Origin of the sequence: Sphingomonas sp. (assembly GCF_003248515.1) — a bacterium.
Classification (GTDB): domain Bacteria; phylum Pseudomonadota; class Alphaproteobacteria; order Sphingomonadales; family Sphingomonadaceae; genus Sphingomonas_I.
Genome location: NZ_QFOB01000018.1, coordinates 1 through 54,931 on the forward strand (window position 1 = coordinate 1; position 54,931 = coordinate 54,931).

54 protein-coding genes and 1 pseudogene are annotated in these 54,931 nt (G+C 62.7%); 26 read left to right on the forward strand and 29 right to left on the reverse strand.

Translation table 11 applies throughout. The annotated features are described in order from the left end of the window. Positions 1–96: 96 nt before the first annotated feature. Positions 97–432 (forward strand): annotated as a pseudogene (locus DI605_RS19510) (hypothetical protein); the annotation flags it as partial. 130 nt (positions 433–562) lie between these two features. Continuing rightward, complete coding sequence (locus DI605_RS19515; protein ID WP_293977140.1) at positions 563–1,063, forward strand: hypothetical protein; 501 nt, start codon at positions 563–565, stop codon at positions 1,061–1,063. A gap of 27 nt (positions 1,064–1,090) precedes the next feature. Here the strand turns inward: DI605_RS19515 and DI605_RS19520 are convergent, their stop codons facing one another. Together DI605_RS19520 and DI605_RS19525 are read right to left on the reverse strand one after the other, a co-directional pair. After that, positions 1,091–1,750 (reverse strand): UPF0149 family protein, encoded by a 660-nt coding sequence (locus DI605_RS19520; RefSeq protein WP_293977142.1) that lies wholly within the window; start codon positions 1,748–1,750, stop codon positions 1,091–1,093. Positions 1,751–1,838: 88 nt separating this feature from the next. After that, the gene (locus DI605_RS19525) at positions 1,839–2,228 is read right to left on the reverse strand and encodes a hypothetical protein (protein WP_293977144.1); all 390 of its coding nucleotides are present in this window, start codon (positions 2,226–2,228) and stop codon (positions 1,839–1,841) included. Positions 2,229–2,392: 164 nt separating this feature from the next. Between DI605_RS19525 and DI605_RS19530 the strand changes: the two genes are divergently transcribed. Next, positions 2,393–2,596, forward strand: a complete 204-nt coding sequence (locus tag DI605_RS19530; RefSeq protein WP_293977146.1) for a DUF5818 domain-containing protein — start codon at positions 2,393–2,395, stop codon at positions 2,594–2,596. A gap of 34 nt (positions 2,597–2,630) precedes the next feature. On the opposite strand, the gene DI605_RS19535 is transcribed toward DI605_RS19530, so the two are convergent. After that, complete coding sequence (locus tag DI605_RS19535) at positions 2,631–3,017, reverse strand: hypothetical protein (protein ID WP_293977148.1); 387 nt, start codon at positions 3,015–3,017, stop codon at positions 2,631–2,633. A gap of 375 nt (positions 3,018–3,392) precedes the next feature. Further along, the gene (locus tag DI605_RS19540) at positions 3,393–4,223 is read right to left on the reverse strand and encodes an enoyl-CoA hydratase/isomerase family protein (RefSeq protein WP_293977150.1); all 831 of its coding nucleotides are present in this window, start codon (positions 4,221–4,223) and stop codon (positions 3,393–3,395) included. A gap of 485 nt (positions 4,224–4,708) precedes the next feature. On the opposite strand from DI605_RS19540, the gene DI605_RS19545 reads away from it, so the two are divergent. The 3 genes from DI605_RS19545 (at position 4,709) to DI605_RS19555 (ending at position 8,116) form a co-directional block, all read left to right on the forward strand. Continuing rightward, a complete protein-coding gene (locus tag DI605_RS19545) occupies positions 4,709–5,053 on the forward strand; it encodes a hypothetical protein (protein WP_293977152.1) in 345 nt (114 codons plus the stop codon). Positions 5,054–5,260: 207 nt separating this feature from the next. Then, complete coding sequence (locus DI605_RS19550) at positions 5,261–7,027, forward strand: monovalent cation:proton antiporter-2 (CPA2) family protein (RefSeq protein ID WP_293977154.1); 1,767 nt, start codon at positions 5,261–5,263, stop codon at positions 7,025–7,027. Between the two features lie 90 nt (positions 7,028–7,117). Next, positions 7,118–8,116, forward strand: coding sequence for a hypothetical protein (locus DI605_RS19555; RefSeq protein ID WP_293977156.1), 999 nt, complete (start codon positions 7,118–7,120; stop codon positions 8,114–8,116). Between the two features lie 36 nt (positions 8,117–8,152). Here the strand turns inward: DI605_RS19555 and DI605_RS19560 are convergent, their stop codons facing one another. Continuing rightward, a complete protein-coding gene (locus tag DI605_RS19560) occupies positions 8,153–9,034 on the reverse strand; it encodes an AraC family transcriptional regulator (RefSeq protein ID WP_293977158.1) in 882 nt (293 codons plus the stop codon). 285 nt (positions 9,035–9,319) lie between these two features. Here DI605_RS19560 and DI605_RS19565 point away from each other — a divergent pair, with 285 nt between their 5' ends. Then, the gene (locus tag DI605_RS19565) at positions 9,320–10,060 is read left to right on the forward strand and encodes an SDR family oxidoreductase (protein ID WP_293977160.1); all 741 of its coding nucleotides are present in this window, start codon (positions 9,320–9,322) and stop codon (positions 10,058–10,060) included. 181 nt (positions 10,061–10,241) lie between these two features. Here the strand turns inward: DI605_RS19565 and DI605_RS19570 are convergent, their stop codons facing one another. Continuing rightward, the gene (locus tag DI605_RS19570) at positions 10,242–11,453 is read right to left on the reverse strand and encodes a zinc-binding alcohol dehydrogenase family protein (protein ID WP_293977162.1); all 1,212 of its coding nucleotides are present in this window, start codon (positions 11,451–11,453) and stop codon (positions 10,242–10,244) included. A gap of 20 nt (positions 11,454–11,473) precedes the next feature. Beyond that, complete coding sequence (locus DI605_RS19575; protein ID WP_293977163.1) at positions 11,474–11,878, reverse strand: helix-turn-helix domain-containing protein; 405 nt, start codon at positions 11,876–11,878, stop codon at positions 11,474–11,476. A gap of 126 nt (positions 11,879–12,004) precedes the next feature. Here DI605_RS19575 and DI605_RS19580 point away from each other — a divergent pair, with 126 nt between their 5' ends. Beyond that, a complete protein-coding gene (locus DI605_RS19580) occupies positions 12,005–13,021 on the forward strand; it encodes a hypothetical protein (RefSeq protein WP_293977165.1) in 1,017 nt (338 codons plus the stop codon). A gap of 66 nt (positions 13,022–13,087) precedes the next feature. Here DI605_RS19580 and DI605_RS19585 read toward each other — a convergent pair whose 3' ends face one another. The 4 genes from DI605_RS19585 to DI605_RS19600 all read right to left on the reverse strand — a co-directional run bounded on the left by DI605_RS19585 (position 13,088) and on the right by DI605_RS19600 (position 22,075). Then, entirely contained in the window at positions 13,088–17,059 is a 3,972-nt protein-coding gene (locus DI605_RS19585; RefSeq protein ID WP_293977167.1) for a tetratricopeptide repeat protein, read from the reverse strand. Positions 17,060–17,262: 203 nt separating this feature from the next. After that, positions 17,263–19,695 carry an AAA family ATPase gene (locus DI605_RS19590; RefSeq protein ID WP_293977169.1) on the reverse strand — a complete coding sequence of 811 codons (2,433 nt, stop codon included), beginning with the start codon at positions 19,693–19,695 and terminating at the stop codon, positions 17,263–17,265. Further along, positions 19,692–20,309, reverse strand: a complete 618-nt coding sequence (locus DI605_RS19595) for a hypothetical protein (protein ID WP_293977171.1) — start codon at positions 20,307–20,309, stop codon at positions 19,692–19,694. Before DI605_RS19595 ends, DI605_RS19590 begins: the two co-directional genes overlap by 4 nt. A gap of 8 nt (positions 20,310–20,317) precedes the next feature. Next, positions 20,318–22,075 carry an SIR2 family protein gene (locus DI605_RS19600; RefSeq protein ID WP_293977173.1) on the reverse strand — a complete coding sequence of 586 codons (1,758 nt, stop codon included), beginning with the start codon at positions 22,073–22,075 and terminating at the stop codon, positions 20,318–20,320. A gap of 151 nt (positions 22,076–22,226) precedes the next feature. Here DI605_RS19600 and DI605_RS19605 point away from each other — a divergent pair, with 151 nt between their 5' ends. The 3 genes from DI605_RS19605 to DI605_RS19615 all read left to right on the forward strand — a co-directional run bounded on the left by DI605_RS19605 (position 22,227) and on the right by DI605_RS19615 (position 24,699). Then, complete coding sequence (locus DI605_RS19605; protein ID WP_293977175.1) at positions 22,227–22,418, forward strand: hypothetical protein; 192 nt, start codon at positions 22,227–22,229, stop codon at positions 22,416–22,418. A gap of 695 nt (positions 22,419–23,113) precedes the next feature. Next, on the forward strand, positions 23,114–23,605 hold the full coding sequence (locus DI605_RS19610) for a DUF736 domain-containing protein (protein ID WP_293977177.1): 492 nt from the start codon (positions 23,114–23,116) through the stop codon (positions 23,603–23,605). An 80-nt stretch (positions 23,606–23,685) separates the two neighbouring features. After that, the gene (locus DI605_RS19615; RefSeq protein ID WP_293977179.1) at positions 23,686–24,699 is read left to right on the forward strand and encodes a DUF2493 domain-containing protein; all 1,014 of its coding nucleotides are present in this window, start codon (positions 23,686–23,688) and stop codon (positions 24,697–24,699) included. A 153-nt stretch (positions 24,700–24,852) separates the two neighbouring features. Here DI605_RS19615 and DI605_RS19620 read toward each other — a convergent pair whose 3' ends face one another. Continuing rightward, positions 24,853–25,170: a hypothetical protein gene (locus tag DI605_RS19620; protein ID WP_293977240.1), complete on the reverse strand. Its 318-nt coding sequence runs from the start codon at positions 25,168–25,170 to the stop codon at positions 24,853–24,855. Positions 25,171–25,644: 474 nt separating this feature from the next. On the opposite strand from DI605_RS19620, the gene DI605_RS19625 reads away from it, so the two are divergent. From DI605_RS19625 to DI605_RS19640, 4 genes are read left to right on the forward strand one after another with little or no spacing between them, the layout of a single operon-like run. Then, positions 25,645–25,947 carry a hypothetical protein gene (locus DI605_RS19625; protein ID WP_293977181.1) on the forward strand — a complete coding sequence of 101 codons (303 nt, stop codon included), beginning with the start codon at positions 25,645–25,647 and terminating at the stop codon, positions 25,945–25,947. Then, positions 25,944–27,992, forward strand: a complete 2,049-nt coding sequence (locus tag DI605_RS19630) for a type IV secretion system DNA-binding domain-containing protein (protein WP_293977182.1) — start codon at positions 25,944–25,946, stop codon at positions 27,990–27,992. The genes DI605_RS19625 and DI605_RS19630 overlap by 4 nt, the downstream gene beginning before the upstream one ends. Then, positions 27,989–30,967, forward strand: coding sequence for a MobF family relaxase (gene mobF / locus DI605_RS19635; RefSeq protein ID WP_293977184.1), 2,979 nt, complete (start codon positions 27,989–27,991; stop codon positions 30,965–30,967). The genes DI605_RS19630 and mobF overlap by 4 nt, the downstream gene beginning before the upstream one ends. Continuing rightward, the gene (locus DI605_RS19640) at positions 30,957–31,469 is read left to right on the forward strand and encodes a lytic transglycosylase domain-containing protein (RefSeq protein WP_293977186.1); all 513 of its coding nucleotides are present in this window, start codon (positions 30,957–30,959) and stop codon (positions 31,467–31,469) included. Before mobF ends, DI605_RS19640 begins: the two co-directional genes overlap by 11 nt. Before the next feature lie 116 nt (positions 31,470–31,585). Here the strand turns inward: DI605_RS19640 and DI605_RS19645 are convergent, their stop codons facing one another. The 6 genes from DI605_RS19645 to DI605_RS19670 form a co-directional block, all read right to left on the reverse strand. Then, positions 31,586–32,443 (reverse strand): glucose 1-dehydrogenase, encoded by an 858-nt coding sequence (locus tag DI605_RS19645; RefSeq protein ID WP_293977188.1) that lies wholly within the window; start codon positions 32,441–32,443, stop codon positions 31,586–31,588. Positions 32,444–32,469: 26 nt separating this feature from the next. Beyond that, the gene (locus DI605_RS19650; protein ID WP_293977190.1) at positions 32,470–32,982 is read right to left on the reverse strand and encodes a hemerythrin domain-containing protein; all 513 of its coding nucleotides are present in this window, start codon (positions 32,980–32,982) and stop codon (positions 32,470–32,472) included. A 107-nt stretch (positions 32,983–33,089) separates the two neighbouring features. Continuing rightward, complete coding sequence (locus DI605_RS19655) at positions 33,090–33,572, reverse strand: DUF421 domain-containing protein (RefSeq protein ID WP_293977192.1); 483 nt, start codon at positions 33,570–33,572, stop codon at positions 33,090–33,092. Then, positions 33,572–34,084: a hypothetical protein gene (locus DI605_RS19660; protein WP_293977194.1), complete on the reverse strand. Its 513-nt coding sequence runs from the start codon at positions 34,082–34,084 to the stop codon at positions 33,572–33,574. The genes DI605_RS19655 and DI605_RS19660 overlap by 1 nt, the downstream gene beginning before the upstream one ends. A 9-nt stretch (positions 34,085–34,093) precedes the next feature. After that, positions 34,094–34,666: a CinA family protein gene (locus tag DI605_RS19665; protein ID WP_293977196.1), complete on the reverse strand. Its 573-nt coding sequence runs from the start codon at positions 34,664–34,666 to the stop codon at positions 34,094–34,096. 78 nt (positions 34,667–34,744) lie between these two features. Then, a complete protein-coding gene (locus DI605_RS19670; RefSeq protein ID WP_293977198.1) occupies positions 34,745–35,773 on the reverse strand; it encodes a sensor histidine kinase in 1,029 nt (342 codons plus the stop codon). A 273-nt stretch (positions 35,774–36,046) separates the two neighbouring features. Between DI605_RS19670 and DI605_RS19675 the strand changes: the two genes are divergently transcribed. From DI605_RS19675 to DI605_RS19700, 6 genes are read left to right on the forward strand one after another with little or no spacing between them, the layout of a single operon-like run. Further along, positions 36,047–36,622, forward strand: coding sequence for an SRPBCC family protein (locus DI605_RS19675; RefSeq protein WP_293977200.1), 576 nt, complete (start codon positions 36,047–36,049; stop codon positions 36,620–36,622). After that, positions 36,622–37,812: a zinc-dependent alcohol dehydrogenase gene (locus tag DI605_RS19680; protein WP_293977202.1), complete on the forward strand. Its 1,191-nt coding sequence runs from the start codon at positions 36,622–36,624 to the stop codon at positions 37,810–37,812. The genes DI605_RS19675 and DI605_RS19680 overlap by 1 nt, the downstream gene beginning before the upstream one ends. Before the next feature lie 11 nt (positions 37,813–37,823). Further along, on the forward strand, positions 37,824–38,594 hold the full coding sequence (locus DI605_RS19685; RefSeq protein WP_293977204.1) for an SDR family oxidoreductase: 771 nt from the start codon (positions 37,824–37,826) through the stop codon (positions 38,592–38,594). A gap of 3 nt (positions 38,595–38,597) precedes the next feature. Continuing rightward, positions 38,598–38,906, forward strand: coding sequence for a DUF3175 domain-containing protein (locus DI605_RS19690; RefSeq protein ID WP_293977206.1), 309 nt, complete (start codon positions 38,598–38,600; stop codon positions 38,904–38,906). Further along, positions 38,899–39,072, forward strand: a complete 174-nt coding sequence (locus DI605_RS19695) for a hypothetical protein (RefSeq protein WP_293977208.1) — start codon at positions 38,899–38,901, stop codon at positions 39,070–39,072. Before DI605_RS19690 ends, DI605_RS19695 begins: the two co-directional genes overlap by 8 nt. 23 nt (positions 39,073–39,095) lie before the next feature. Next, positions 39,096–39,362 carry a DUF2171 domain-containing protein gene (locus DI605_RS19700; protein WP_293977209.1) on the forward strand — a complete coding sequence of 89 codons (267 nt, stop codon included), beginning with the start codon at positions 39,096–39,098 and terminating at the stop codon, positions 39,360–39,362. 27 nt (positions 39,363–39,389) lie between these two features. On the opposite strand, the gene DI605_RS19705 is transcribed toward DI605_RS19700, so the two are convergent. The 5 genes from DI605_RS19705 to DI605_RS19725 all read right to left on the reverse strand — a co-directional run bounded on the left by DI605_RS19705 (position 39,390) and on the right by DI605_RS19725 (position 43,452). Continuing rightward, positions 39,390–40,610 carry an FAD-binding oxidoreductase gene (locus tag DI605_RS19705; protein WP_293977211.1) on the reverse strand — a complete coding sequence of 407 codons (1,221 nt, stop codon included), beginning with the start codon at positions 40,608–40,610 and terminating at the stop codon, positions 39,390–39,392. Positions 40,611–40,653: 43 nt separating this feature from the next. Continuing rightward, positions 40,654–41,265, reverse strand: coding sequence for a flavodoxin family protein (locus DI605_RS19710; protein ID WP_293977213.1), 612 nt, complete (start codon positions 41,263–41,265; stop codon positions 40,654–40,656). 3 nt (positions 41,266–41,268) lie between these two features. Continuing rightward, positions 41,269–41,562: a plasmid stabilization protein gene (locus tag DI605_RS19715; RefSeq protein ID WP_293977215.1), complete on the reverse strand. Its 294-nt coding sequence runs from the start codon at positions 41,560–41,562 to the stop codon at positions 41,269–41,271. 269 nt (positions 41,563–41,831) lie between these two features. Next, positions 41,832–42,188 carry a DNA-binding protein gene (locus DI605_RS19720; protein ID WP_293977217.1) on the reverse strand — a complete coding sequence of 119 codons (357 nt, stop codon included), beginning with the start codon at positions 42,186–42,188 and terminating at the stop codon, positions 41,832–41,834. Further along, on the reverse strand, positions 42,181–43,452 hold the full coding sequence (locus tag DI605_RS19725; RefSeq protein WP_293977218.1) for a site-specific integrase: 1,272 nt from the start codon (positions 43,450–43,452) through the stop codon (positions 42,181–42,183). The genes DI605_RS19720 and DI605_RS19725 overlap by 8 nt, the downstream gene beginning before the upstream one ends. A gap of 252 nt (positions 43,453–43,704) precedes the next feature. Between DI605_RS19725 and folE the strand changes: the two genes are divergently transcribed. Further along, positions 43,705–44,304 carry a GTP cyclohydrolase I FolE gene (gene folE / locus DI605_RS19730; protein ID WP_293977220.1) on the forward strand — a complete coding sequence of 200 codons (600 nt, stop codon included), beginning with the start codon at positions 43,705–43,707 and terminating at the stop codon, positions 44,302–44,304. 34 nt (positions 44,305–44,338) lie between these two features. Here folE and DI605_RS19735 read toward each other — a convergent pair whose 3' ends face one another. From DI605_RS19735 to lepB, 4 genes are all read right to left on the reverse strand, one after another. After that, complete coding sequence (locus DI605_RS19735) at positions 44,339–45,268, reverse strand: aspartyl protease family protein (RefSeq protein ID WP_293977222.1); 930 nt, start codon at positions 45,266–45,268, stop codon at positions 44,339–44,341. Between the two features lie 106 nt (positions 45,269–45,374). Continuing rightward, positions 45,375–46,280, reverse strand: coding sequence for a GTPase Era (gene era / locus DI605_RS19740; RefSeq protein WP_293977224.1), 906 nt, complete (start codon positions 46,278–46,280; stop codon positions 45,375–45,377). A 67-nt stretch (positions 46,281–46,347) separates the two neighbouring features. Then, positions 46,348–47,019 (reverse strand): ribonuclease III, encoded by a 672-nt coding sequence (gene rnc / locus DI605_RS19745; RefSeq protein ID WP_293977226.1) that lies wholly within the window; start codon positions 47,017–47,019, stop codon positions 46,348–46,350. Between the two features lie 54 nt (positions 47,020–47,073). Then, positions 47,074–47,853 (reverse strand): signal peptidase I, encoded by a 780-nt coding sequence (lepB, locus tag DI605_RS19750; RefSeq protein ID WP_293977228.1) that lies wholly within the window; start codon positions 47,851–47,853, stop codon positions 47,074–47,076. A gap of 98 nt (positions 47,854–47,951) precedes the next feature. On the opposite strand from lepB, the gene pgi reads away from it, so the two are divergent. From pgi to murA, 4 genes are all read left to right on the forward strand, one after another. Then, complete coding sequence (gene pgi / locus DI605_RS19755; RefSeq protein WP_293977230.1) at positions 47,952–49,451, forward strand: glucose-6-phosphate isomerase; 1,500 nt, start codon at positions 47,952–47,954, stop codon at positions 49,449–49,451. A gap of 264 nt (positions 49,452–49,715) precedes the next feature. Then, positions 49,716–50,621 carry a phasin family protein gene (gene phaP, locus DI605_RS19760; protein ID WP_293977232.1) on the forward strand — a complete coding sequence of 302 codons (906 nt, stop codon included), beginning with the start codon at positions 49,716–49,718 and terminating at the stop codon, positions 50,619–50,621. A 199-nt stretch (positions 50,622–50,820) separates the two neighbouring features. Then, positions 50,821–51,144: an ATP-dependent Clp protease adapter ClpS gene (gene clpS, locus DI605_RS19765; protein ID WP_171747100.1), complete on the forward strand. Its 324-nt coding sequence runs from the start codon at positions 50,821–50,823 to the stop codon at positions 51,142–51,144. A gap of 241 nt (positions 51,145–51,385) precedes the next feature. Beyond that, entirely contained in the window at positions 51,386–52,672 is a 1,287-nt protein-coding gene (gene murA, locus DI605_RS19770) for a UDP-N-acetylglucosamine 1-carboxyvinyltransferase (protein WP_293977234.1), read from the forward strand. Between the two features lie 238 nt (positions 52,673–52,910). Here the strand turns inward: murA and DI605_RS19775 are convergent, their stop codons facing one another. Both DI605_RS19775 and DI605_RS19780 read right to left on the reverse strand, forming a co-directional pair. Continuing rightward, a complete protein-coding gene (locus DI605_RS19775) occupies positions 52,911–53,405 on the reverse strand; it encodes a Rid family hydrolase (RefSeq protein WP_293977236.1) in 495 nt (164 codons plus the stop codon). A 146-nt stretch (positions 53,406–53,551) separates the two neighbouring features. Further along, positions 53,552–54,931: TonB-dependent siderophore receptor (locus tag DI605_RS19780; RefSeq protein WP_293977238.1), on the reverse strand; the 1,380-nt coding region annotated here is incomplete at its 5' end.

The following is a 54,931-nucleotide window of genomic DNA, read 5'->3' on the forward strand; positions in this document are numbered from 1 at the left end:
CACTGGGCGTTTCCATTTTATTGCCCCGACCCGATCGATAATGGGACAATATCCTTATCCCGTCAAAGGGAATGGATCGTCTCAATGGCGACATAATGGCTATGCCTGGCCCAAAAAACGACCGAGTTGATGACGTTGCCGCCCTGGTGCCTCAGGCTGATCGTGCTGGTCGAAGCGAGGGCGGCGCCCCGCCTGCAGACTGTCGAAGGCTTGTGGCGCAAGTCCACACGGGAGCGGCCCGGCTCCATGACCCGCTTCATTCGCGATCGCGGCCTCATGTCGGCTTCCGAGATTGATGCCATCATCGCTGGCGCGCCCGTTGACCTCATCGATTTCCAACGTGTCGCCGCCCAAATCCCGCTCGCCGAGCGTCCGACGATGCGCGACTGGATCGAACGCTTCAACGCAGGCGTAGAGCGGCTCGCAGCCTGATTTTCGCCACCGGCCAGTCTGCAGCAATTCGCAGACACACAGTCCCCTTCACCCCCCGGATAGCTATATTGCGCCAATCTGTCCGAAACTCCGCTTGCGTTCGCCTTTGCCGATCCGCCTAATCGCCCTCATGCGACTGATCGACCAGCTTGCTGCAACGCGGATCTATTATCCTCGACCACTTCCAAGCTTGCCCGAGATTCTGCTGATCGACATTCCGCCCACCCTGGCAGGCGAGGGACTTGCGCTTGGCCGCTATTATCCGGTGATACTAGAGAGCCTGGCCGAGATGCACGAATTCGAGACCTTTCTCTGCGAACAGCGCACCGATCTCGTCTCGCCTTCACTGCTCGCCCGACGGCCCTCCAGCCTGCGTGCGGACAACATCATCTTCGCACGATACAGCCCACCGGCGCCAGGCTGGCCATGGCTGCAACTGGGCTGCTGGCCGATTCGGTACACCATGATGACCGCGTTTACGCCGGACGGGTTTGCGCGCGGTGTCTATACGGTCGATGCCTTCGAAAGCGCCGCCGAAATAAAGGCGGCCGAGGGGCGTCTGCTGGCCGCGCTGGGGCCTCACGAAGCACGCTATGTCCAGACACAGGCCGGCGACGGCGGACATGCCTGATCCCGGCGTCGCCTATCGTTTCGATCGCTAATGAACCCCGCAGCATTTCTTGTATTTGCGGCCTGACCCGCAGGGACATGGATCGTTGCGGCCGACCTTGGCGCTACGGGAGGCAACCGGGCGATGGGGATCGTTCTCGACACGCCACTGGTGAAGCATCTCTACCCAGATCGGAATGAGATCAGGCGCCTGTGCGTCCCACCAACTCTCCTCCTGTTCGTCGAGAGCGCGATCGCCTTCTGCGAAATCCTGCAATGTGCGGATACCGGTCAGCGCTGCGCGACACGCCGCATCGTCGTCGGCCACGATCCGCGCCCAACCGCTCGGCGAGAGCGCCATCGCCCGCGCGAACCCGTCGATCCACATCTCCCATAATGTCTCATTGGTGCGCGTGTCGGTTTCAAGCACGGGGGCATAGGCACCCGGACAATCGAGCGACGCCAGGATCGAATTGTAATGCATCGTCACCAGGTTGAAAAAGGCCTGCAGCTCGGCGTCGGTCTCGAAATCCGGTTCGCCGTCTTCGTCGTTGCCGGTCCAGAGCAACGGAAGCCATTGGGCCGGCTTCACGAGATCGGGACTGACAATGATGCCGGTCAGAAATCCATCCAGTTGCGATGTCAGCATCGCATCGGGCTGATCGAGAAGCAGGCGGTCAAGTTCGTCAAGATAATCGGGCGAGGACATCATAGCTCCAGTCCGGTGCACGGGCATTCGCCCGTCACGACAAGAGAAATTCCAAGCCCGCGCCCCAGTATCCGATCACGGTGCCCGTCTAACGCCCCAGAATCTCGGCGATCGGGCGTGCCATGTCGACGCGCCGCTTCATCACGTCGGTAAGCCAGCACAGATGTGCCGCCGCATCGGCAAGCGGCAGCGCGCAGACTTCCTCGAACAGCTCCCGCTGATATTCGAGGTCACGATCGAGAATATCGCGCAAGCGAAGACGCGCGGGGCTGTCGTCGTCGCCGACCTCCGCATTCGCCTCACGTGCGGCATCGAGAAACGCTTCCGCCAGTTCCTGCGCCTCATAATATCCGGCGTTCAGGCCCTCGGCGGTTGCCAGGCTCGCCAGCCTGCGGCGCACCAGCGGCAAGTCGGGATCGACCGCCGCATCGTCCAGCGGCAGGTTGAAATCATAGGTGGCGAGATAGTCCCGGATCATGCAGCCTTATCCTCCGCCACGGAATGGAACATATATCGAACGATATTGCAATGTTGATCTTGGGCATGGCATCCAAACGAAATGAGCCCTGCCCGTACCACCGTGTCGCCGATCTATGGCCAGCCTCCGGATTTTGGTTCCATCCAGCGTAGGGATGGCCGGTCATGAGCGAGGGCAGGGTGCCACTGCGGCTGCGCGGCGTGCTTCGCCTCAGCGACCGGGGGCCGCTTCTTGAGATCGACGATGGTCCGGTCTGGCGCCTTCAGACGGAGGATGACGTGAGCAGGCTCCAGGACCTGCCTGTCAAGGTCGAGGCTTGGCAACGCGGGGCAAGCGTCCTGGAACTGCTCTGGATCGGCCCTCTTTGAGTTCGATGCAGCTGCAAATCCCGGCCATTCGCGCTTATGCTCGAGACATTGGCGACCGGTTCAATGCTGGAGTAAGTGTGGCAACTCTGCCGCCATGGACGTTCACGCCAGGGCCTTCCCTCCTTAGCAGCTCCAGCTGCTTCATGGCACGGTCGTCCACGTCGCCTAGACGCAGCGCCGTCACCTGCTCCACCGCGCGAAGCCACGGCATCGCGCCGCCGATCGCATCTGCAGCGACGCCAGTATCGCTCAGCGCCACCGCGATATGGGCGAAATGGCTCGAGCGAAGCCGCCAGCGGGGCGGAGCTAGTAATACCGGCTTGCCCGTATTCCAGATCGCGGCATGAAGCGCATCGCCGCTGTCCATGTTGCCGCCATGTCCAAGCACCAGCAAATCGGCGTTGCGTGTTGCCTCGATCACCGAGGCCTCCTCGGCGCCTGTCATCGATTTCCATTCGATATCCGGTCGGTCGTCCGGTGAATTTGCCACCCAGTCGACGAACGCTTCATGAATTGCGCGACCACGATCCCGGGCTGGACCTCTGTTCGCGGAGGCGCTGAAACTGGATTTCCTCGCTCGGCGCAACCAGCCGATCCGGATCCACGAGGGCCCGCAGAGCCTCTATGACTGCGGCATTCTCGACGCGGGCTGCCACGACGGCTGCCTCGAGGGCACGCGCATGCGCGCCGAGGGCGCAATCCCCCATGCGCGGGTTGTTGCGCGCTGATTGGCGATGTCCTTGGGCAGGGCCGTCAGCAGACCTCGCAAACACGCCATTCGAAGAATGCTCCGCCCCTATGACGATATGCTACGCAGGATCTCCTCGAGCCGCTTTTCCCCGTCCACGGTCTGGGCACCTCTTGCCAAACCGCCTCGAATCAGCCGCTCTGCCGCCGGCTCCGCGAACAGCCTGCTCCATTCGGCTTGCTCTCGCGCGAATCCGGCGCTCAGGTCGGCAGGCGGGAGCACGCGCTTGGCTGCCTCGGCGACGCCCGCGGGCAACGCCGCGATATGGCGGGCGAGCATATCGACGAAATCGTCGAGCTCGGCCGCGGGCAGCGCCCGGTTGATCCAGCCATAAGCCGCCGCCTCTTCCGCGCCGAAGACGCCGCCCCCCAAAATGATCTCGAGGATGCGGCCGCGGCTCATCCGCGTGGAGAGATATTGCATGGCGCCCCCGCTCGGCACGATGCACATGAGCGCCTCCACCTGACCCAGGCCCGCTCGACCGATCGCCCCAAAAACCATGTCGCACGCGGCGATGAATTCAGCGCCGCCGCCCCGTGCCAGGCCGGCGAGCTTGACGATGGTGACCTGGGGAAGGTCGCGAACCAGCTCGCCCAGCGCCTGGAACACATTGAGGCCGGCAGGCACGTCCCGTGCGATCTCGTCAAATGCATGCGGATCGTCAATGAGCGCCATATCCACATGGGCGATGAAGAAGTCCGGGCAGCTGCTTTCGAAAACGACCACACGCGCTGCGTCATCGTCGCGCACCTCGGTCAGGAATCTTCGCAGATCCGACATGAGAGCTGCGTCGAGGACGTTGACCGGTGGATTGTCGATGGTGACGGTCACGACGCCCGCGCGGTGCGCGACGTGAAGTCTCTGATAGCGATCCGACATCAAGTTTCTCAATCTCCGGCTGCTTCGTATCTCTCGCAACCCTATCGTCGGGAGAAGAGTGTCTGTAGCTGCGGACCGGCGGAAACTGTGTCGCGCAGGCGGGAACGTCGGTGACGGCCGGGCGACCGCCTTGACGCAGGCGGGGCGGCCGCAGGGACGATCGTCCGGTGCCGCACGAGGTCTCGATCCAGGCCAGAGACTGGGCTCGGCCGGCCTCGGGGGCGTTCATTGCTCGATGGGTTGCCGTCACGCCGGATGCCGTCGGCCAGCTTGGCGACGATCATCCGCGGCAATACCGGCGCTGCCCGGACGGCGCGCAGGAGAGCGTTCCGCAGCATGCGACAGAGCTAATCGATTCCTGGACCTACTGGCGCTTCAGTTCGGCTGTTACCCAGCAGGGAAAGCCAGTTCGACGATGCGGCCCCCTCCGCTCCGATCCACGACTTACTGGCAGGCCCCTTTTTTGAAACATGGTCAGGAACCTCATGAATCCGTCTGTCGTCCGTAAACGCGCCGCAATGATGTCCCTGGGCATCGTCACCTTGCTGGGCATCGGCCTTGCAGGCGGCGAGGCTCATGCCCAGCGGTGGAGCAAGAAGCAACGCGAGGACGCGCGGACCTGCGAAAGCTTCGGCAACAGATACGGCACACCCGCCTTCAGCGATTGCATGCTGGCGCAGCAGCACAGACGCGATACCAAGAATCTCCGGTCGATCGAGGAGAGCGAAAGGCTCTCGCGCATCGCCAGGGACGGCCAGATCATGGCTGATCGCGCCCGGCAGCAGCGCTGCGACCGCAATCCGGACCGCCGTGAATGCAGGCGGAAATGATCTCACCGGGGCATAAGCAACCCCTCAATCCACCGCATCTGTTGGATCGTGGTCAGGGACGTCGTGGCCCTGGCATTCGGCATCGGCGAAGGCCGCAGGTCATCAGCAGCGTCGGGCAAACAGCCATGCGACGGGTGAGGTGTCTGCGATCTCCGACCAGAGGAACGATACAATTGATCCACCTCCCAGAGAAGCGTGATAGCCGCCATGGCTGATGCAAGCCTTGGGCAGACAATCGGGCCCGCCGTCGCGTTGATGAGCGCGGCCGTCGTCGCGGTCCCGCTGTTCAGGCGGCTCGGGCTCGGATCAGTCCTCGGCTATTTCGCGGCGGGCCTGTTGGTGGGACCATCGACACTCGGGCTTTTCACCGACACGCAATCCATCCTCCATTTCTCCGAACTGGGCGTGGTGATGTTCCTGTTCGTGATCGGGCTCGAACTGCGACCCTATAAATTATGGGCGATGCGCGGCGAGATCTTCGGGCTGGGCGCGGCGCAGGTCGCTGCCGCGATCGCTATCCTCACTCTCACCGGCGCACTCGCCTTCAACCTGCCTGGACCTGTCGCATTCATCGCCGGGACCGGCTTCGTCCTCTCCTCGACGGCCGTCATCATGTCGGTGCTCCAGGACCGGGGCGAGATATCAGGCAGAGAAGGGCAGAAGTCCGTCGCGATCCTGCTCTTCGAGGATCTGATGATCGTTCCGCTTCTTGCCGTCGTCGGCTTTCTGTCACCCGTGGCACACGGGCCGACAAATGGGGCGAACATTCTGACCGGTGTCGTGGCCCTGCTCGTCCTGCTTGGCGTCTCGCGCTGGGCGCTCAATCCGTTCTTCGCGCTCCTCGCTCGCGCCCGGACCCGCGAGGTTCTGACCGCAGGGGCATTGCTCGTTGTGCTCGGGGCAGCACTGCTGATGGACGTTGCGGGCCTGTCCATGGCGATGGGCGCGTTCCTCGCCGGCGTCATGCTGTCGAACTCGAGCTATCGCCACCAGATCGAAAGCGATATCGAGCCGTTTCGCGGCCTCCTGATGGGCCTTTTCTTTCTGGCCGTTGGCATGTCCCTCGATCTGGCGATCGTTGCTGTCCAATGGCGGCTTCTTTTCGCGATGCTGGCGGCGTTCACAGTCGCCAAAGCCGTGGTCGTCTACGCAGTCGCGCGGCTTTTCGGCAGCTCCGGTCACCAGGCGCTGCATCGTACCTCGATGTTCCTGCAGGGCGGGGAGTTCGCCTTTGTCCTGTACGCAGCGGCAGCGGCAGGCGGCGTCATCGACCCGAGCCAGAATGCGGTCTTCGCCACCGTCGTCATTCTTTCGATGGCCCTGACGCCACTGCTGATGATCGCCGCCGAGCGCCTGCTGCGCAGCGACACCTCGATGGAGGGCGTGGATCCTGCCCATTTCCTGAAGGGGCGCGTCCTGATAATCGGCTTCGGCCGGTTCGGCCAGATCACGTCGCAACTCCTTCTGGCTCAAGGCATTGACCTTTCCGTGATCGATAACGATCCCGACCGGATTCGCGACGCAGGACGCTACGGGTTCAAGGTCTTCTTCGGAGACGGCGCCCGGCTCGATGTGCTGCACCATTCCGGCGCGGCCGATGCCAATCTGATCATTGTCTGTATCGATGATCCCAAGGCAGCAATGCAGATCGTGGACCTGGCGCAGCACGCATTTCCGCAGGCAAAACTCCTGGTTCGAAGCCGCGACCGCGCACATGCGGTGGAACTGGTCCGGGCTGGCGTAGACTTTCAGATCCGAGAAACGGTCGAGTCCGCTTATGTGATGGGCGCGCAGAGTCTTCGCGCTCTGGGCGTTGCCGAGGCTGATATTGTGGAGGTCGCCGAGGATATCCGCCGTCGCGATGATGAGCGCCTTTCCGAGCAGGTCCAGGGAGACACGATGTCGGGAAGCGACCGGCTGCTCCTTCAGCCCCGGCCCGAACCACTGGTCGGCAAGCACGCACGTGAGACCTGAACTGAACGAGAATTGTCAGCGCCGGACAGCGACCGAAAAGAGCGGCAATCCATTGATGCTGACGGACCGAAAGTGAACCAGGAGATGCAATTGAAGTTCAACAACCCCGTCATCGCTTCAGGCAGGCATCGCAATTCAAATATATCGACGGGGCTGAATGTCGTGAGGCGCCTTGCGGCGGTGACGCTCTTGGTGGTGTTGGCTGGCCCCCAATCTGCTGTTGCCGGTCCCCCAATCCCCACGCCGTCAGACCGCGCGCCCGAAATACGACTGGCCGGCAAGACCGTCACTCTCGCCCTCGTCATGGTTCGGGAGTTTCCCTTCGTCGAGGGCGAGATTGCGGGCATCAAGGGCAAGTTCATGCTCGACACAGGCATGCAGGACGCCCTTGTGATCAACGATCATCGGGTGCCGATCACCGGCGGGAGCAAGATCGGCACCGGCCATTTCGGTAGCGGTCAGACCTATGAGGTGCGTCTCCACTCTGTGGTCCAGAACATCCGGATCGGCACCATTGGCTATCCGCGGGTAACCCGTGTGCGCAGCCAGGATGCCCGGATGCTGGAGAAGATCACGCCAGACTTTCTGGGCTGGATCGGGCATGGATTTTTCTCCAGCCATGCCATGAAGATAGACTATCAACGCATGGAAGTGACCTTCTATGAAGAAGGGCAGGAGAGATTTCTCGCCGGAGAAAAGCTCATCGCGGCCTTGCCGTTCGAAACCCGCCGGCTCCCCAATGTCCCCTTGATCCGAGCACGCATCGGCGATGTCGATGCCATCGTCAGCCTGGATACCGGCATGTACGGCTCGCTGAATATCGCCGAGGCAGAGAGGCGGAGCCTGCTCGAAAGCGGCCAATTGTCGCCAACCGACGATCCGGACAAGTTTGACCTGAAGGGTGTCCGGATAGACGACAAGATCGACGCAGTCGTGCCCGGCATCGAGGTCGAGGAGGGGCCGTCAGCCAGCGCGGCGGCCGTGGGAATCACCGAAGCTACGGAGCTCGAACTCGGCTTTGCTTTCCTGCAAAATTTCAAGACTGTCTGGGACTATCGGCACAACCGCCTTTACCTGCTTGCGCGATGATGCTCATAGGGCAGCACGCGTTTCGGCCGTATCATCTCAGCGCCGCAGATCGACCAGCGGTGCGTTGCCGAACATGGTCTTATACTCCCGGCTGAACTGCGCCGGGCTTTGATATCCCACTTCGAATGCGACGCGCGCCACATTGGTGCTACCCGCCGCAAGCAGCTTTCTGGCTTCCAGAAGACGCATCTGCCGCTGGAAGGCCAGCGGGCTGTATCCCGTGACGGCCTTGAAATGCCTGTGAAACGAAGTCGCGCTCATGCCCGCACGAGCTGCCAGTTCGGCGATGATCACCGGTTCATTGTTATGGGCGCCCAACCAGTCCGCGGCCGCCTTGATTTGCCGTACACGATCGTTGCGCTCCACGATCTGGCGCAGCGTTCCGCCCATCGCGCTCTGCAGCAGACGATAATAAAGCTCGCTCTCGTAGAAAGGTGCCAGGACGCCTATGTCATCCGGCGCGTTCACAAGCCCAACGAGCCGGGTGAACACGTCACCCAGCTGACCGCTCAGATCCCCGGCTGCTACCGCGCATGTCCATCGCACCTCGCATTTGGGCATGTCGAGCACGACTCTCGCAAGCCTGTCGATGTCCAGCCGGAGGCTGATACCCACATACGGAGCGTCCGGCGTCGCGCCGATCAGTCGGTGGGAATAAGGCAGTCCGAAGGATGAGGCGGCGCAGTCGCCCGCCAACATCTCGAACCGGTTGGCGCCCATCGTCAGCACTTTCGTCCCTTGTGCGACGACATAGAACATCGGTTCAAATATCGCCGCTGTCGGCGGCGTGGGACTGGTACTCGACCAGACCGTCAGGCGCGGAACAGCTGTTGCCTCCCCGACAAGCCCGGCCCGCACAGCGATATGGGGTGCGATATCACCCAGCAGGCGACGGGTCATATCCTCGCGGTCGTACATGGCCACACCCTACGCATCTGGTAGGATCAGGCAAGGCTAAGGTGGTATCGGGAATGCCGTCCCGCCCTTGCCGACCTATCTTGAGGGCTGACGGCGATGCGAAGCGATGGTGAGCATTCGGCCCTGGCCGCTGCTTTCGTTCGCCTTGGAAAGTCCGTCACAATGGATCGTGGCCGTCTGCGAGGAAACAGGACGGGTCGAGGCCGAGCCGTGCTTCGACCGCTCACCTCGCCTCATTCCTCTCGCTTCGGCGGCTTCGACGAAATGACAGAAAAGGACAAATGGATGATCGATCTCAATGGGAAACATGCATTGGTCACAGGAGCCTCGCGAGGCATCGGAGCCGCGATCGCCCTCGCGCTTGCCGAAAACGGCGCGGACGTAGCGTTCACCTATCAACATGCCGCCGAAAAGGCTGCCGCCGTGGCCGGATCCATCGAGGCTCTCGGACGTCGCGCGGTCGCCATCCAGGCTGACAGTGCAGACCCGGATGCGATTGCGGGAGCGGTGAACGAAGCCGTCTCGGCGCTCGGTAGCCTTGATATTCTCGTCAACAGCGCGGCAATCGGGCATTCCGGGACGATCGCCGAGCTCGATCTGGATCAGTTCCAGACCCTCCTGTATGTCAATGTACGGGCGCCGGTGCTGTTTGCGAAGGCGGCGATTCCTCACCTTCCTTCGGGCGGGCGCATCATCTCGATCGGGTCGGGCCTGGGCGAGCGCGTCCCCTTTCCGGGCGTCACCGCCTATGCGATGTCCAAGGCCGCGCTCACCTCCTTCACCCGTGGTCTCTCTCGCGAGCTCGGGCCGAGCGGCATCACCGTCAACCTCGTGCAGCCCGGCTCGGTCGACACTGACGCGAACCCGGCGGACGGCCCCGCCGCAGACTTCCAACGGAGCTTGACCTCCCTCGGACGCTTCGCCGAGCCGCGCGAAATCGCGAATGCCGTCATATTCCTCGCCAGTTCCGCTGCCAGCGTGATTACAGGCGCAACCTTGACCGCTGACGCGGGCGCCATCGCCTGACAGCAGACCGAGAACTTCGTCGACAGCTGGATGAGCGCACCGCAAGAGCGACAGGCCTTCCTGGAGCCTTCGGTGCGCTCGCCACAACTGAAGCCAGTGTCATCGAGACCAGTCATCGCATTGTCACGGCGTCATATCTCCCCGTTCTTTCAACATCGGTAGCGCCGCGCGCGAATGAACATCAGGGGATCAGCAGGACGCGGCCGAGAATCTTGTTCTCCTCGGCATGGCGATGCGCGGCGGCCGCCTCGGCGAGCGAAAACCTGCTGTCGATCGGCACGCTGAGCCTGCCTTCCGCAACATCGGCGAGCATCGTATCGATCGTTTGGCGCGCCGCCGGACGGGACAGCATGGTTCCCATAAACACGCCGCTGACCGTTTGATTGCGTTGCACCGCTGGCCAGAGATCGAGCGTCAACGCGCCGCCGCCGGCATTGCCCACGGCGACCAGGATTCCTTCATCGCGAAGCGCTGCGAGGGAGGTCGGCAGGGTTGAGCCCACGGGATCGACGACGAGGTCCGCGCCCAGCCCGCCGGTAAGCTCGCGGACGACATCGACGACCGATTCGACATGATGATCGATCACGGTCGATGCCCCGAGTTCGATGAGTTTACGCGCGCGGTCCTCGCCACTTGCGACGGCAAGCACGGTTGCGCCCGCCAGACGGGCGAGCTGGACTGCGGCGACGCCGACACCGCCCGCCGCACCCTGGACGACGACTATATTTCCACCGGAGAGCTGGCCTCGCGCGAACAGGCAATGATGCGCGGTGCCGAAACCGATCGGGATCGCTGCCGCTTCGGCAGCGCTGACGTCTGGCGGCAGCAGCCAGGTCTGATCCGCCGGAACTGCGCGAAGCTCCGCGTGGGAGCCGTCCAACCCCCAGGAGGTAACCCGGTCGCCAGGCTTGCGGTCCGCCACAGCGTCACCGATCGCGATCACGGTACCTGCCGCTGCATAGCCTATGATGTGCGGCGCGCGGCCGGGCAGCGCATCGCGACGATTGATCAGATCTCCGCCCTCGATCGATATTGCCTCCACCCGGATCAGCACATCCCGGGAGGTGATTTCAGGATCGGGCATGTCAGTATAGCGAAGGACCTCAGGCGGGCCATTGTGATCGTAGACAGCCGCTTTCATCGCCGTTCCTTTCCATGAAGGGGATACCGAAGGGCGTGTGAGACTCACCCGCGGCCCGCCCATTTGGCTTGAGGTGCCACTGCGCGCCACGGTCCGGTAGCATCGGTACCCGTGCATCTGCGTCGCGTATCGGGGAACACCGCCACCGATATGAGTCGCGGCGATGGCGATCGGCCCAGCCTGGTTGACGACCCCATGCCTTCGTCCCGGATCCGTGCCGGGCGCTTCCGCCTGCCAACGAGGGTACGCCATCTGCCCTCAATTTTTGCGACTTACCCGCCGCGATGCTGCCCGTCTTTGGGGAACCCTTGTAACCGTGTGTCGAAATCGTCGCGACAGTGCCTGATCACGCCACGATGCGCGATCGCCCACTCTGCGAGACGCCGGACAGGGTCCGAAAGCGACACGCCCACATCGGTCAGCGAATATTGGACCTGCGGCGTCGTCGTATCGTGCACGATCCGCTTGACCATTCCATCCCTTTCCAGCGCCTTGAGGGTGCGCGTCAGCATTTGCTGCGAGATGCCGGGCACCAGCTTTTTCAGGCTGTTGAACCGGCGCGGCTCCTGATGAAGCACCACCACGACCTGGACGGTCCACTTGTCCCCGATACGGCTCAGCACCTCGCCCACGCCGTTGCAGTTTCCGAACAAATCAGGCGAAGCGGTCGCATCCATATGACCTGGCTCCAAAAATATGCGTTCTTGTCCCGGTCAAATAGGTCACATATCTGGAGCAGGTCAATTGGAGTGACTTAAAGTCCCCGGCCATAGCCCGGTCGGCTCAGTTCGAAAGGTGATGCTATGGCCGGCCACTCTCTCCCGCGCGATGCGACCATGCATGCCCCACGTGCTATTCACTCGGTGCGCGGATTTAGACTGTCAGCGCCCGAGCGCGGCGACGATCTGCAACTGCGCATCTCGGCACCTGAAGGCGGTGAGACGCTGCCCATCGTCCTGTTCGCGCACGGCCATGGCTCTTCAATGGACGGCTATGCCCCGCTTGCCGATTACTGGGCTTCGCACGGCTTTGTCGTGATCCAGCCAACCTTCCTCGACGCCAGACGGCTCGGCCTGGCACCCGACGATCCGCGTCGTCCATCGATCTGGCGCACGCGCGTGGACGACATGAAGCGGATCCTCGACCATCTCGATCTCGTCGAAAGGGCGTTGCCGGGTCTTGCCGGGCGAATGGACCGCGACCTTGTCGCGGCCGCGGGCCACTCGTTCGGTGGACAGACAGTGAGCATGCTGCTTGGCGCCCGGATGATCGGTGACGGCGGGCAGGGCGAGGACCCCTCAGATCCGCGGATCAAGGCCGGCATTCTCCTGGCGTCCGGCGGCCGGGGCGGGGCCGACCTCAGCGATCTCGGACGGCAGATAACGCCATATCTCGACTCGAATTTTGCCGAGTTGACGACGCGAACACTCGTCGTCGCCGGTGACGCGGATCAGTCTCCACTGACGGTGCGCGGACCCGACTGGTTCAGCGATCCCTTCCACCTCAGCCCGGGCGGCGAGGCGCTGCTCACGCTTCACAGGGGCGAGCATATGCTTGGTGGTATCTCGGGCTATGAGGTCACGGAGACCACCGACGAAAACCCCGAACGGGTGGCGGTCGTCCAGAAGGTGACGCTTGCCTATCTCCAACTGGCACTCAAGAACGACAGTGACGCCTGGGCGTCGGTCTGCAGGGCCGTGGCAGCAGACTTTGATGCGGCACGGATCGAAAAGAAAAGCCCCGTGAACGCCAAGAAACTGAAGAGACATTGTGGCCAGCAGCCTCCTTCGGATCACTTGCGAAGGTTGGTCCGGATCTAAATCTCACGCGGTTTGAATGTACGATCTGGCAGTGCTCAACTATGTCGGTTGCCTCTCGCGCCGATGTCATCCTCTCCTGACCTTTTTGGCGCGAGATGCCTTTGCCATCTTCATCCGTCGTGGTTCGGCAATCGATTCACGTACGCGCTCTTGTGAGCGTAGTTCGGCGAGGTCGAAGAAATGACCTCTGATCCAGTCCTCAAGATAGTCCCGGGCGCGGCGCGCAAGGTGATCCCCGAGCCGAACACGTTTCAATAACTCAGCATCCACCACATGCAAGACCGCTTTCCAGTCGTTGGGCCGCGAGCGCACCAATTGCTTCAGCAAACGGCCGATGGCGCGTCCTTGCTGCCAGGTGGGCAGCTGCAACGTCCACACGCCTCGCATCATTTCGATCGAAACACCGATATGCGAAGGCATGTCAGCATTGCGTCCGCCCATGAACTGGATAGCTGCTTCGAACAGCGCGAATGCCCGAGGGTCGTCAAGGACCAGCATCTGCAGCAACGTCTCGGCGTCGAGCCAAAGATGATCATGGCGCATGGCCGCGAGCATCCCCACTGCAACGAGATATTCTCGTCGGGTAATCCGCTTGTCCTGGGCGAATAGATTAAAGACCACCTGGAGCCAGGCGCCGCCCTTGACGCCTTGGCTCGCCGCATATTGGCGCAGGTTTAGATCTTCCGAGAGGATGATAACATCTTCACTCCGGGCCAGATTGATGGGATCGAAGATGTCTTTCGACCCAAAATTATCGAAGAGCTTGTCGAGCCGGCTATCGAGCGATCCGTCGACCGGCAGGATCTCGCAGTTGGCCTCAAGGTCCGCGATGATCGCGTTCACCCAGTCCAGCCGTCTCTCGGTGTCCTCCGGGCTGTGGACCTGTCGCCACGCCTGATCGCCCTCGAACCCCATCGTCATAAATTCGCGGCCACGATTGCTCTCGATCTTCGCCCGCAGCTCGATCAGCTCGTCCATGGTCGAACGCGCGATGCACAGGCGTCCGAAATATGCCTTGGCGATGTGCAAATGCCCCAGCTCGCGGAGTTGCCATACAGTGAGCGTGTCCAGCGCCACCCCTTTGCCGCGCGCCTGGCGCACGAACATCGCCGCTTCCTCGCGCTCATCCTCCGCACCGACACAGGTGCGCAGATTTGTGCCGGTCATCGTCAGATGCTCGGCCAACTGCAGGACAGACCGATTCGACATCGCCGCGATAGCGACTAGAGGCACCCGATGAGATGTGTAGGTCGAGGCGACGAAGTCGTCGTTGTTCTGGAGATCTCGTACCACATCGAGGATCGGCTGCACGTCACCGTCCTTCATCGTCATCTCGAACATCGATCGCGCATTCGGAAAGCGCGCGGCGTGCGTCGCCATGATGTCGTGCAGCAGCCAGATGTATTTATGCTTGAGCGCCCGCACGCGGTAGCGCCTCGGATCTCCGATCTCCGCGGGCATTTCGATGATGTCGTCCACCGATTTCCCCGCGAGCGCCACCCCCAGGGGATGATCCGGAGCAAAATGATCGATGCCTGGAATCTCTAGATTGTCAATGATGCCAGTCACGTCCCGAACGCCGTCCTGACCTTCGAGGTCAAACCAGAAACCGGTCTGCGCGGGTCCAGCACGACCAATCGGCGCAGGGAGCGCCTCGTCCATGAAGATGAGGGCGGGATAGGACGAAACGACGTCCTCTTCGCGACGATGGGTTGCGGCAACCCGATAGGCCAACCGCAGCGCTCGCTCGGTTTCACCCGCGTGGCGATGCCGATGAGCCAGCCGCATGAGGTCGTCGGGTGAGCCGTCGACGATGTCGTCATCGACGCCTGTAATCAATTCCCGTGCGCTGGCCTCCTGATTGCCGCGCATCAATGTGCTCGACAGAAGAAGTATCGCACGCAGGTCAGTCGGGTCCGCTGAGATCGCCGAGCGCAGGTAGCGCTCCGCGGCCTTGAGATCGCCCCTGTTATGTTCAGCGGCGCCGGCCAGCCGCGCGAAACGGGGGAGCGCGATCACTCCAGAACCAAGGGACTTAAAGAAGAGTGACGTCCCTGCCTGGGGCGCCGCGTTCGCAAAGGCATGGGCAAGCCAGGCCAATCGCTCACTTGGCTGATCCAGCGCGACCAACCCGTCGAGCGCGCCAATGATATCGTCCCATGCCTCGCGGAACAGCGAAAGTTGGGCGAACATCACCCTGTCCGAATAGCTTGTCTGAGGTGTGATCAGTGAGCGCGCCTTCGCCGCCATGGCCGCAACTGCTTCGGGCTTTGCTGCGCGGAAAATGTCGGCCACGGCGATATGAGCCCCGACGCCCAGCGGCCAGCGCTCCAGCAGTTGCTCGACGTCCTCATCGAGGTTTGAGCCGGCCTTTCCGGCCTGCCGCGCGCGGAAGACCAGCACGTCGAACAGTTGGCGCGCGGAAGCGGCCAGCTGCTCACGGCGCTCGTCCGTCGCCTCTTCAATCACCTGGGCCCATTTGTGAAGATTGGACAGCGCCACGAGCAGCGGAAGGACAGCATTGCCGGAGATCGGAACGCCGCGCAGGACCTTCTCAGCTTCTGCAAATTCGTCACGATCGATCGCAACCCAGGCGGCGCTCAGCGCAGCATCGGGATCTTTGCTCCCCGTGGCCAGCACCTCCTCCGCAACGCGCTTCGCCTGATCGAGGTCGCCCAGCGCCCGGTAGGCCGTAACGAGATTATAGCCGACCATGCACCAGTTGGGCTCGGCGGCTTGCTCATAATGGCGAACTTCGTCCCAATGGCGCTGCAGCAAGCCAGCGCCCTCGCGAAGCTTGATTCGCCTCTCCTCGGGAACAGGGCCGAAACGTTCGACTACGTCGCCGGAAAGCGCCTCATCGATCAGTGCATCACCCGCCATCCTGACGGAGTTACCATCATCGGGGAAGCGTTCGAGAGTATCGGCGGCCAGAGCCCACCAACTGTCTGGAGCCCCCTTCTGTCGAAGATAGCTGATGCGATGGATCCGGACAGCGTGGTCGTCGAGAAGATCGGCTGGCACGATCGCCATGGGGTCACGATCAACATTGTCCATTGCGGCAACCTGGAAGGCGAGCCCGGCGGCGCCCGCGTTGCCAGGATCTTCAGCCAGAACTTCCTGTGCAAACGCCCATGCTCCGCCCAGATCGCCCCTGATTGCAAGTGCAAGGATCCTGTTGGCCCGCGTGCGCGGGTCTGTCGGGTTGAGCGCATAGGCTTCTTCTAGAAGGGGCGCCGCGCCCGTCTCGTCGCCAAGTTTCATCCGCGTGATCGCGATATTGACTTTCACCCGAGCCCGGATCGAGACCGCACTTTTGTCATCGAGGCTATTGTCCAGTGCCTCGAGCAATCCCAATGCGGTGCGGGGCTTTCCGGCGTTTAGCATGTCCCGATACTGGTCGATCTGGGCATCGAGATGCTGATCGAAGGCGCTGCGAGCGGTGTCGATCGGCCCGGTCGTGATCGTGGCGCGGATCACCTCAAGATGCTGAAGCGTCTGTTTGTTCTGGGCCCGGATCTCCGCCTGTGCGGAGAGTGTCTCGCCACCCAGTTCGAGCAGCCGCCTGGTCGATGCGCTATAATCGGGATCGAAGGCGGCGAGCGCTTTGGGGTCGTTGCGAATCTTCTCCTGAAGTGTGTCCCAGCCCCAGATCTGGATATCCACCACGCGGCCAAGTTTCGCCTGATCCTGCGCCAGTTCGATCGCGAGGAAGTCGTGGGCAGGCTCATCGGTCGCAGTGGTGACGATATAGAATTCTGTCAGCGCAGGCTTGATACCCATCGCCTGGCCGACCTCCTTGCGAATAATCGCATCAGTCAGTTTCGCACCGCGCGTAATCAGCTTGCACTGTATACCGACGGGCTGGCCTGGATCGCGATCCCGCTTGCCGATCAGATCCAGACCGAATTGTTTCTTGCCCCGCGTACCTAGGAGCTTGACGTTGGGATCATTAAGAAGCCCCGCGAAGAGCGGAATGCAGTTGCTCTCGAACACCTTGTCATCGGTGGGAATGTTGATGATCGTCGAGGAAGCCACGCGTCTCTTTCCGGTCCTGTTCTAGCCTGAAACGATGGCTGACGCTGAATCACTCCGCGCACAGCTTGTTCCCGGATCGTTCTTTTTTGCCGTGGCGTCGTTACATCCGCAACCTGTTCGCCTTACGGTCGTCGCGCTTAGTGGTAAGGCAGGCCGCGAGCCTATCGACCGGTACAATCCCGTCGCGCTGCACGATCATCTCCTCAGGCTGCCGCGAGCAGCGCGGTTTCCTCCTTGAAAGAATAGCGGCGTGAGACACACAGACTGTCGCGCCGTGCCCCGCGAGATAGTTCCAGCGTCAGTAGGCTATCCTCCGCGAAAGCCGGGCTGAGCTCCAGCCTTAGATACTCGAACAATTGCCGGTCATGCACCGCGATCATGATTTGGCGGCCATGCTCCTTGGACAAAGTCCTCAGCAGCGCCGCAAAATGCGCAATATGGACGTCGTCCATCGACTGCACCGGGTCGTCCAGGATCAGCCAGGGCAGTTCTCGCGGTACCGAAAGATGCAACGCTATGAAGAGGGTAAGCGCTGCAGTGTTGAGATTACCAGCGCTCAGCATCGCGCCTGGAGTTCCACCCGCCACGCCACCATCGCGATGCTCGGTGATCAGTTTGGGTTGAAGCTTTTGCGTCGAGTCCTTCGGTATTCGAAAAGCCGGAACAAACGGTTCGGCCGGCGCCAAGCGTACGAACAAGTCCCGCCAGACCCGATTCAGCCGATCGTTGAACTCTCGCCGGATGATCGCCGATCGAACTGTGTCGACCGTACTGCGGATCATATTGCCTTGTTCCCTCAGCTTCTGCGCGCGATCGAGCGACTGATCCGCCCGCTGCCATGCCGCGAAATCGGTCTTGATCTGCTCATCGATCTCCTTTCGCCGCGTAAGCGCCGCGCGGACTGTCTCGATAAAATCACTCGCCCTGCGCCGTTGAGCAAGCCGCGCCTCCAGATCTGACGCCCTGTCGGAAAGCGACTTCTCCATACGGGCCACGCCTGCGGTGAAGCTCTCGCCTTCGGACAAAGGATCGGCGCCGATCAAATCCGCAAAATCGCTCAGTGTGTCGCGTGCAGCAGTGAGGGCCAGGTTGCGCGACTGATTTTCCGTAATGGCTCGGCGACTCGCTACCTCCGCCGTGCGCAAACGCGCGCCCTCCGCCAGCACATCGGCAAGGCCATCGATCTCGGAGATCAACCCAGTGACCCCCGCCAACCGACGATCAAGATCGGCGATCACCTCCTCATCGTGCTTGCGCGCACTGATCGTCTCGATTTCTCGTTCGAGCCGCTCGACGACGACCTGCGCTTCGCTGCGTGCTCGGCCCAAGGTCAGCAACCGCTCGGCCGACGCCGACAGGCTGCGCACCTTGTTGTGGACATGATCGCTCAGCGGGACCTTCCCCACTTCACTAAAGTCGCGGTCGCAAACCGGGCAGATATCATCGGTGATGAAAGAGGTAAGCTCCGCCAGCGCGGAGCCTAAACTTCCGGCGCTGGTCGGCAGTTGGGCCACTTCCGTATCGATCGTGTCGCGCTGACGCAGCGCTACATCGCGCTCGTCCTGCGCCAGTGCATGGCGGGTAAGATCGCCGCGAGCCTGGCTCACGCGATCGCCCAATTGCTTCCGTTCGGTCCGCAGCCGGGCGAGCGCGGTACGCGCAGCCTCTTCTGGCGCACTTTCCAGTGAAAGATCCGGGAATAACCCTTCGACCCGCAGGCGTATCGCTGCGACTCGGTCTCCATAGGCGGCCTGCCAGATCTGATAGCTGTCGCCCGTGTCGGCGGTGTCTTCCGCAGCAGTCAGACCATTGCTTGCCGCAGACTCTTGCGCCGTTTCGATCTCCCTGCGAAGCGCCGCAAGCCTTCTTTGCTGGTCGCTGAGCCGGGCAAACGCTTCTGTGTCATGTTCGTCCCTGAGGGCTTGTTCAACCGCTTCGAGCCCGTCCTCTCTGACTTCAACCGCAATTGCGAGCCCGGTGCAAATGGCCGCGAGACCGGCAAGGGCGTTCGTGATCTGATCCTGCTGCAGCTTTTGCGACTTCCGCTGATCCGACAGCAGCCGATCGATGCGGGTCCGCTCATTCTCGGCTGCCGGCCAGCCATCGACCGTCTTGCGCACGTTGCGCACATCAGCGAGGGGTTTGAGCCCCGCTTCGAGCGCATCAAGCCGATCGAGTCCCAAAAGCTTGCCGACAAATTGGGCCAGCGGCGATCCCGCATCGTTTCCAGCATCCTGATAAATCTGCAGCAGCTGTCCCAGAAGCGATTGTGGCAGGAATGCTCGCTCCCTGAAGAATGTCGCCTTGGCCTCGTCGAACGCCGAGAAGGAAGCCACTCCTGACGCATCGAGGACAGCCTTGAATGCCTGCTCCGTCTCCCCGAACAGCGTCTTTACGAGAACGCTGCCCCCGTCCGCAGAACGATGCAGCAGCTGCCTGCCATAGTCCTGGTCGGATCGTTCAAGCGATTGCACCCTGCCGGTGAGCGCCAGCTCGATCGCCGAAAGGAGGCTGGTCTTGCCCGCGCCATTCTCGCCATGGACAAGCACGACCTTTGCGTCGAGCGGCGCGTGGATCTGTCCACGGATGCTCCGGAAATTGACGATGTCGAGGCTCTTGAGTGTGAGGTTGCTCATGGCTGCTTCCCTGCCAGATCCGCCTGAAGCGCCTTGTCGATCGCCCGGGCGACCGCATCCGTCACCGCCTGTTCGCCGCTGCCGGAGGCAACGATCACAGCGTCGAGCAAGCTTTGGTCCAAATCCTTCGGCAAGGCCTTCACCAATTGCTCCATCGCCGGGCCACTGTCAGGTCCCTCGGCGGGCGACTCCGGCAGGCTGAGCGGTAACAGCACGCGAATGCGATCATTGAGCTGCTCGCGCGCGGCAGCATCTACAGGTTCACCATTCGCGTCGAGAGAGATCCCCTCGGCTTGCAATACCCGGCAGGTTTCCGACAGAGCTTCGATGCCCTCCGCCAGGACGGCCCCGGCGAGGATCACGGTCACGACGTAATGAGAGCCGGTGACGTCGAGCGCACGGCTCAAGGCCTCAACGCGCTGCCGGACGCGCGCGCCATCTCGATCTCCGAAATCTCCCGTCGTCGTATCGACCAGGAGCACCAAATCGAGGGCCCTCCCATCGCTCCCACGCATGGCGCCCGTGAAGGCAAACTCGACGCCAGCGATTTTGAACGGCGTCGCCAGATCGACATACCCTGCAGCCTTGAGGCATTTGCGGATTGCCTGGATCATTGGCGCGCTCACAGCATCATCTCCGTCATGAAGGTGCGCTGAAGGTCAGCCTCATCGGCACATTTGTTCAGCAGCGTGCCGAGGCTCACATGGGTCTCGCCAACATTGCCGGTTCGGCCAGGCGCGGCCCGTACCCGTCGCGCGGATGAGCCGCCACCCGTCAACTGATGCCAGACGTCGTCACCATGGATGATGATCGCATTATCGTTGGCGAACGCGCCCTGCGCTTTAAGCGCGATAGCCTCGGTTGCAGATTTGACGAGGAAGAGGGGGCGGTCGACGCCGTCCGGTCGCAGTGCGCGGGCGGTCATCGCTCCAGCCGTCAACGCACCAGTCAGCGGCGGGCGCAGATCCCACTGACCGGCCACTCGTCCATTCTGCAAAAGGGCCAGAGCCACGCCCAGCTTTGCGAGCCCGGACCCCAAAGCATTCGCGTCGGCCGCCATCAGTTGCGGCGTCGAACTGCAAAGTGCCTCATAGCCCTCCACATTGTCGGGCAGCACACCGCTGCGGAAAAGAGACAAGGTTCGGGACCAAAGTGCGATCGCCTGATTGACGAATGCGGTCCTGTTCCTTTCTCCCGGCGCGGGCAAAGCGAGGGCGCCTACGTCATCGCGCAAAAGGGTCAGCGCCGGCGCAAGCGCAGCCGCGATCGCACCCTTTCCGGCGGGTGCGAGGCCAAGATTCATCAGTCGCGCGAGCTTATCGGTCAGCAATTTGAGGACCAGAGCGATCAGCACCTTTTCGCCCCATGCCCGTAGCAGAGAGGCATCATCGACGGCCGCGATATTGTCGTTATAGGAATCTCCGTAGACGAGCGTCAGGACGTCGCGCTGACCTTGCTGGATCTCCTCCTCACAAAAGACCTGTGCCATTGCATGAGGGGTACAGGGCCAAGGCCAGGCATTGACCTCGGCCGCCGATGCGAACACCGTTTGAAGGTTCATGTCCTGGATCGACAGCCCCATCACCAACGTCTTGCTGTTGGTCGCAAGGCCGACGATCTGATTCCGCATGGCGGCAAACTCGTTGCCCACCGGCCAGCGCAGGATCTGCGGGTGACTTCCGATCAGGTGGCGCCTGAACACGTCCGGCTCATTGGTCGCATGCACGATGCAACCATGAAACTTGAGAAGCCGCGCGCGTCCAGGTGCGCTGCGCAATTGCGCAGGATCCACGACGACCTGCAGAATGCCGGGTACGCCATTGCTGAGACGCGCGACGGCGGCTTCGATGAAGCCGTCCCAGTTGGCGGAGGCTACCGTTTGCACTGCCCCTTCGAGGATCAGGATGGCGATGCAGAGATGCTCGGCGGCCGGGGGCGCCGGGTTCTCGAACGCGCTTCTGATATCCACAGCTTCCCACAGCACATAGTCAGCCGCTTTCCCGGTAACTCTGGCATCGAGAACCCGGGAGTATTTGTTCCAGAGCCGGTCGATGACCGTGCCATGTTCAGGCCAGTTGGCAAGAGGCTGATCGTATTGGTGCTGCACCGACGCCGGATCGATCTCCGCGAGGACAAGGATGCGGTGGAGTGCCGGCAAAAAATCTGCCGATGTGGCGGGATCGATGACACGCTGGCGGATATGGTCGAACGCCCGCTCGATGAGGCCGCCGAGGCTGGGCGCCTGCCGCGAGATGCCGGATCCGACCCAGAGCGCAAACTCTCCATTCTCAATCGCGTTCGCAACCGGCTCGAACTCAGCTTCGAACTTGGCAAGCACCTCGCATACAGAAATCTCGTTGGCGTTCGGAGGCAATGCCACGCGTCTACGTCTCCCCACTGCAGCGCCAGCACGCCGCCGCATTCACCTTCAGACACTATTCTTTCGCGGACCATTGTCCAGAAAGAGAAACGTCCTAACCGATCGTATGCTTGGTGAAGGATCCGAGTGGATTTTCAGGTGGGCCGACATCATGGCCTTCTTGATTTTGGGGCATTTCAGAATGACCAATTTTGCCTTCGGTCCCGGAGATGCGCGCCAAGGGCTGAAAGGGTTTCTTGCCTACAATCCGTTAGCCGCGTCCGTGGTTGCTTGGAGCGGCGGCCTCTTGAAGGTTGATGGTTCGAAGCTGCCCGCGAAGATTTCCTCCGATCTGGGCGTGTAGTTGGGAGGGCGGATGCCCGCGAGCGGGCACCGGGCTCTATCTCCGCTTACGCTCCGACCAAGCCCCTTCGGGTCTTGGCGGCTGACGCCGTAACGATCCCTTCCGCGCGTCTGGGGCAGGGGAGGCATTCCTCCGACGGCCGGTAAGGATATGGGGCACGACCATCGCAATTCAGGCTTCGCCTAAGGAATCGCGCTAACGCGCGATGCGGATCGTGGAGCCAGCAGACAAGTCATCACCCCCTTCGCCGCCTCGCAGGATCCGCGCGTTGCAGAACCGGGCCGGGGATGCAACGAGTTGCGTCGCCAAGCTGCGCTAGCCAAAAATGGGCCGGCGACATTTGTCTGTTTTCAACAGAAGCGCCGGCCCATTTTCGGCAAGCTCCGCTAGGCTCCCGTGCCTGTTGCATCCCCGGCCCGGCCCTGCGCCTTCGGACCTGCGAAGGCGGCTCCGGGTGCGATGACTTGTCGGCCGGCCCACGCTCCCTCTCCATTCAAGCAGAACCGTCCGCGGTGCGGACGGTGCGTCCTTGTCCTTTGTGGGCCGCTGACGCGGCCGTTTGATGCTCAGGCTCACCGGGTGCGATGAAAATCTGTCAAGAAATCAATGCCATAGAAGAAATGGAGGGGAGGGAGTAGGGTTCAGTTGTGGCCGGAAAAGAGAAGCGGCCCACAAAACAGAGAAAGGACGAAGTCATGAAGATCGGTAACTTCAAGTTCGACGAACGCGCCAGCGACATTATCGGCAAGATCGCCACCCGCGAATTGCGGTTTCCCTATCTCATCATGCGCCGCGTCGAGGATCGGCAGAGCGACAGCGCCCCCGTCTATGAGATTTACGAGACGAACCGCGCGGGCGACGAAATCCAGATCGGCGTCGTCTGGGAACGCAAGATGCGGTCGAATGACGAGGTGTTCCTGTCCGGCATGATCGACGATCCCAGCTTCCGCGAACCGCTTCCCATCGCCCTATTCGGGGACGAGACGAACGGCTTCGACGTCCAGTGGCGGCGCGAGCGCGACCGCGAGACGCAAGGCAATGGCTTTGGCGGGCGCAACGGTGGCGGCAATCGGAGCGGCGGTTTCGGCGGGCGCTCGGGCGGCGGCTTCTCCGGCGGCAGCACGGCGGGAATGGGCGGCGAATATACCGGCAACGGGCGCAGCCTCGATGATGAGGTGCCCTTCTAAGCGGCACCAAGGCGGGCCGGGGGAGCGCTGGAACGCTTCCCCGGTCCTGAACCGCTACCCCGTCAACAGGAGCCTATCCCATGAGCAAGCCAACGGCCTTGGCCAGCGTTAGCAGCTTTGCCGACCTGCCGGAACTCTATGCCGAACTCACCGCCACCCCGGATTTCTTGGCATCGTTCGGCGACCCTATCCCGCTATCGATCATGGAACCGGGCGATGAACCGGCCGAACATCACATGCCCGAGCCGATCGCGGCACAGGCGGAATGCGGCGGCATCGTCGCTACGATTTTCGACCTGTTCACCGACACCCGCCTTGAAGCCCTCGCGCCCGAACTGGCATGGGGTTTCGTCAACAGCTTCCATTTCGTCGCGAGCAAACTAGAACGCGAAGAGGATCGGCTTGCCGATACGTTGCGCGATATGGCGCGGCGGCTGGAGCCGGGCGAAGTCTTCAACAAGGAACTGGAAGACACCCAGCTTGAATGCCAGTCGGTCGCCGAACAGCGCGCCGCTATGGAAGCCATGCGCGACTATGCCGGAGCGATGTTTCGAACCTGTGCAGGCCGCCCATGGTCTCCCGCCAAGGGATCGCGCGCGTCGCATGTCACCACCGCCAGCCAGATTTCGGCGCTGGACTTTCTGCGCGCCCGTGCCGAACGTCGCCGCGACCGATACGATCCGCAAGGCCCCGTTGTCGTCGTCTCCGGCCCGCAGGACTGGCACGATTGGCGTATCCTATGGGGCAGGCTCGACCAGATCAGGACACGCATTCCGGGCATGGTACTTGTCACCACCGGGCAGCGCCTTGGCGTGGATGCAGCCGCCGCCGCATGGGCCGCGCAGCGGGGTGTAGTCTGTATCGCGTTCGGGCTTTATGGACGCGGCAAGGGCAAGGGCTTCAAGCGCAATCGCGACATTGCCGAGCTTATGCCGGTGGAAGCCATCCTGTGCGAAGGGTCGGGCATCCAGTCGAGCCTCTATGACCTCTTCAACCCGCAACAGGGACACCGCGTCCCAACCCATGTTTTCTTGGCGACCGATCAGGAACCCGCCGTGCCGATCAAGAAGAAGCGGCGCGTCATACCAGCCTGACCCGCAAACACCGCTGAAACGAGAGGCCGGGGCGGGCAACCGCTCCCGGCCCCTTGTCGTGCCTGCGGCACGAGCGAGGGAAACCCGAACGGTTTCCCTTGGCAGCACTCCTTTTGTCGGGCGTTCCGCCCGCCAACGTCGCACCCCCTTCCGCTAAGGCTGCACTGCCTTTGAGGCATCATCCCCACCCGACGAAGCGAGCGTTCCACGCTTCCGGGATGGCGCAGGCGAGGATTCCGCCTGGACACCAGACGTGGACAACCCCTTGAGCGCGGCAACCGCCACGCCGCCGCCGACCCGGATGGCTTGGCCTAGAACGTCGCGAAATTCACGCTCGCTCAGCCTCTCGACCGGCAATTCCGTTGCCAGCTTCCCATAATGCGTGCGCAAACCACGCCGCACCGTCTCGGCTTCCCGCGCGAGATTCTGCTGATCGGCCTCGATCTTCGCGAGCCGCTCACGTTCCGTCATCTTGGGCACAATCGGACTCCTTGAAAAGGAGGTCTGCCCGCCATCGCCGACTATCCATCAAGGACCATCTCCATGCAACGGCTTTTCCCGACATCGACGCTCCGACGCGTGCCCGAAACCCCGGCTGGGGGAGACCCGCCCCGACCAGAGAGGGGCAGGCGCAGCGGCAAGCGCGCTGCGGAGGCGGGACGCACGCCGGAGGCGGATGTAATGCACCCCACGCACGGGTGCTGCGGGCGCGAATCGCTCGGTTTTCTGCCACTTTGCGTCGGCACAGAGCGGCTGTCGCTTTGGCACACATCGTCTGCCGGCGGCAGCCACTTGCGAGCAACTTTCGGACTAAGCAATTGTTCTGCCTTGGCACTTAGTGGCTGCCAGCGGCTGTTCTGATAAATTCTTGTTATCCCACAGTAAATCATCTATAAGGATTGTGCTTCACCATGTTGCTGGCGTGTCGGACAAGGAGTCCGCCGCTTGGCACGCATTACTATCCGCATAGACGATGACCTCTATGCGCGCCTTTCTGTCCAGGCGCGCAACGCCGGTCTCGGCGCCGCGACCTATTGTCGCGACATTCTCGAGCGCTTCGAAGGCAGCGATCCATCGGGCTATCATGCCCGCTTTGACGAGCTGCATGCGACGGCGATTCAGGCCTTCGCGATCCTCGCCACATCGGTCGGCGAACGCTCGCCGGATATCCTCCAGAAGGGGCTTGGCGAAGCGCGCCGGCTCCTCCGCGAAAGGGGGCTGCTCGATCCCGAGCAGGACCGGCCATGAGCATCTTTCGACACGACACGCTCGGCTCCTGGACAAGGGGCGGACAGGCTATCGTCCACAACGTCCGCATGACCACGCAGGTTTTCTACCAGACCTTCCTGGCGGGGTTGGTGATCTGGATCGGCGGCATCATATGGTACGCTCTCGAGAAATCATCCGAGTACGAACGCTTCGTTCTTACAAAGCTCGGTCAGGCTGCCTTCATGGGAGACGCCATTCCCGGCAACGTCACCCCGATCCTGTTCAAGACCGCGGAGGGCAAACAGTACTGGACCAGCCCGAAGGCGCTCCTGGATTCCGGCCTCGCCCACAAGACGCTCGAAGCTTTCGAGACCTATCTCCTGCACGGGGCGGCGATATCCGGTCTGTTCGCCCTGGCCATGCTGGGATGGGCGTGGTTCTACTTCACCCGGACGGGAAGGGGACTTGGCTCCAACCAGTTCCTGCGCGGAGCGCGATTCGGCACCGTGCGGCAGGTCCGCCGGGCGCTGTGGCGATACGCCAAGGGCAGCTTAGACATCGGCGGAGTCAATGTGCCCGACGCCTTCGAGCCGGAGCACATCCTCATCTGCGGCGCGCCGGGTACCGGCAAGACGAACATCATCGTCAAGATGCTCGACGGCATCCGGAGGCGAAAGCGTCGCGCCATCGTCTATGACACGGCCGGCACCTTCGTAGAAAAATTCTACCGGCCGGGGATCGACGTTCTGCTCAATCCGCTCGACGCGCGGGCGGACTCCTGGTCGCCTTGGGTCGACGTCCCGAGAGACTATCATTACGACCAAATCGCCGAGTCCACGATCCCTGACAAGACGGGTGATCCCTTCTGGGCGAAGGCAGCGCGTGGTACGCTGGTCGCCGTTTTGCGGAAGCTGGCTCGGCAGGAACGTACCCTCGTTTCGATCCTGCTCGACACGCTGCTCCGCTCCAAGCTGAAGGATCTCGCCGCCTTCGCCGCTGGTACCGATGCGGCAGCATTCATCTCGACCGAGGGCGAGCGCACGAGTGCCGGCATTCAGGCCGAACTCGCCTCCGTCATGCGCAGCTTCTCTTACCTCGATGATACCGCAGACGGCTTTTCGATTCGCGACTGGGTCGCCAACGAGAAGGACGACAGCTGGCTTTTCATCACCGTGAAGGCGGACCAGCTTCCTTCGCTTCGCCCCCTGATCACGGTGTGGCTCGATATCGCGATCAGCGCGATCATGAGTATGACGCCCGACCGCAATCGGCGCCTCTATTGCGTCATCGACGAGTTGCCGACGCTCCAGCGTCTGCCCTCGCTCGGTGACTTTCTCGCCCGCGCGCGGAAATATGGCGGCTGCGGCATTCTGGGCTTCCAAAGCTACCCGCAGCTCGAAGCGACCTACGGCATCCAGGATGCGGCCGCGATCACCGGCTACTGCTCGACCTGGGTGGCTCTGCGAGCCAACGACACCCCTACCGCGAAGCATGTCAGCGAGAATCTGGGCCAGGTCGAGCAGGTCGAAGCGAACGAGGGCATGTCCTACGGTGTGAACGACATGCGCGACGGCGTGAACCTCTCGCGCATGCAGGTCACGCGACCGCTTGTCATGCACACCGAGGTCACCAACCTGCCCAACCTGATGGGCTATCTCAGGTTCGGTCGTAGCTTGCCGGTGGTCCGGTTCGAAGACAGCTACAATAAGGTCGCCTCCATTGGCGAGGCGTTCGAGGAGCGTGGCACCGCGCCCATTCGGATGGCGGTTCCAGCACCATCGGCATCCCCGGCGTCGGCGGCCCCGATAGCGCCCGCAAAACCCAACGCTACCCCGGCGAAGCGGCGGCGTGCTGCCCCTAGCGATCCGGGGGCTGAACTGCCCCTGGTACCGCCAAGTGAGTCAACGGGACCGGCCGGCGCGCCCTTCGATGAGGGCCCGGTGTCTCCCCCGGCGCACAACGAGCGGAAAGAGGAAGCAAGCAACCCGCCACCACCGCTGGAGCTCTTCGGGAAGCCGGCCGGCTTCCGTCTCAGCCAGCACGGACGCCATGACGGCGCCCGCAATGCAGCGAGGCCGGCATGATCAATCCCCTCCGCCTCAAGGGGAAACCCGCCAACATCGCCAGATATTACACGGTCGGTGATTATTACACCAAGGGTGACGAAGAGCATTCCGAATGGGGTGGCAAGATCGCCGCCGAATTGGGACTGGAAGGTGAGGTCGATCCTACCGTGTTCAAGGAACTATTGGCCGGTAAGGTCGGCGACCAGCAACTAGGGCGTCGCCGCAAGGACGGCGGCGAGATTCAGCATCATCCGGGATGGGACTTCGCGGTCAACGCACCCAAATCGGTATCGATCATGGCGCTGGTAGCCGGTGATGACAGGGTCATTGAGGCTCATGAACAGGCGGTCGGTGTCGCGCTCGCCTATCTCGAGGAACATGCCACGATGCGGCATCGCGTCGATGGGGAGGTCACCGAGAAAACGACCGGCCGGCTGATCTGGGCACGCTTCACGGAGCATGCCTCTCGCGAGCTGGATCCTCATCTCCACACGCATGTCGTCGTCATGAACATCACCGACGAGCGGGACGGGGCGAAAAAGGTCAGCCTGGAAACCCGCGCGATGTTCGCCGAGCAGATGGCGGCCGGGCAGGCGTATCGCAATGAATTGGCACATCTCCTCCGGGAGCGCGGTTACGATGTCGAATTCGACCCGCGCCGTGGCCTGTTCGAGATTCGAGGTGTGCCCAAGGATCTGATAACGGACATGTCGCAGCGTGCTGAACAGATCGAGGCGCACGCAAAAGAGCATGGCCTGACCGGGCAGGCGGAAAGGCAGAAATCCTTCTACGCCACTCGGGGTCCGAAGCAGAAAGCGTCTCTGGAAGATCTCCATGAGCGATGGGGCGGGCGCCTCGGTCAACATGCCGAGGCGATCAGGAACGTGCGCGCCGACGCCGACAAGATCGGAGAGCGCAGTATCGATGTCGAGGCGCAAACGGCGGCCCGCGCCATGCTGTTCGGCCTGCGCCAATCGGAAGGCAAGGAGGCGGTCAATAATCTCGGTTTGCTGCTGCAGACGGCCTTGGCTTCGCATGTCGGCGAGGTGCGGCTCTCTGATGTCCGTCCCGCGATCGAGGAACATCAAGCCCGGGCCAAACTTCTCGAAACCCGCCACCGTACCGGTGACGATATCCATACCCGCGGCCGCACCTCACGCAGGACCGCGCGCCTGGAAATGGCTCTATCCGATCATCTTGCTCTGGCGCTCACAGACGCCAGCCCGCTGGCATCCGTCGAAGCCCTAAGAGATGCAGGTCTTGCCCACAACCTCAACCCTGAACAACGCACGGCCTTACTTCATCTCGGCCGCAGCGAAGACCGGATTATCGGTGTCCACGGCGTTGCCGGCTCAGGTAAGTCCACCATCATCGGCGCGTTACGGGAAGCAGCGGGTGGGGATGCGACCCTCATAGCGCTCGCTCCCACGTCGTCGGCCGCAGCCGAACTCGGAAAGAAGGCCAATATTGAATCGCGCACCGTTGCCAGTCTTCTTGCGAGCGGCGGCGCGAGGCTCGACGAAAGCCACGTTCTGGTGGTCGACGAAGCCGGACAGCTTGGCAACCGCCAGGCGGTGCGTCTGCTCGAGATCAGCAGGACCACCGGCGCACGCCTCCTGCTGATCGGTGACACCCGTCAAACGGGGGCGATCGAGCAGGGCAAACCGTTCTGGCTGATGCAACGGCTTGGGCTTCCTAAGGCCGAGCTACGGGAACCGGTCCGGCAGGAAACGGACAAGATGACGCAGGCCGTTCGGTTGGCACGGCTTCAGAACTACGACGGTTCGCTCAACTCTCTGGACAAGGTGACCATCGGCGAGGACAACGAAAAGCTTGCCGTGTCGCTTGTGGCGGACTGGACACGGCTCACTCCGGAAAGGCGTGAGAAAACGAACATTCTCGTGCTTGAAAACGCGACCCGTCTGATCGTTAACACCAAGATCCGCGAGGCTCTGAAAACGGAAGGTGCGATCGCGGCCGAGGAAACCCGGCTGTCCATTTTGACGCCGTCCGGCATGACCGACCAAGAGAAGCATTTCGCGCGCTTCTACTCTCGCGGTCAGGTCGTGGTTTTCTCGCGCGACAATGTCGGGCTCGGAATCGCCCGGGATTCCGAATACAAGGTCATAGGTGTGGGACGAGACGCCCGAGGGCGTCAGACGGTTAACCTCGTCGATGAACATGGCCGCACTATCCAATGGGATCCCCGTCTGGGGCGGGCTGCACAGATCAATGTTTTCAAGGAGGAACAACGCGACCTTGCAGCCGGCGATCGCATCCAGTGGCGCTTGGTCAACAAGGAGCTGGATCTGAAGAATGCGGAGCGAGGCACCGTAGAACGTCTCGATGGGGCGGTAGCAACAGTCCGATGGGATCGGGACGGACGGAGTCAGGAAATCGATCTCTCCCAGCACAAGAACTGGGACCACGGCTATAGTGAAACCATCTACTCGGCGCAGTCCAAGACTTACGACCGGGTTTATGTGCTGGCGCCCGTCAACTCCCTGCTCGTTACCGGGCAAAACTTCTACACCGCGATCACCCGGGCGAGATTTGGTGTCAGCTTGTGGACGGATAATCGGCAAAAGCTGGTCGAAAAGTTGAAGCAGCGTACTGGCGAGAAGACATCTTCACTCCAGGCTTTGGGAAGGATCGAGCGGGACAGTGTGAAAGGCCGGTCGGGCCGCCATGCCGAACGCTGGGACAGGCTCCGCGACGAACAACGCACCGAACGCGAGGAGCGCAAGGACAACAGGGCGGCGCAACGGGACTCTGAACGGAGCCCAAAGCCTTCCAGTCTGGCCGGACGGATCGCGGATCGTGCGTTGACGGCCGCGTCCTTCATGGACCGGTGGATTGTATCACTGCTCGAACGAGGTTCCCATCGAGGCGATGACCGGGAAGGCGGGCGCGGCGCCCCGACGACGGCTGAACCAGCGCCCGAACCTGCTAAAGCTCATACCCATGATCAGGGAGGTGGCCATGATCGTTAAGGGGACGGCGCTTGGCCTTATCGCGGGACCGTTTCTGTCTCTCGCTTCGGTAGCCACCGCCCAAGCTGGTTCAGCTCAAGTGGTATTGTATGAGAAGGAGCTGGGACAATGTATTCGGCAGGCAGCGGCGGGCCGGACCTGGCTCGAGCGAACCCTCTGGGGTTTGCGGGATCAGGAGGCCGGGTGGATCGGTGCCGAGGTATTGAACACAAACGGCAGCTATGATCTGGGGCCTCTTCAGATCAACAGCTCTTGGGTTCCCAAGCTTGCGGCTCTCACTGGCCGATCCGCTCGGGATGTTCGCTTCTGGTTGATCAATGACCCTTGTTTCAACGTTCAGGCTGCCCGTTGGATATTCCTTTCAGGGCTCAGTGTTACAGGCGACTATTGGAAGGCGATAGGCGTGTACCACAGTCCAACGGGCTGGCGGCAAAGGCGTTATGTGACAAGCGTTGTGGATCATCTCCAGCGTCGATTTGGCGCTGCGATGTTCGATAAATGAGGCTGCAGGCTAGCCAGCGCAGCAGGATATCGAAATGGGGCGCGCCGGTTTTCTTTCGGCCGGTTTGACGGTGATTTCGCCCGGCAATTCGAACCTGCGAGTATATATAGGTAGCATCAGATAAATGGTCGGCCGCCGGTCACCGGTACGGTCGCCCCGGTGATGTAGCTCGCCTCATCGCTTGCCAGCATGACATAAGGCGGGGCCAACTCGCGCGGCTGTGCGGCGCGGCCGAGCGGCGTGTTCTCGCCGAAATTCCTCACGGCCTCAGGCGGCATGGTCGAAGGGATCAGAGGCGTCCATACCGGTCCCGGCGCAACGCAGTTCACGCGGATGCCCTTGTCCGCCAGCATCTGCGCCAGGCCCATCGTGAAATTCTGGATCGCCCCCTTGGTGGTCGCATAGGCCAGCAGGCTGGCATTAGGCTGGTCGGCGTTGATCGAGGTGGTGTTGATGATCACGCCGCCCCTCTTCAAGTGCGGGACCGCAGCCTTAGCGAGATAGAACATCGCATGAATGTTAACGGCAAAGGTCAAGGCCCACTCCTCATCGGAAATGTCGCCAATATCCTTGAAGCTCGCCTGATGGGCGGCGTTGTTGACGAGGATATCGACGCCACCCAGCTCCGCGACAGCCTTGTCCACTATCGCCCCGCAATGTGCAGAGTCGCTGATATCGCCGGGCATCAGGATGGCCTTGCGACCGGCCTCTTCGACCCATTTCCGAGTCTCGCGGGCATCTTCATGTTCGTCGAGATAGGAGATAAGGAGATCAGCGCCCTCGCGCGCATAGGCGATCGCCACCGCCCGGCCGATGCCGCTGTCGCCGCCGGTGATGATCGCCCGTTTCCCCGCCAGCCGGCCCGACCCGACATAGCTCTCCTCGCCATGATCGGGCCGCGGGTCCATGGCATCGGTTTTGCCCGGCATCGCTTGCTGCTGCTCCGGGTAAGGCGGACGGGGATCGTCGGTCATCGGTCACGTCTTTCGAGGTCAGAGCCTCATGCCGCTATCAGATGCACGGCGGTCGGCTGGGCCAGCGGCAGACCGGCTGATTTCGCCTGCGCCATCAGTTCCTGTTTGCGTGCCAGCATCTGGTCGCGCAGCGCTACCAGGTCAACCTCCGCTTGGCGGCATTGGGCGAACATGCCTTCGGAAGGCATTTCTTCCTCAAGGACGTGGTGTTTGATCTCCTCGGAGAGGACCTTGACCTTGGCGTCGTAGAAATCGTCTTCGGGGCTGCCGGCCTCGATGTCGTTGATCAGCACCTTGGCGCCGTCATGCTCGACATAGGCTTCGTCGAGCGTGTCGCTCTCGATCTTGCCACGAAAGGCGGGATAGAAGATTTCCTCCTCGATCAGCGTGTGGATCTTGAGTTCGGTGCAGATCTCGTGGGCGAGCTTCTGCTTCCTGCTCGATGATTTGGCTTTCTCGAACTGCTCGAACAGATCCTCGACCTTGCGGTGATCCGCCTTGAGCAAGGCGATGGCGTCGGTGAAGGTTTCGCTGGGCATGATAGTCTCCTGCGGAGTGTTGCCCGAAAATGGCTGAAACAGCTTCTCCGTTCCCTGCGAACGACTCGCAGCCGGTTGAAACGCTGCCAGCTTAATAATAATCAATTCTATGTCGTCTTCTCATCATCTTGCTGCATGGCAGGCTCGTCACCATCCTTAGCGATGAAGCTGATCTTGCCGTTGGGCTCGAGGATGGCCCAAGCGACCTCGGATATCCTGGCGATGCCCGCGAGACGCATCTCGATTTCCACCTCGGCGCGAGTGATGCGATCGCGGCGCATATTGGCTGTGATCAGTTCACCGTCCTTGACCAGCACACGCGGCACGCCTTCCAGCATCCGTTCGGCGCGTGGCGAGAGATAGGTGATCCAGCTCAGCGCCAGTGCCCAGAAGGCGATGGTGCCAATGGCAAGGGCGGCGCCCGTCATGCTCAGATCATTATGGGTGATGCCCTGCTGGACCAGATCGCCCATGACGACGAGCAGTACCAGTTCGAATGGCGTGACCTGGCTCAGCTCCCGCTTGCCCAGCAGCCGGAGCAACAGATACATGACGGAGAACATCACGCTGGCGCGCAGGATGATATCCATCAGGGCAGGACCTTGATTCTGACCGGCACGGCGGCGAGTCTGCGCTCACCGTCAAGTGCCAAGACCGCGCCGCTCGTGCCCGCGAACAGCGGTGGATTGATCTGGCCATCGACCTTGAAGCGGAACGTCTCGCCTGGCTCGGCCTCACCGAAGGAAAAGCGATGAAAGCCGCTCTTGTGGCTTTCATCACCTGCCGCGGGGATCATGGTATTGATGGTCATTTCCCGCCACAGTCCATCCGAGACGGCGATGACGAGATCATCGATCGGCCGGTGCGGCGTGACCTCGACGATGGTTTCGAAGGCCATGCCGTTGCGGAGCGTTTCCGGCGTTCGCACGCTCAGGGAGACCAGATCGTTCGACGCCTGTCGAACGATCGCGGGCTGGCCACCGAACAGGCCGGTCAACCCGGCGCCCAACAACACTGCGAGAAGGATGAGCGGCCAGGGGTTGGCGCGCCGGCTGTTGCTTTCATGCTCTTGCGTTATGCCGTCCGGCGCCTGTGCTTCCATGGCCACGGCTCAGGCCGCCCGCTGCGGGCGACCCGCCACAGCCGATAGCATATCGGCCAGCATGTCGAGCGCGACGCGCAAGCTTTCGATCCGTGTCGCACCGCGCCCGATGTCACCGAAATGACGGACGATATGGCGCGTTTCCACCTCATGCGCGGCGCAGGCGAAGTGCACCAGCCCGGGTTCGTCACCGGGTTCGCCCGGGCCGGCAAAGCCGGTGATCGCAATCGCCAGCCCCGCATCCGACCGGTGCAAGGCGCCTTCGGCCATGGCGCGCGCGACGGGGTCGCTGACCGCGCCGCAATCGTCGATCATCTCGTGACTGAGGCCCAGCAGGTCGCATTTGGCCTCCTTGCTATAGACGATGAAGCCCCGATCGAACGCGTTGCTGGCGCCTTCGATATCGGTCAGCAGCGAGGCAAGCAGCCCGCCGGTGCAGCTTTCCGCGGTCGCGATCCCGATCTTCGCCTTGATGGCGATTGCGAGCAGGGACATCGCCGCCTCGATGATGTCGTCAGGTAATGCTGGTGACAGCGTCTCGGCGTCCGGCGTCGGCGTGGCTTTGTACTGCGAGGACATCATCCTTCTCTCTGTTGGCACCATCGACTGGCGAGAAACCTTTGTCCTGCCGACACCGTTCCTGTTGGAGTGGCTTTATCGTCAGCGGGCCAGGGCATCCCGCGGAAGTTTCAGGACGGTCTCGAAGACGCCGTCGCGCCATTCTCGCTCGATCGTTCCCTGAAGTCCCCGGAGGGTCGCGTCGAGCAGGCTCGTGCCGAATCCGGCCTGAGGGCTTTCCGGTCGCTGGCCGCCATCTTCCCGCCAGAATATGGAGACCATTGCGGCGTCGGTGGCAATGTCGACGCTGAGCGACCCGTCCGGATTGGAGAGCGCACCATATTTGACCGCATTGGTGGCGAGTTCATGGAACAGCAGCGCAAGCGACGTCATCGCATGCTGGCCGACCACCGCGTCGCAATCCATCAGGACGATGCCATCATTGCCATAGGGCGCCATCACCGCCGCCAGGATCTCTCCCAAGGTCGTGCAGGCGCCGTCGGCTCTGTCCTCGCTGTGCAGCACCAGCGCCTGCGCGGCAGCGAGCGACGTGATGCGGGCGGTCAATTGCTCGGTGAACGTCTGGACATCAGCGGCGCGGCGGCTGCCGATACTGATGAGACCCTGAACGATCGACAGCAGGTTCTTCACGCGATGCCGCATCTCGCTCAGCAGCAGCGCCTGCTCATTCGCATGGCGTAACCGGTCGCCGATATCGCGCGCGATCGTGGAAGCGCCGATGATCGTCCCGTCGGCGCTGCGAAGCGGGGATATCGTCACTTCAACATGAACGGGTCGGGCCTCACGCGTGCACCGGACTGTCTCGAACCGGCCGATGCGTTCGCCCCGGTGCAGACGGGCGACGATATCCGCCTCCTCATGCAAACGGTCTTCCGGGATGATCAGGCCGATCGGCCGTCCGACGGCTTCCTCGCGCAAATAGCCGAACAGGCGCTCGGCACCCGCGTTCCAGCTGGTGATGGTGCCGTCCAGCGTCTTGCTGAGGATGGCATCGGCCGAATCCTCGACGATCGCCGCGAGCCAGGCTGCCGTGTCGGCGGAAAAATGCGGGTCGGAGAGGGAATGGAGGCTTGCCGGGGGCATGGTTGTTCCTTCCTTGCGGCGGCGCATTGAAGGATTAGCATGCCGTCCGCAGCAGGTCCGCGGCTGAGCTCCGACTGTGCGGTGGCCGTTGGCCAGTGAGCACAATAGCAGATTGCACCGCCGGCAACAAACCATGCGCCAACGGTTCGACATGAAGGATCGTCGGCACGCCGGACATTGATGCGGACCGAGCCGTGGCCGTGACGGACTGTGCTTACCGCAGGAACGACGCGGCCATGATGCTCGTTCTGCAATTCGAGCCCCCGAGCGCCGGAGACCCCCTTCCGCAGGAGAAGTGCAATGGCCGATTTGCGTGACGATGCACCGATCACGACGTCGAAGCGCAGCGACAGGATTGTCGATGCGACCCAGGATCTGGTCGAGGCCAAAGGCGATAGTCTTGTCGGCCGATCGGTCACGATCAATCGTCCGCGCAACGAACTTTATGCATATTGGCGCGACTTCGCCCGACTTCCGACCTTCATGGACAATGTCGAGCGGGTCGACCTGATCGACGATACAACCAGCCATTGGGTCGTGAAGGCGCCCGGCGGCAAGACGGTCGAGTGGGATGCCGTCATCACCGAGGAACGGCCTGACGAAATGATCGCCTGGGCATCGACGGAAGGCGCGGATGTCCCCAATAGCGGACGCATCGACTTTGGGGACGCAGGCGATCGCGGCACGGTAGTCACCGCGACCATTCTCTACGATCCACCCGCTGGCTTCATCGGCAAGGTCATCGCCAAGATGTTCCAGCGTGAGCCGGCCATTCAGGCGCGGCGCGACCTGCGGCGTTTCAAGCAACTCATGGAAACCGGCGAGATCGCCACGGCGGCTCGCACCCGAAAGCAGTTCGAAGAGGAGCCGGCCTAATGCGCGCGCTCACCTGGCACGGCAAGCACGACGTCCGCGTCGACACGGTCGACGATCCCGAAATCCTCAACCCGCGCGACGCGATCATCAAAGTCACCTCGACCGCGATCTGCGGGTCGGACCTGCACCTCTACGACGGCTATATCCCGACGATGCAGGCGGGCGACATCCTCGGCCACGAGTTCATGGGCGAAGTGGTCGAGATCGGACCCAAGTCGACGCTCAAAAAGGGCCAGCGCGTGGTGGTACCGTTCACCATCGCCTGCGGCGGCTGCTATCATTGCGGCAAGCATCAATATTCCGCCTGCGACAACGCCAATCCGGCCGACAATCAGGACATCGCCCAGACGCTCTATGGCCAACCGATGAGCGGCCTGTTCGGCTACAGCCACATGACCGGCGGCTATGCGGGCGGGCAGGCCGAATATGTCCGCGTGCCGTTCAGCGATGTCGGCCCGATCGTCATCCCCGACGGGATCGATGATGACAAGGTGCTGTTCCTGTCCGACATCCTGCCGACCGGCTGGCAGGCAGCCGAATTCGCACAGATCGAGCCGGGCGATACGGTCGCGGTCTGGGGCTGCGGTCCCGTAGGCCTGTTCTGCGTGCAGTCGGCCTTCCTGATGGGCGCCGAGCGCGTCATTGCCATCGATCATTTCCCGCGCAGGCTCGAACTGGCGGCGAAGTTCGGGGCCGAAACGCTCAACTTCGAAGAGAGCAAGACCTATGAGGCGCTGATGGAGATGACGGGCGGCATTGGCCCCGACGCCTGCATCGATGCGGTGGGCCTCGAGGCGCACGGCCTGTTCGTCGATAATGTCTGGGACCAGATCAAGGTCTCGACCTTCACCGGCACCGACCGGACCCATTCGATCCGGCAGGCGATCATCGCCTGCCGTAAGGGCGGCCGAGTCTCGATGCCGGCGGTCTATGGCGGTTTTGTCGACAAGTTCCCGCTCGGCGCCTTCATGGAGAAAGGTCTGACCCTGAAGACCGGCCAGACTCATGTGCAGCATTATCTGCCCGGGCTGCTCGCTGCGATCATGGAGGGGAAGATCGATACGACCTTCCTCATCAGCCACCGCATGCCGCTGAGCGAGGCGCCCGAGGGCTACAAGATCTTCCACGATCATCAGAACGACGTGACCAAGGTGGTGCTGAAGCCCGGCCTCGACCGGGTCGCTGCGTAAGGAGAGACGATATGGCCGACAAATTCGCGATCATCACCGGCGCCTCGACGGGCATCGGCGCCGAGCTTGCCAGACTGGCGGCTGCGGATGGATATGACCTGCTGCTGGTCGCCGACACGCCCTTTGTCGATCCGTCGGTCGGGATCGCTAATGCCCGGACGCTCGAAGTCGATCTCGCGACGCTCGAAGGCGTCGATAGACTGCTCGACGCCGCCGGTGGCCGGCATATCGATCTGCTGTGCGCGAACGCGGGACATGGCCTCGGCGGACCGTTTCTCGACCATGCCGTCAGCGACTGGCGCCATGTCATAGATACCAATGTCACGGGCACGGTTTACCTGTTGCAGAAGATACTCGCGAAGATGGTGGCACAGGGTGAGGGCAAGGTGCTGATCACTGGCTCGATCGCGGGCTGGATGCCGGGCAGCTTCTCCGCAGTCTATAACGGCACCAAGGCGTTCATCGACAATTTCACCGCCGCCATCCGCAACGAGCTCAAGGAGCATGACGGGATCACGATCACCACGCTGGAACCCGGCCCGGTCGAGACCGAGTTCTTCCACCGTGCCGGCATGGACGACACCAAGGTTGGCCAGAATGACAAGAAATCCGATCCTGCGGATGTCGCGAAGGACGGCTGGGACGCGCTGATGGCCGGCAAGGACACGATCATATCGGGCTGGAAGAACAAGCTTCAGGTCGCCGCGTCGGGCGTGCTGCCGCAATCCGCACCGGCGGAGCTGCATCGCGGCATGGCCGAGCCAGGCAGCGGGAAGGAATGAGCGATGGCGCAGAAGAAATGGTCGCAGGATGTGACCGAGCGTTCGGATGCGCTCGATCTCGAGGACAGCGTATTCAAACAGGACGATCCCGCAAAGATCGCCGCGTCGCTCAAGCGCTCGGCAGAGCACAGCAAGCGCCGCAAAGGCACGCCGCTCCAGTCCGCGATGGGCATGCTCAACTTCTATATCAATCGCGCAGGAGACAATCTCGGCAAGGGCCAGCGGCAGGTGCTTGAAAAGGCCAAGGATGAACTTCGTGAGGCATTCGGCAGGGAGCCGAAGGGCACGCACAAGGAGAAAGCCCATGGCTGAGAAAGGCAAGGAACGAAACCGGACCTCGCGTGGCCCACTGGGCGATGCCCGTCCGGATAGCACCAACAACGATACGCGCACGGGCGGCGGGCAGTCCCCCGAGAAGGTCGAGGACCGGCCCGTGGTCGGCACGGTCAAGCCGGAAGATTATCCGTCCCAGCAATGACGAACAGCAAGGAGTGATTCAACATGGCCGATCTCAGCCAGATCAGGGAACATATGGAAATCATTGGCGCCGACGGCGTCCATATCGGCACCGTCGACAAGGTCGAAGGCGACCGGATCAAGATGACCAAGGCCGACAGCGGATCGCATGGCGACCATCATCATTATTTCTCGGGTGGCCTTGTGGCTGCCGTGGAAGGTGATCAGGTGCGGTTGTCTGCGGCCGGATCGGCGGCGGTGCTGCTCGAGGAGGAAGAAGGCGGCGAGCCGTTGACTGACAAGACCCCCTGACCGGCTAACGAGAACCGCGCCCTTCGGTCAGTCAAAACGATAGGGACTGAAACAGTCGCGATCCGGATCGGGCTCGCCGCCCAGTTCCCGCTCGAGCATCTGGGCGGCGAGGCTGGCGAAAGCGATGCCATTGCCGCCGTAGCCCGCCGCCATCCAGACGTTCGGCATTGTCGCGACGGGGCCGATCGCCGGCAACCCGTCGGGCGAGGAACCGAAGGTGGCGGTCCACCGCCGGTCGATCGCGATCGGCCCGCTTTGCAGCATCGTCTCCAGTTTGGCGGCGATCGTTCCCGCCTTCGCGCCGAGCAAAGCATCGCGCCCAGCTTCATCCGAAGAGTCGATATCTTCGCCGCCGGCGATGATCCGGCCACGCCGGTCGGTGCGCACGTAGAGATAGGGGTCGGACGCCTCCCAGATCATCGCCTGCTCTCGCCACAGCGACGCGCGACCAGGGGGCGTGGCGATGGCGAAGGTCGAATGCAGGCCGAATACAGGCGGCAGGAATAGTGGTGCGCGTTCATATCCGGTTGCGAGGATCACATCCCTTGCATGGCATGTCCGTCCATCGTCTGTTTCGAGCCGCACACCCCCGTCGGCAGGATGTAGTGCCGCGATATCGACCGGCCACGTCAAGGTCGCTCCCTTGCGGCACGCCCGGTCCAGCATGGCATGGCACAGGCGAACTGGCTCGATCTCGAATCCGCCCTGCGACGCGATTGCGGCGCGCGGTGCGATATCGAAGCGCGCCTGCGTCTCCTCGCCGCGCAGAAATGTGGATGGCAGACCGTGGCGGCGATGCATTTCCGCTTCCCTGGCCAGTCCGTCCTCGCCGAGGATCGTACCCGCGAGATAGAGCGTCGGCCGCTCGATCCGCCCAGCCTCGATCCCAAGCGCGTCGATCCTGTATGCGAAATCCCGCACTGCCTCGTGGACGCGCCGCCATCGTCGGACCGCTTCTGCCTCGCCCATGTTGCGGGCGAGGTGGCTCATCGGCACGTCCATTGCCCACATGATCTCGGCGGTCGACGCGGCGGTGCTGCCGCACCCGGGCGGCCGGCGATCAAACAGCGCGATGCGCCGGCGACCGTCGCTCAGTCGGTCGGCGATGACCGCACCAACGATTCCCGATCCTAGGATGGCGATGTCGATGGGGTCGGCCGGAAAGAAATCGGACGGCCGAGACGGCCAGTCCGTTTCCTGCCAGGGAACATCGCCAGTGCGTAGGTCGCGGGATTCGGTAAATGTCATCAGGCCATTGGTAGTTCGACAGCGGCGCCGATCGCGAACAGCTTCATCCGGGATAATTCTGCTGGTTGAGCAGGCCGGCGAGATGCGTGGCGTTGCTAGCCACCATCTTCGCCGTCTTGGCGACCATTTCCGGGGTCGCGTCGAGATCCTTGAAATCGGTCGATCCCATCGCCTCCCCGACCCAATAACAGGCAGCCACAGCCGGGATCGTCCAGCCGACATCGTTGAGCGCCTGAAAAATCTGCGCCGAGCAGAAATGTGCGCCATCCTCATTGCCGACGATGGCGGCGACCGCGACCTTCCCGTAGCTCGGCATCCGGCCCTGCGCGTCGGTCTCTTCAAGGAACGCATCCATGCGTTCCAGCACACGCTTGGCGATGCTGCTTACCTGGCCCATCCAGATCGGACCACCGAGTATCAGTATGTCATGCGCGAGGATTTTTTCTCGCAAATCGGGCCAGTCGTCGCCTTCACCTTCGTCCGAGGTAACGCCGGGCTTGATATTGAGCGCCCCCACGCGGACGGTCTCCGTGACGGCGATATCCCGGTCGCGAAAGGCATCGGCCAGCACTGTGATCATCGCATCGGTGGACGAGATCTCACCGGGGTCGCTCTTCAACGTGCAGTTAAGAGGCAAAGCCTTGATCGTCGGCATGTCCTACCCCGCCTTCTTTCTGCGCGTTTCCCAGCCCATTCTGGCCGCAGCCGATCGCTTTTCGTGGCTCTGGCTCGACCCGCCGATCTTGCCGCCCTTGCGCGAGGAGGCATGGCTCTCCGCCTTGCCGCGTCCCGAGCCGGACTTGTTTCCACCGCCTGATTCCTTGTTCACCGTCGCCCAGGCGCGTCGTTCAGCTTCCTCGCTGCTGACCCCACGATCCTCATATCCCTTTTCGATATGTTCGGCTTTGCGCTTCTGCTTCTCGGTGTAACTCGACTTGTCTCCGCGGGGCATGACACTTCCTTTATTTTGCCATGCCGCCAAAACGCTCGAAAGGCGGTATAGTGCCGCGTTTTGAATGCGCTCGAGTGGTTCAAACCGCCCGCTTGGCCTCCGTCCACTGCAATGCGCGGACAAGTTATAAAGGATACCCAGGCGAAACCCATCGTCGAGGTCAACGTCAGGAGCATCATGCACAATAAAAGCTATCGTGGACGATCGACGAATGGTGGCTTTGTTCGGCGTATTTCATGCTCAGCAGCGTAAGGGGCGGCTGCTCAGCCCTAGAGATCTTTCCGGACAGCATCGTCGTAATGGGCGTCGATGGCCGCGGGATACTGCTTGATCATAGCTGCCTTCCGAGCAAATCTTACCTTCCTCGGCATCGAACCGCCTAGCCGGCGCTGGAGGGTGACCCATTCATCCAGATCATCAAGCGAATATCTGATCCAGCGGCCGAACTTGTAATATGCCGGACCGCCGCCGAGGTTCCGGTAGCATGCCAGCGAGTGACGGGTAATCGTCAGATATTTGGCGGCGATAGTCGGCGTGACGAGGCGGAGTGGCTTCACATCGTTGAGATGGATGGCGCCGTGAAGCTGATCGGAAGTCAGATAGCGGCGGTCGGGACCGTCACCCATGATAGCTTGCTCCCTGCGCTTGAGATATGTGAAGGACACCACCAGCGATCAGTTCGTCAGGGTCTATCGTAGGAGACCTGCTTGGCGCACGTCCTGCGACGATGGAGGCTCGGCGTCTCGAAACTTTCTCGGCCGCGAGCCTCACCTGATCATCCTCGATATGGACGTAGCGCATGAACGAGGTGATGGTTTTGTGTGCCGTCAGCGCCATCCCAACGCGAAGAGGGATTCCCGAGTTCGCGATATCGGTTGCCGCCCGATGGCGGATGCCGTGGGTCCCGACATGCAGAAGGCCTGCGGCCTCGACGATCCGCTTCCAGGCCGACCAGTAGCTGTGTTTGCTCAGATAACGATCTGGGCGATAAATTGCGGGGCAAACGAACGGCGATCCCTCGCGCCGTGGTACACGAGCCAGCAACTCGAGTGCTTCCTCCGTGAGCGGCTTTGAAATCCCGCCCGTCTTGCTATCAGGCCAGACAACCCGGCGTTCGTCGAGATCTATCCAGTCCCAGCGAAGGGTGACGATTTCGGACATGCGCGCCGCGAAGGCGAACTGGAGCCTGACGCCGAAGGTGAAGGACGGATGCTCCAACCCCTCGGCGTCTGCCCGATCGAGATAGGCGAAGAGCTTTTCCAACTCGCGATTCTTAATGAGCCGGGTCTTCTTGCGCTCTGGATATCGAGGGATCAGCCTGCAGGGATTGGTACCGTCGGTTCGATAACCCCACAGCTCCGCGCAGTTAAACATCTTCTTGAGGCAGGCAAGGGTGGTGTTGGCAGCGCCGGGGGTATGGGCGAGCTGCATCATCAAAGCCGCTACGTCGGGGCGCGTGAGGTCGGCTACCTTGATCTTTCCCAACGCGGGAATGATGTGATTCTTGATGTTTTGACGATTGCGCGCGACGCTGCTCGGCTTGTTGTGCGGAATTGAGTGCTGCTCGATGAACTGCTCGCAAAATTCCCTGATCGTCGGATTGGTTCGAGCGCGAGTTTTGTCCAGAGACGGGTCACCGCCTGCGCGCACCCTGGCTTGCCATTCCTGAGCGAGGGTTCGTGCCTGCTCGACGGTCAGTTCACCGAATTGGCCGATCGCAGGTTTGCGCCGGTTACCGCCGACCGTGCGATACGAAAGCATGAAGACCTTGCGTCCGCCGGGCGTAACCTTGCATAGGAACCCAGGAACGACGGTATCGCGAAGCTCGTAGTCGGATTTTTCCGGGCGGGCGCTCTCGATGGCGGTTTTCGTAAGTTTGAGCGTGGGCATTTCGGTCTCCGGACTGCCCATTTTCCAGGTGCCACATAGGAGCCACGGGAAAGTGAAGCGGATCGTAGTAGGTCTAAGCCAGTCGGAGAATACCGCTAGGCAAGCTCCTGATAAACAGGGACTATTCTAGTTTCAGCGCGTTCTGGCGTAGACTGTCGTAGCACCGATTCGGAAATTCAAAATCGGATTCCGCAAGGAGTGCTGGTTCGAGCCCGGCCAGGGGCACCAATTTCCGACCTCGGGGAATGAGTGATGACCGGAACCACCGAGCCCGAGGCTCCCCCGAAACTGCCGGTGCCGGAAGAGGTGGCCGATGCGATCCGCACCCTGATCCGCTGGGCTGGTGATGATCCCGAGCGTGAAGGGCTGCTGGATACGCCCAAGCGCGTGGCGCGTGCCTGGAAGGAATATTGCCAGGGCTATCTCGAGGATCCCGCGCATCATCTGAGCCGCGTGTTCGAGGAGGTCGGCGGCTATGATGAGATCGTGCTGCTGAAGCAGATCCCGTTCCAGTCGCATTGCGAGCATCATATGGCGCCGATCGTGGGAACGGCCTCGATCGCCTATCTGCCGACCAACCGGGTGGTGGGAATATCGAAGCTGGCGCGCGTGCTGCACGGCTTCGCACAACGCCTTCAGGTGCAGGAGCGGCTCACGGCCGAAGTGGCGGATTGCATCTGGGAGCATCTCCATCCGCAGGGCGTGGCCGTCGTGATCGAGGCGCAGCATGGCTGCATGACGGGGCGCGGCGTGCGCGTGCACGGCGTGGGGATGACGACCAGCCGGATGATGGGCGTATTCCGGGAAGATGAGAGAAGCCGCCGCGAAGTGCTTGCCTTGATGGGATATTGATCGGCCGGGCGAGCCTGCCGATCGCAGGGTGGCCTCAGCTGTTGCCGATGGCGCCATCCGCGACGCGGAAGCGGACCTCCCGTTCCTTGAAATCGACCGCGACCCGCTCGAAGCTGCGCAGAACGTCCATACCCACCAGGATCGCCGGCTTGTCGTCTATGCCGAACAGGGCGAAGGTCCGCACGTCGGCATAGGCGATCGGCATGTCTCCGATGAGGAGGCCGCCGAGCCGGATGCGCGGGATGACGGAGGCTTCGGCGGGAATCTCCGCTCCGGTGACGCCGACGAGCGTCGTCATGTGCACGTCGCGGCCGCCGCCGCGCTTCTGCATGATCTTGCGCAGCGCGAGATTGCCGACCGTATTTTCGGCGCCCGTATCGATGATTGCGTGGACCTTGAGATTGCCGATGCGCGCGTCGGTGAGGATCAGCTGGCCGAAGCGGCTGCGCCCGGTGACGACGATCACATCCGGATCACCATCCATGGCTTCCCGCGCGGAGGCGGCGATGGTGATGCGGTTGCGCCGGAAATCCATCAATATGCGTTGGTCGCGCAGCGCATCGATGCCGAGGAAGCCGGCTGACCCCAGCGATCGTTCCGGCAAAACGGGGGCGGCGATGCCCTTGCGCTCGCGCTGGCCGACACGGATCGAATCGACCAGCACGGTGGAGACGGGAACCGGCCCGGCAATGCCATAGACGGTGACGGTCTTGCCGCTCGGCAGGGAGAGATGGCTGGCGAGGCGATCGGAAACGACGCTGCGATCCGCGCCGGTATCGATCGTGAAGCTGAACGGGCCGGCGCCGTTGACGTGCGTTTCCACCGTCATGCGCCGGCCGGAATCGATCGAGGTGGCGAGCGTCTCGTCAGGTTCCGCTCCGCTGCCGAGGATGAAGGAGGGGAGAACCGGCGTGGTGACGGAAGCGAGCCCGGCCAGCATCATGCCCAGCGCATATGTGCTCATCCCATCGCCTCCATGCCCGCCATGCTGCGGATTGCGCGGAGGGTGCGCCCGAATCGGGCCTTTCGCAAGGGGCGGGGTAGAGCGCGGCCGGGCGTGAAGCCGATCGCTAGTCCACCCAGTCCAGCCCGATATCACGGTAGAGAGAACGATCCTCTTCCCAGCGCGGATTCACTTTCACGTGCAGGAACAGATGGACCGGCTTGCCGATAATGGCGGCAAGCTCGGTACGGGCGCGCTGGCCGATCTCCTTCAGTCGCGCGCCCTTCGCGCCCAGCACGATCGCCTTCTGCGTTTCGCGGCCGACCAGGATCTGCTGGTGGATCGCGACGGAGCCATCCTTGCGCTCCTCATATTTCTCGGTCTCGATCGCGCTGGCATAAGGCAGCTCGGCGTGGAGTTGCAGATAGAGTTGCTCGCGCGTGACTTCGGCCGCGAGCATGCGATCGGTGGCATCGGACACCTGATCCTCGGGAAAATGCCACGGCCCGTCCGGCATGCGCTTCGCCAGATCCGTCTTGAGCTGGGGCACGCCATCGCCGGTCATCGCGGAGACGAAATAGATAGCCTCGGGGTTCAGCATGGCCTGAAGTTCGGACGCGAGCGCGAGGAGGGGACCCTTGTCGGCTACGTCCACCTTGTTGAGGATCACGATCTTGGGCTCTGCCAGCGCCGCGATCTGATCCACCAGCGCGCGGATGCGGCTGGAGAATTTGGCCTTCGCGTCGATCACGAGAGCGACGAGATCGGCCCCCTCGGTGCCGCCCCAGGCGGCCGAGACCATCGCCCGATCGAGCCGGCGCTGGGGATCGAAGATGCCGGGCGTATCGACGAGCAGGATCTGGGCGTCGCCTTCGATGGCGAGGCCCATCAGGCGCGCGCGCGTCGTCTGCGCCTTCGGGCTGACGATCGCGACCTTCTGGCCGACGAGTGCGTTCACGAGCGTCGACTTGCCGGCATTGGGCGCGCCGAGAATGGCGACGAGGCCACAGCGCTGATTGGGGGATGGCTCCATCGCCTTCCCCTAGGGGCGAAACGGGCGGGGGGGAAGCATTGAGCGCGCCGTCGGCCAGCGCGCCGCCTTACAGAAGCTGCGCGAGCAGCGCTGAGGCCGCTTCCTTTTCGGCATCCTGCTTGGACGATCCGGTCGCCGTGGCCGATCCGCCGCGTTGCCCCGCAACCGTGACCCGAACGGTGAAGATCGGCGCATGATGCGGGCCGGACCGGGCATCGAGATCATAGACCGGCGGCTTGCAGCGATTGGCGGCAGCCCATTCCTGTAGCGCGGATTTGGGATGTTTCGGCGCCTGGGTGACCGTCTCCACGCGCTCTTCCCAGGCGCGGTGGACGAAAGCCTCGGCGGTCGCGATGCCGCCATCGAGATAGAGAGCGCCGATCAGCGCCTCCACCACATCGCCAACGACATTGTCGCTGCCCTGCGCGCCATCGTCGCGCGCCTGCTTGCCAAGGATCAGCATGGCGGGCACGCCGATCTCGCGCCCGATCGCGGCGCACGTCTCCCCGCTGACGATCGCGTTGAAGCGCATCGAAAGGCTGCCTTCGGGCTCGTTCGGATAGCGGCGATAGAGCCAGGCGGAGGCGATCAGGCCCAGCACGCGATCGCCAAGAAATTCCAGGCGCTCATAATGCGCCTCGCTGTGGCTGCCATGGGTAAGCGCTCGGCGGAACAGGGCGAGGTCGCGCGGGGCATGGCCCAGCTTCTGTTCGATCCAGGCGGCGAGAGGATCCGTCATCGTCCGTGGGTGGGGGCGGGGCCAGCGGGTGTCAAGCCGGGCCGCACGGTGCGTTTACAACCCCTTGAGGATCCGATCGGCGCGGATCGCGCCACGCCAGGACGAGGGCGCCGTCCAGCGCCAGCTGCCGTCGGTGGACAGAAGAATCGTGCGCGCACGGCCGATCAGGTTTGCGATCGGCACCAGCCCGACCGCACCCCCCTCCTGCGCGGAAAAGCGGCTGTCGGCGGAGCGATCGCGATTGTCACCCAGCACGAAGAGGAGCCCCGACGGCACTTTGAGTTCCGCCATGTCGTCCGCATCGTCGCGGGCGATATCGAGTACCGCATAGGTTCGGCCGTTGGGCAGCATTTCGGCATATCGGGGGTAGCGGCACAGGCCCTCGCCCCGATCGCCCCTTTCCAGCTTCACCCGCGTTCCGGGATCCGGATGGCAGGGGCTGTTGGGGGAGACCGGCGCCACGAAATCGTCGATCGGCCAGCGTGGTATCGGCCGGCCGTTCAGGATCACGATCCCATCCTTCACCGCCACCCGATCGCCGGGCAGGCCGATGAGCCGCTTCACATAGGTCTGCTGGCCGGAGGGCGGCGCATGGAAGACGATGATATCGCCGCGCGAGGGCAGGGCGCCCGCCGATCGGCCCGAAAAGGCGAGCGATCGCCGCGCCGCGCCAAAACGCCACTTTTCGACAAGCAGCGTATCGTTCACCATCAATGTCGGCAGCATCGATTCCGATGGAATCGAATATGGCGCCGCAACGAGGGATCGGATCAGGAACGCCGCGAAGGCGGCAGCAGCGAGCGTTGCGAGCTCCACGACCAGACGGCGCGACATGGGCCGCGGCCATTGCGGACCATGCGCGTGCCGGTCAAGTGTGGAACAAGCGACGCCTGCCGCGTTTCTGGCCGGGCATCCCGCTGGAGGACGATTTCATGGTCAAGAAAACAGATTACGCCCCGATCTTCGATCTGCCGCAGAGGCGGCTTCTGGATCTGTTCGCGGCGGAGCCAGAGCGGCTGGGCAATCTGTCGTTCGATGCCGCCGGCATCCATTTTGATCTTTCCAAGACGCATCTCGACCAGCCGATGATCGCGGCCTTCCTCGCGCTGGCGGCGAAATGCGATTTCGATGGGCATCGTCGGGCGCTTTTCGCAGGCGAGATCGTCAACCCGACCGAAGGCCGCCCGGCCGAGCATCCGGCCGAGCGCGGCGTGGGCAAGGCGGAATCGGTGGAAAGGGCCAAGGCCTATCAGGCCCGCATGCGTGCGCTGATCGATGCGATCGAGGGCGAGGCGCTGGGGCCGATCCGCCATGTGCTGCAGGTGGGCATCGGCGGTTCCGCGCTTGGCCCGAATCTCCTCGTCGATGCGCTTGGGCGCGATTCCGATCGCTATGACGTCGCGGTCGTCTCCAACGTGGATGGCGCGGCGCTGGACGAGGTGTTCAGGAAATTCGATCCCAGCGCGACCCTGCTGGCCGTCGCCTCCAAGACCTTCACCACTACCGAGACGATGATGAACGCCGAAAGCGTCATCGCCTGGATGCAGGAGGGCGGGGTGGAGGATCCCTATGGCCGCGCCGTGGCGCTGACGGCCGCGCCCGACAAAGCGATGGAATGGGGCATAGACGAGACGCGCATCCTGCCTTTCGCGGAAAGCGTCGGCGGGCGCTATTCGCTGTGGTCTTCGATCGGGTTCGGCGCGGCGCTTGGCCTCGGCTGGGACGCCTATGAGGAACTGCTGGAGGGCGCGGCCGAGATGGACCGGCACTTCATGCTGACCGCGCCCGAGAAGAATCTGCCGCTGATCGCGGCTTTCGCCGATCGCTATTATGCGGTGGTGCGCGGTTACGAGACGCGCGCCGTCTTCGCCTATGACGAGAGGCTGCGCCTGCTGCCGAGCTATCTCCAGCAGCTGGAAATGGAATCGAACGGCAAGGGCGTGACGATCGAAGGCGCGCCGCTGGATATCCCCTCTTCCCCGATCACATGGGGTGGCGTGGGCACCGACGCGCAGCATGCCGTCTTCCAGCTGCTCCACCAGGGCGTCCATGTGCTGCCGGTGGAGTTCATCGCCTCGATCGATCCCGGCCATTCGCTGGACGACGGGCATCATCACGCGCTTCTCGCCAGTTGCTTCGCGCAGGGCGCGGCGCTGATGGCGGGCAAGGGCAATGAGGATCCGGCGCGCGCCTATCCGGGCGATCGTCCCTCCATCACGATCCTGCTCAATCAGGTGGATCCGCGTACGCTGGGCGCGCTGATTGCCTTCTACGAGCATCGCACCTTCGCGAATGCGGTGCTGACCGGAATCAATCCGTTCGACCAGTTCGGCGTGGAACTGGGCAAGCAGATGGCGAAGGCCATCTCGACCGAGGGCACGGGTAATTTTGACGTATCGACCAAGGATTTGATCGCGCGCGCCTTTGGCTGAGGCGGGCGATTCGGTGAAATTTCCGGGGTAACGTGCGGGCCGGGATCCTTATTCCCGCCCGCGCGTTGCCGCACGGTGATCGATGATCACGCGACGGTAGCCTGTCCTTTTTGTGAGAAAGCCGCGCGATTTTGCCGCGGGGTGACGCGGGAAAATGTTTCCCGGGATCGCAGCTTTGTGATGTTTTTGTGCACTGCACAAAAATAGGTTGTATTTGCCGTCGGCCTCACATATTTGTGCGTTGCAGCAAGGGCGGAGAGAGCAGTGGAAAAGGAAGACCGCGCTCCAGTGATAGCCAAGGGTGAGGCGCCGAAGCCGGTTGGCCGCAAGGCGCCGGCAAAGGCCGCAACCCCTTCGATCGTTGCCGCGACCGAAAATGTCGTCGCTGAAAAGCCGGCACCCGCTCCTGTCGCGAAGGTGCAGGAAACGGCGCCTAAACCCATCGAGGCTCCTGCCAAGCCGGTTGCCGTCGCCAAGACGGTCGCGCCGGTGGAAGTGAAGGCGCCCGCCGAACCGAAGCCGGTCGCAAAGGCCGCGCCCAAGGCTCCGGCAAAGGCGCGCCCGGTCGTCAAGCCGGTCGCCCCCGTAAAGGCGAAGGCGCCCGTAAAGGTCGCTGCGCCCGTGAAGAAAGTGATCAAGGCCGTCGCGTCGCCGGCCAAGACTGTGGAATCGAAACCGGCGAAGCCTGCGACGCTCGCCACCACCGTGGAAGGAACACCCGCAATGGCCACCGTTTCAAAGCCCGCCGAAGCCACCGAAAAGGCCGCCGCGATGCTCGGCGAGATGAATACCCGCTTCAAGACCGCCTTCGAGAAGAGCTCGAAGCTGGGCGAGGAACTGGTTGAATTCACGAAGGGCAATGTCGAGGCGATCGTCGCTTCCGCCCGCGTCGCTGCCAAGGGCGGCGAATCGCTGGGTCAGGACGCCGCCGAATATGGCAAGAAGAGCTTCGAGAGCGCGATGGCGACCTTCAAGAGCTTCGCCGCCGTGAAGTCGCCGACCGAGCTGTTCCAGTTGCAGTCCGATTTCGCCAAGTCCTCGTTCGACAGCGCCGTCGCCGAAGCCTCGAAATTCTCCGAGTCGGTGATGAAGCTGGCCGGCGACGTGGCCCAGCCGCTCTCGACCCGCTACGCGCTCGCCGCCGAGAAGATCAAGGCCGCGACGCTCTGAACGGCTTTCGCATCGGGTCCTGTGGGCCCGCTGCCTGAACGGTAACGTTGCGTATCGAAAGGGCGGTCGCGGTGACGCGGCCGCCCTCTTCATTTCGGGCGCAACACTTGCAGCCGGCGGGCGGGCTGCATATTCTTGTCCGTCTCCCGCCACAGGACGCCGACCCTTGATGACCGATCGTTTTCCTCAACCGCTGTCGATGGCCGTGCGCCGCGGCGACGACGAGGGGACAGGCCTTGGCGTCGCGACCCGCACGCGCACCAAGACGAAGCAGCCTTCGCCCTACAAGGTGCTGATGCTGAACGACGATTACACGCCGATGGAATTCGTCGTCCTGTGCCTGCAGCGCTTCTTCAAGATGAGCCTGGAGGATGCGACGCGGGTGATGCTGCACGTCCACCAGACGGGCGTCGGCGTCTGCGGCGTATTCAGCTACGAAGTGGCCGAAACGAAGGTGACGCAGGTGATGGATTTCGCCCGGCAGAACCAGCATCCGCTGCAATGCACGCTGGAAAAGGCCTAGGCATCGGGATCTGGCTGGCCTGACGATCCGGGCGGTTCGCAAGCGTGCGGGCCTTTCGTTTTCATCGATATTCGCCTCGGATCATTCAGGCTGCCGCAGATCGGTTCCACCGCAGGGGGCTCGCTCCCTTCACGGCGAGCGCATCGTGCGGGGCCGATCGCGGCCGGACTGATCCCCGGAAATGCCCTGATCGCCTCTTAGGTATCTCGCCACCCGCCGCGCCCCGCGATAAGGCGGGATCATGGATCGCATCATCATTCGCGGCGGAAAGCCGCTCATCGGCACCGTTCCCATTTCCGGCGCGAAGAATGCAGCCCTCACCCTGCTGCCATGCGCGCTGCTGACGGACGGAAAGCTCACGCTTTCCAATCTGCCGCGCCTGGCCGACGTGGACAGTTTCGGCCATCTGCTGAACGGGCTGGGCGTATCCACCACGATCGCCGGGGCGACGTCGCCCAACGGCATCGATCGCGCGATCACGCTGCACGCGGCGGATATCGTTTCTACCGTTGCGCCCTATGATATCGTCCGCAAGATGCGGGCTTCGATCCTCGTGCTCGGTCCGCTGCTGGCGCGGGCGGGCGAGGCGACGGTTTCGCTGCCCGGTGGCTGCGCGATCGGCAACCGGCCGATCGACCTGCATCTGAAGGGGCTGGAGGCGCTGGGCGCCGAGATCGAGCTGGCGGCGGGCTATGTGAAGGCGACCGCGCCCCAGGGCGGCCTGCGGGGCGGGCGCGTGACCTTTCCGATCGTGTCGGTCGGCGCGACCGAGAATGTGCTGATGGCGGCCGTGCTGGCGCGCGGCGAGACGGTGATCGAGAATGCCGCGCGCGAGCCCGAAATCTCGGATTTGTGCCGCTGCCTTGTTGCGATGGGCGCGGAGATTGCTGGCATCGGCACCGAGCGGCTGGTGGTGCAGGGCAAGGACAAGCTGCACGGCGCCGAATATCGCGTGATGCCGGATCGGATCGAGGCGGGCAGCTATGCCTGCGCGGCGGGGATCACCGGCGGCGATCTGCTGCTGGCCGGCGCCAATGCCGACGATATGGGCGCGATCCTCGATCCGCTGCGCGAGGCGGGGCTCATCGTGACGCTTGAGGCGAACGGCATCCGCGTGAAGGCCGAAGGGCGGCCGCGCGCGCTGACGCTCTCCACGGCGCCGTTTCCGGCTTTCCCCACCGACATGCAGGCGCAGTTCATGGCGATGCTGGCGCTGGGCGAGGGGACCAGCGTGCTGACCGAGACGATCTTCGAGAATCGCTACATGCACGTGCCGGAACTCACCCGGATGGGCGCCGACATCCAGGTGCATGGCCGCACGGCGATCGTGAAGGGCGTGGCCGGGCTGGTGGGCGCGCCGGTGATGGCGACCGACCTGCGCGCCTCGATGAGCCTGGTGCTGGCGGGGCTGGCGGCCGCAGGCGAGACGCAGGTGCTGCGCATCTATCATCTCGATCGCGGCTATGAGCGACTGGAAGAGAAGCTCTCGGCCGTTGGCGCTGATATCGAGCGCGACGGGGACGGCTGAACAACCCGCGTCGGCGCGCGCTCGCTTGTCATGGGGCGATGGGCCATCGCCTTGTGTAACTCCCGCCATTGCGGCCTCGTTCAGGACGTAAGGCGGCAGTGCCGTCGATCCAGGTTATTCCCGCATCCGGAATATGCGGGAATAGATCCGACATGATGGAAACGCTCGTCGGAGCCCCCTGAAATCCGGGGCATCCGGATGGCGGCGGGCGGCGCATCGGCCCCGCCCGCCCGGTTGCTTACTTCACCTTGGCGGCGATCACCTCGATCTCGACCAGGAAATTCGGGCCGGCCAGCGCGCCGACCTGAATGGCCGAACGGGCGACGGTGTTCGGGTTGGCGGGCACGTTGAAGAAGGTTTCGAAAGCGGCGTTGACGCCTTCGAAATCCATCTTGCCGAGCTTGGGATCGGGCGCGAGGAACAGGGTCATCTTCACGATGTCCGACATCGCATAGCCGCGCTTTTCCAGGATCGCCTTGATCTTGGTGAACGCGCTCATCGCCTGCGTTTTGGTGTCGCCGAATTCGGTGGGCTTGGCCGGATCGACGGGCGAGGCGAGCTGACCCGAAACATAGAGCGTGGTGGCGCTGGCGGGCACCTCGGCGCTTTCCAGGATGCGCGCGGGCTTGCCGTTCGTCGCGGGCAGCGTGTTGCGGACAACGCCCTGCGCCGAAGCGGCGGTTGCGCCCAGCGTGGCGAGGGCGAGAAGCGATGACGCGACGAGCTTTTTCATCGGGAGAAACCTTTCCTGCGAGATGCCCGGAGCGGGCGGAAATCGGCGGGCGGATTGAAGCCTGTTCGGTGCCCCGCCGCAATGGCCGCGAACGAAAAAAAGCCCGGGACGAGGCTCGCTCGTCCCGGGCCTTTCAGATGATCGGATCAGAACTTCACGCCAACCTTTCCGTACCAGTAGCCGCCCATCACGCCATAAGGCGAACTGACCGGATATTTGGTGATGAAGGCGGTGGAGCTGAGCGAATATTGGGCCGCCCGGAATTCATCCGGATAGGCTTTCGGATATTTGTTGAAGAGGTTGTTCGCGCCGATTGTGAACTTGATCGCGCCGAACTTCACGCTGCCTTCCAGATCGGTGATGAAGGCCGATCCGGCGCTGATATAATAAGCGCGGTTGCCGTCCGTCGGGAAGGTCGTGAGGAACCCGCTGTTGGCATAATAGGATTCGCGCAGGTTCACCTCAAACCGGTCGAAGGTCCACAGCGCGCCGGCCGTGGCGCGCCACTTCGGCGTGGTGTTGGTGATCTGCGACTGGGCGTAGACGTCCAGAACCGCGGTCGTCTGGTTCACGCCCGAAGGCGGCGCGGCGACCTTCTTGATCTTCGTCCGGTTATAGTTGACCGCCAGCGACCAGTCGACGCGGCCGAGGCCGTCGATCGGCGTATAGTAATTGGCGAGGAAATCGAGGCCGGTCGTCTGCGTCTTCACGCCGTTGACGAAGCTGTTGATCGCCAGCGAACCCGATGCGCCGCCGTTGATGGCGTTGATGACCGACGTGATCGGCACGCCATTATTATAGAGAGCGGCGATCACGTTGGGCGAGATGATGCCGGTGCAGGTGCCCCGGTACGCGGCATAGGCGGCCTGCACATCCATGCCCGGCGTGTAGCCGCTCGGCAGGAAGCGGCAATTGTTGGAATAGCCGGTGAAGCCGCCCGACTGCACGATGCGATCTCGGATGGTGAGGCGATAGCCATCGAGCGTGACGGTGAGCCTGTCGATCGGGTGAGCGACGACACCGCCGCTGAACGATGTCGATTTCTCAGGCTTCAGGCCGCCGATGCCGAGTGCCGCAGCGCCGGCCGAGTTGGGCGCGAAGATGCCCGAGAGCGACGACACGCTGACGTTGATGCCCGAATAGAAGCCTTCGGCCAGCGTCGGCGCGCGGAAGCCGGTGGAAACCGTGCCGCGAACGGCCAGGGCAGGGGAGATGTCGTAACGGCTGGTGAGCTTGAACACCGTGGTATTGCCGAAATCCGAATAATGTTCGTGACGGACGGCGCCATCGACGAGCCAAGCCTCCAGTGGCTTCACCGATACATCGAGATATTGCGAGAAATTCTTGCGGCTGTTGGTGCTGGCGTTGGCGGGCGCATAGCCGAAGAAGGACTGGATGCCGCCCTGCAGCACGCCGCTGCCGACATAATAAGACGCGGGATCGCCGGCGCGGAGCTGATACTCCTCCCAGCGATATTCGAGGCCACCCGCGATCGTGACCGGGCTGGCGAGGCCGACCTCCAGTTC

Bases quoted from the DNA above. Each gene is read 5' to 3' on its own strand.
- DI605_RS19630 (WP_293977182.1), top strand. From the start codon at position 25,944: ATGAGCATCTTTCGACACGACACGCTCGGCTCCTGGACAAGGGGCGGA.
- DI605_RS19645 (WP_293977188.1), bottom strand. From the start codon at position 32,443: ATGACCGACGATCCCCGTCCGCCTTACCCGGAGCAGCAGCAAGCGATG.
- DI605_RS19715 (WP_293977215.1), bottom strand. From the start codon at position 41,562: ATGCCCCGCGGAGACAAGTCGAGTTACACCGAGAAGCAGAAGCGCAAA.
- DI605_RS19560 (WP_293977158.1), bottom strand. From the start codon at position 9,034: ATGTACGACCGCGAGGATATGACCCGTCGCCTGCTGGGTGATATCGCA.
- lepB (WP_293977228.1), bottom strand. From the start codon at position 47,853: ATGTCGCGCCGTCTGGTCGTGGAGCTCGCAACGCTCGCTGCTGCCGCC.
- DI605_RS19605 (WP_293977175.1), top strand. From the start codon at position 22,227: ATGGCCTTCTTGATTTTGGGGCATTTCAGAATGACCAATTTTGCCTTC.
- DI605_RS19710 (WP_293977213.1), bottom strand. From the start codon at position 41,265: ATGCCGACGATCAAGGCTTTGCCTCTTAACTGCACGTTGAAGAGCGAC.
- clpS (WP_171747100.1), top strand. From the start codon at position 50,821: ATGGCCGTGCGCCGCGGCGACGACGAGGGGACAGGCCTTGGCGTCGCG.
- DI605_RS19595 (WP_293977171.1), bottom strand. From the start codon at position 20,309: ATGATCCAGGCAATCCGCAAATGCCTCAAGGCTGCAGGGTATGTCGAT.
- DI605_RS19695 (WP_293977208.1), top strand. From the start codon at position 38,899: ATGGCTGAGAAAGGCAAGGAACGAAACCGGACCTCGCGTGGCCCACTG.
- DI605_RS19690 (WP_293977206.1), top strand. From the start codon at position 38,598: ATGGCGCAGAAGAAATGGTCGCAGGATGTGACCGAGCGTTCGGATGCG.
- DI605_RS19530 (WP_293977146.1), top strand. From the start codon at position 2,393: ATGAGCGAGGGCAGGGTGCCACTGCGGCTGCGCGGCGTGCTTCGCCTC.
- rnc (WP_293977226.1), bottom strand. From the start codon at position 47,019: ATGACGGATCCTCTCGCCGCCTGGATCGAACAGAAGCTGGGCCATGCC.
- DI605_RS19650 (WP_293977190.1), bottom strand. From the start codon at position 32,982: ATGCCCAGCGAAACCTTCACCGACGCCATCGCCTTGCTCAAGGCGGAT.
- DI605_RS19680 (WP_293977202.1), top strand. From the start codon at position 36,622: ATGCGCGCGCTCACCTGGCACGGCAAGCACGACGTCCGCGTCGACACG.
- DI605_RS19640 (WP_293977186.1), top strand. From the start codon at position 30,957: ATGATCGTTAAGGGGACGGCGCTTGGCCTTATCGCGGGACCGTTTCTG.
- pgi (WP_293977230.1), top strand. From the start codon at position 47,952: ATGGTCAAGAAAACAGATTACGCCCCGATCTTCGATCTGCCGCAGAGG.
- DI605_RS19545 (WP_293977152.1), top strand. From the start codon at position 4,709: ATGAATCCGTCTGTCGTCCGTAAACGCGCCGCAATGATGTCCCTGGGC.
- DI605_RS19610 (WP_293977177.1), top strand. From the start codon at position 23,114: ATGAAGATCGGTAACTTCAAGTTCGACGAACGCGCCAGCGACATTATC.
- DI605_RS19705 (WP_293977211.1), bottom strand. From the start codon at position 40,610: ATGACATTTACCGAATCCCGCGACCTACGCACTGGCGATGTTCCCTGG.
- mobF (WP_293977184.1), top strand. From the start codon at position 27,989: ATGATCAATCCCCTCCGCCTCAAGGGGAAACCCGCCAACATCGCCAGA.
- murA (WP_293977234.1), top strand. From the start codon at position 51,386: ATGGATCGCATCATCATTCGCGGCGGAAAGCCGCTCATCGGCACCGTT.
- DI605_RS19725 (WP_293977218.1), bottom strand. From the start codon at position 43,452: ATGCCCACGCTCAAACTTACGAAAACCGCCATCGAGAGCGCCCGCCCG.
- DI605_RS19685 (WP_293977204.1), top strand. From the start codon at position 37,824: ATGGCCGACAAATTCGCGATCATCACCGGCGCCTCGACGGGCATCGGC.
- DI605_RS19590 (WP_293977169.1), bottom strand. From the start codon at position 19,695: ATGAGCAACCTCACACTCAAGAGCCTCGACATCGTCAATTTCCGGAGC.
- DI605_RS19675 (WP_293977200.1), top strand. From the start codon at position 36,047: ATGGCCGATTTGCGTGACGATGCACCGATCACGACGTCGAAGCGCAGC.
- DI605_RS19525 (WP_293977144.1), bottom strand. From the start codon at position 2,228: ATGATCCGGGACTATCTCGCCACCTATGATTTCAACCTGCCGCTGGAC.
- DI605_RS19700 (WP_293977209.1), top strand. From the start codon at position 39,096: ATGGCCGATCTCAGCCAGATCAGGGAACATATGGAAATCATTGGCGCC.
- DI605_RS19660 (WP_293977194.1), bottom strand. From the start codon at position 34,084: ATGGAAGCACAGGCGCCGGACGGCATAACGCAAGAGCATGAAAGCAAC.
- folE (WP_293977220.1), top strand. From the start codon at position 43,705: ATGACCGGAACCACCGAGCCCGAGGCTCCCCCGAAACTGCCGGTGCCG.
- DI605_RS19620 (WP_293977240.1), bottom strand. From the start codon at position 25,170: ATGACGGAACGTGAGCGGCTCGCGAAGATCGAGGCCGATCAGCAGAAT.
- DI605_RS19565 (WP_293977160.1), top strand. From the start codon at position 9,320: ATGATCGATCTCAATGGGAAACATGCATTGGTCACAGGAGCCTCGCGA.
- DI605_RS19580 (WP_293977165.1), top strand. From the start codon at position 12,005: ATGGCCGGCCACTCTCTCCCGCGCGATGCGACCATGCATGCCCCACGT.
- DI605_RS19575 (WP_293977163.1), bottom strand. From the start codon at position 11,878: ATGGATGCGACCGCTTCGCCTGATTTGTTCGGAAACTGCAACGGCGTG.
- era (WP_293977224.1), bottom strand. From the start codon at position 46,280: ATGGAGCCATCCCCCAATCAGCGCTGTGGCCTCGTCGCCATTCTCGGC.
- DI605_RS19550 (WP_293977154.1), top strand. From the start codon at position 5,261: ATGGCTGATGCAAGCCTTGGGCAGACAATCGGGCCCGCCGTCGCGTTG.
- DI605_RS19720 (WP_293977217.1), bottom strand. From the start codon at position 42,188: ATGGGTGACGGTCCCGACCGCCGCTATCTGACTTCCGATCAGCTTCAC.
- DI605_RS19670 (WP_293977198.1), bottom strand. From the start codon at position 35,773: ATGCGCCGCCGCAAGGAAGGAACAACCATGCCCCCGGCAAGCCTCCAT.
- DI605_RS19615 (WP_293977179.1), top strand. From the start codon at position 23,686: ATGAGCAAGCCAACGGCCTTGGCCAGCGTTAGCAGCTTTGCCGACCTG.
- DI605_RS19570 (WP_293977162.1), bottom strand. From the start codon at position 11,453: ATGGCGTACCCTCGTTGGCAGGCGGAAGCGCCCGGCACGGATCCGGGA.
- DI605_RS19655 (WP_293977192.1), bottom strand. From the start codon at position 33,572: ATGGATATCATCCTGCGCGCCAGCGTGATGTTCTCCGTCATGTATCTG.
- DI605_RS19775 (WP_293977236.1), bottom strand. From the start codon at position 53,405: ATGAAAAAGCTCGTCGCGTCATCGCTTCTCGCCCTCGCCACGCTGGGC.
- DI605_RS19540 (WP_293977150.1), bottom strand. From the start codon at position 4,223: ATGTCGGATCGCTATCAGAGACTTCACGTCGCGCACCGCGCGGGCGTC.
- DI605_RS19665 (WP_293977196.1), bottom strand. From the start codon at position 34,666: ATGATGTCCTCGCAGTACAAAGCCACGCCGACGCCGGACGCCGAGACG.
- DI605_RS19735 (WP_293977222.1), bottom strand. From the start codon at position 45,268: ATGAGCACATATGCGCTGGGCATGATGCTGGCCGGGCTCGCTTCCGTC.
- DI605_RS19520 (WP_293977142.1), bottom strand. From the start codon at position 1,750: ATGTCCTCGCCCGATTATCTTGACGAACTTGACCGCCTGCTTCTCGAT.
- DI605_RS19515 (WP_293977140.1), top strand. From the start codon at position 563: ATGCGACTGATCGACCAGCTTGCTGCAACGCGGATCTATTATCCTCGA.